Consider the following 56,887-nt stretch of genomic DNA (forward strand, 5'->3'; position numbering starts at 1 on the left):
CAGATCGACGACCTCGGGAGCGGGTGCGTGGTTGGCCAGCCAGACGGCTCCGTGCACCTCGCCGCCAGGGGAGCACAGGTAAGCTACCGACGCGGCTTCGTCGCGTTCGACCACCAGAGTGCGGCTCCCATAAGGGTTCCCATCGGTGAGGACGACCTCGGTTTGCCCCTCGCCAGACGATCGGTATATCGCCACATCTGGACTTTAGATCAAAGAGAGGGCTCATGACCGCCGAGAAGACCGAGCGCCCGTTGCTGCAGTTCGCGGCACCGCGCCGGGCCAAGCCCGCGAGACATCTGGCGGACCTGACGATGCCCGAGCGCCGCGCGGCAGTCGCCGAGCTCGGCGAGAAGCCCTTCCGCGCCGACCAGCTCTCGCGCCACTACTTCTCGCACCTCACCACCGACGTCGCGGAGATGACCGACCTTTCGGCCGCCGCGCGCGAGAAGCTGTCGGTGCTGCTGCCACCGCTGCTGACCTCCGTGCGCGAGCTGACCACCGACGCGGGCACCACCCGCAAGACGCTGTGGCGGCTGTTCGACGGCGCGCTGGTCGAGTCGGTGCTGATGCGCTACCCGGACAGGGTCACGATGTGCGTGTCCTCGCAGGCGGGCTGCGGCATGAACTGCCCGTTCTGCGCCACGGGGCAGGCGGGGCTGACCCGCAACATGTCCACGGCCGAGATCGTCGAGCAGGTCGTCTCGGGGGCGAGGGCGCTGGCCGCGAACGAGGTCCCCGGCGGGCCCGGCCGGGTCAACAACGTGGTCTTCATGGGCATGGGCGAGCCGCTGGCCAACTACAAGGCCGTGATCGGCGCGGTGCGCCGCCTGGTCGACCCCGCGCCCGACGGGCTCGGCATCTCCGCGCGCGGCATCACCGTCTCCACGGTCGGCCTCGTGCCCGCGATCAACAAGCTCGCCGACGAGGGGCTGCCCGTCACGCTCGCGCTGTCGCTGCACGCGCCCGACGACGAACTGCGCGACAGCCTGGTGCCGATCAACACCAGGTGGAAGGTGCACGAGGTGCTCGACGCGGCCTGGGCGTACGCGGCCAAGACCAAGCGGCGGGTGTCGATCGAGTACGCACTGATCAAGGACATCAACGACCAGGAGTGGCGGGCCGACCTGCTCGGCAAGCTGGTGAAGCACAAGCTGGTGCACGTCAACCTGATCCCGCTCAACCCGACTCCTGGATCGAAGTGGACGGCCTCGCGTCCTGAGGACGAGCGGGCGTTCGTGCGCCGCCTGGAGTTCCACGGGGTGCCGGTGACCGTTCGCGACACCCGCGGGCGCGAGATCGACGGCGCCTGCGGCCAGCTCGCCGCGGCCGAGTAGCCATCCCGTACGGCCCGCCGGTCGGTGGGGTCAGTCCTCCAGGCCGAGCCGGCGCGCGGCACGGATGGCCAGCCACACCTCGGTGAAGGCCGCGCTGGACGACAGGTCGCGCCCGGTCAGCTCGGCGAACCGCCGCAGCCGGTAGGCCAGCGTGTTCGGGTGCACGTGGAGCGCCGCCGCCGCGTCCTCGGTGCGCCGGTCGCGCTCCATCCACGTGCGCGCGGACGTCAGCAGCCGCGAGCCGTGCGCGGAGTCGTAGGCGATCACCTTTCCCAGGACGTGCTCCACCAGCGCGGTCAGCACCCACGGGTCGTCCTGCAGCCACCTGCCGGTCGTGTCGTTGCCGTAGTGGACCAGCGCCCTGCCCGACTCGGCGGCTCTGGAGGCCGCCCACACCGCCTCCCGCTGCGCCACCCGCATCGGCTCGCCAGGGGTGAACGGCCTGGACACGCCGGCGGCCACTCCGGGGAGCTCGGCTACGGCGCCGGCGAGGTCGGGGGCGCCGAGCACGTAGCGGTCGTCGCCGCGGCGCAGCATCAGGTGCGGGGCGTCGTCGAGGGCGCGGCGCAGCGCCTCGTCGGTCACCCGGCGGACCGCGAGCAGAACGATGGGCGCCTCGAGCCCCATCCTGGCCAGCCGCCGTCGCGCAGTGGCCGGGTCGAGCACGTCCTGAAGGAGCTCGGACAGCGTCTCCGCGCCCTCTCTGCGCAGCGTCTCCCTCTCGTGCCTGACCATGGCGACCTGCAACGCGGCGACGGTGGCGATGTGCTGGACGACGGCCAGGCCCGCGGGCCGCGGGCCCTCGCGCTCGAAGGCGACCAGGAACCCGGCGGGCCCTCCGGGCGACGGCACGGGCAACACGAATCCGCCGGGGATGGTCGGCGGCGCGTCGGGCGCGGAGGGCAGCACGTCGAGCGAGGGCACGGGCACGCCGGGCAGCAGGGGCCTGCCCTGCGGGGTGCAGAGGAAGACCTCGTAGCCGCTCAGCCGTTCGAGCCGCCTGAACAGGGTGGCGTGGTCGAGGTCCTCCGCGGCCAGCCAGCGCAGCGCGCCGAACACCTGCAGCTGGGCTCCGAGCCGTTGCCTGGCGTCCTCCTGTACGGCCGCGGCCACCTCCTGCGCGATGGCGATGAACGGCACCGCCAGCGGCACCTCGAGGACGGGCATGCCGCGTTCCTCGGCCGCCTCGAAGAACGCGCCGTGCAGCGGCGGCATGTGCAGCTGCGCCGACAGCGCCAGCGCGGACACTCCCGCGTCGTCGAGCCGTTCGAGGTAGGCCCGCTGTTTCGCGGCGGTGCGCGGCACGCCCAGCCCGGTCGTCATGATCATCTCGGCGCCGAGCAGCCACGGCGTCGGGTCGTCGAGCTCGCTGACGTGCGCCCACGACACCGATCGCGACAGGCCCGCCTGACCCGCGAGGAGGCGCAGTTGCAGAGCAGGGGAGCGGAGAAGATCCTCGACCGAGACCTTTGTGGCCATTCACAAAGAGTATGAAGAACTTCATGACCTGCACAATTGTTCCTCGTGGCGGCGCCCCGCACACTCGTGCAAACAGCAGCCTCGAGAAACGGAGACAGGACATGCCCAGGGGGCCCGTCGACTCCTCCAGCACCCCGCGCTTCGCGGGGTTCGCCACCTTCGCCCGCCTGCCCCGCCTCGACGAGATCGAGCACGCGGACGTCGCGGTCGTAGGCGTGCCGTTCGACAGCGGCGTCTCCTACCGGCCCGGCGCCCGTTTCGGCCCCGCCGCCGTGAGGGAGGCCTCACGGCTGCTGCGGCCGTACCACCCCGGCCTGGACGTCTCGCCCTTCGAGCGGCTGCAGGTCGCCGACGCGGGCGACATCGCCTGCAATCCTTTCAACATCGGCGAGGCGGTGGAGACCATCCAGCACGCGGCCGCCTCCCTCGACAGCAGGCTGGTGACGATCGGCGGCGACCACACGATCGCGCTGCCGCTGCTGCGCGCCGTGGCCGCGAAGCACGGCCCGGTGGCGCTGCTGCACTTCGACGCGCACCTGGACACCTGGGACACCTACTTCGGTGCGGAGTACACCCACGGCACCCCGTTCCGCAGGGCGGTCGAGGAGGGCATCCTCGACACCGAGGCGCTCAGCCACGTCGGCATCCGCGGCCCGCTGTACGGCAAGCGCGACCTGGACGAGGACCGCAGGCTCGGCTTCGGCGTCGTCACCGCCGCCGACGTGCTGCGCCGCGGCCTGGACGAGGTCGTCGACGCGCTGCGCCAGCGCATCGGCGACCGTCCGCTCTACGTCTCGGTCGACATCGACGTGCTCGACCCCGCGCACGCGCCGGGCACCGGCACCCCGGAGGCGGGCGGCCTGACCAGCCGCGAGCTGCTGGAGATCCTGCGCGGACTGGCAGGAACGAACCTGGTCGGCGCCGACGTGGTCGAGGTCGCCCCCGCCTACGACCACGCGGAGATCACCTCCGTCGCCGCCTCCCACGTCGCGTACGACCTGATCAGCCTGCTGGCCGTGAAGGAGAAGCCGTGAGCCGCCGGGAAAGCCTCACCGAGATCGAGACCTACGGCGTCGACCGCATCCCCGACGCCGACCGTACCGCCCGCCCCATCGACCTGTTCAGGCTCGCCTTCGGCGGCGCGAACACCTTCGCCACCTGCGTGCTCGGCGCCTTCCCCATCCTGTTCGGCCTGTCGTTCTGGCAGGGACTGGCCGCCACCGTGCTCGGCCTGGTGGTGGGCGCGCTGATCCTGGCCCCGCTGTCGCTGTTCGGTCCGCTCAACGGAACCAACAACGCGGTGTCCTCCTCGGCACACCTGGGAGTCCACGGCCGGATCGTCGGCTCGTTCCTGTCGCTGCTGACCGCGATCGCGTTCTTCTCCATCTCCGTGTGGTCGTCGGGCGACGCGCTGGTCGGCGGCGCCCACCGCCTGGTGGGCCTGCCCGAGAGCGGGCCCGCCTACGGCGTGGCGTACGCGCTGTTCGCGAGCCTCGTGCTGATCGTCTGCGTGTACGGCTTCCGCTTCATGCTCTTCGTCAACAAGATCGCCGTCGTGGCCGCGTCGCTGCTGTTCGTGCTGGGCGTCTTCGCCTTCGCCGGCGACTTCGACCCCTCCTACGCGGGCACGATCGGCCCCGGTGACCCGCTCTTCTGGCCCTCGTTCATCGGCGCGGCGCTGATCGTGCTGTCCAACCCGGTCTCGTTCGGCGCCTTCCTCGGCGACTGGTCGCGCTACATCCCGGCCGAGACGCCGCGCTCGCGGGTGATGGCCGCGGCCTTCCTCTCGCAGATCGCCACCATCCTGCCGTTCTTCTTCGGCCTGGCCACCGCCTCGGTCATCGCGGTCAAGGCGCAGGAGTACGTCGACCCGGCCGCGCCCAACTACGTCGGCGGCCTGCTGGCCATCTCGCCCGCGTGGTACTTCGTGCCGGTCTGCCTCATCGCTCTGGTCGGCGGCATGTCCACGGGCACCACCGCCCTGTACGGCACCGGCCTGGACTTCTCCAGCGTCTTCCCGCGCTTCTCCCGGGTCCAGGCCACGGTGTTCATCGGCGTGCTGTCGATCGCCTTCATCTTCGTCGGCCGCTTCGCCGCGAACCTCACCCAGAGCATCTCGACCTTCGCCACGCTCATCATCACCTGCACGGCGCCGTGGATGGTCATCATGATGCTGGGCTACGTCACCCGCCGCGGCTGGTACGACGCCGAGGCGCTGCAGGTCTTCAACCGCCGTCAGCGCGGTGGCCGCTACTGGTTCACCCATGGCTGGAACTGGCGCGGCATGACCGCGTGGCTGGCCTCGGCGGCGCTTGCCATCCTGTTCGTCAACCTGCCGGGCCAGTTCGTCGGCCCGCTCGGTGACCTGGCAGGCGGCGTGGACATCTCGCTGCCGCTCGGCCTCTCGGTCGCGGCCGTGCTCTACCTCGCCCTGCTGTTCGCCTTCCCCGAGCCGCGCGCCGTGTACGGTCCCGAGGGCCCGCGCCTGGTCGGCTCGACCGACGCGCCCGTCCCGCCCATCGTCTCCGCCGACGCGGGGGTGCTCAGGTCCGAGGCGCCGCTCGTCGGCTAGCGTGGCGGGCATGGCGCTCGACGTCCGCCCGATCGGCCGCGAAGACCGCGAGATCGTCCTGCGCGTGCTCGCCTCCCGCTGGGGCGGCCCGCTGGTGGTCGGCCACGGCGAGGTGATGGACGCGGGCTCGCTGCCGGGCCTGCTCGCCCACCTCGACGGAGACCTGGCGGGACTGCTCACCTACGCGCCGCGCGGCGACGCGTGGGAGGTCGTCACCGTCGACGCCCTCATCCCAGGAAAGGGGGCGGCGACCGCCCTGCTCGACGCGGTCAGGCAGGCCGCGCGCGAGGCGGGCGCCGCCCGGCTGTGGCTCGTCACCACCAACGACAACACGCACGCGCTGCGCTTCTACCAGCGCTACGGCTTCGATCTGGTCGCCCTGCGCACGAACGCGGTCGACGAGGCCCGCAGGCTGAAGCCTTCCATCCCGGCCGTCTCCGACGGCATTCCGATCAGCCACGAACTGGAGCTCGCCCTCACACCCTGACGTCACGCGATTCACGCACCCCGCCTTTCCCTCGACGAGAACGCGGCAACACGCGGCGGCGCAAGGGGATGTCCGAAAACCGAGAGGTTGCGCGAATGTTGCCAGGTCTTTACGTCGTGCAGTTGTCATGACATATTGGCCCAGGCTTTTCGGACACTCTCGGAGGGTTGCGTGAAAAGATCCATTGGCGCTGTCGCGGTGCTCACCGTGACCGGGATGGCGCTCACCGCGTGCGGCCAGTCGTCCTCCGGCTCTGACGCCATCGAGCTGACGATCACCCAGAACGCCATCGCGGGCGGCAAGAACGCCGCCGCCGCCGACCACATCGCCAAGTGGGTCATCCCCAAGTTCGAGGCGGCGCAGAAGGCCAAGGGCAAGAACGTCAAGGTCAAGTTCGTGCCCAGCGGCGTCGACGACGAGCAGTACAAGACCAAACTGGCTCTCGACCTGAAGTCCAAGAAGGGTGCCGATGTCATCGACATCGACGGCATCTGGGCGGGAGAGTTCGCCGAGGCCGGATACATCAAGCCGCTGTCGGAGGTCGTGGGAGCCGAGGCCGACGGCTGGGACGGCTGGTCCCAGATCCCCGAGGCCGTACAGGGGCTGACCACCTACAACGACAAGAAGTACGCCCTGCCGATCGGCACCGACGGGCGCGTCCTCTACTTCAACAAGACGCTCTTCCAGAAGGCGGGGCTGCCCGCCGACTGGCAGCCCAAGAGCTGGCAGGAGGTCCTCGACGCGGGGGCCAAGCTGAAGGCGGCGGGCATTCCCACGCCGATCCAGATCAACGCGGGCACCGCCATGGGCGAGGCCACCTCGATGCAGGGCGTGCTCCCGCTGCTGGCGGGCGCGGGCGGCGAGGTCTACAAGGACGGCAAGTGGTCGGGCGCCTCCCAGCCGCTCAAGGATGCCCTCGGCCTCTACCAGAAGATCTACGGCGGCAGCGGTCTCGGCGACCCCAAGCTCCAGCAGGAGGCCAAGGGCAGGGACAAGTCGTTCGCCGAGTTCGCGTCGGGCAACATCGGCATCCTGATGGAGGGCGACTACTTCTGGCGCGGCGTCGTCAACCCCAAGGACGGCGTGGCCAAGATGGCCGACCGTGACCAGGTCGTCGGCTTCGCGATGATCCCGGCCATGGAGCCGGGCAAGGGCATCCGCGGCCAGGACTTCGTCAGCATGTCGGGCGGCGCGCTGCGCACCGTCAACCCCAACAGCGCCCACCCGAAGGAGGCCTTCGAACTGGCCGCCTTCACCCTCTCTCCCGAGGCGCTGAAGGAGGAGACCAAGTCGAACGTGCGGATCACCCCGCGTACGGACGTCAACAAGGAGATCCTCACGGGCGACCCGCTGCTGATGTTCATCTCCGAGAAGGTGCTCCCGCTGACGGCCTACCGGCCGCCGCTCGCGGTCTACCCGCAGGTCTCGGCCGCGCTGCAGGAGGCCACCGCGCAGGTGGTCGGCGGCACGGCACCCGACCAGGTGGCCACGGCGTACCAGTCGAAGCTCGAAGGACTCGTCGGTGGCGCAGGCAACGTCGCTTCCTGAGAAGGCTCGCTACAGCGCGGACGCGGCGGGTCTGGGCACGCCCAGAGCCGCCGCGTTCATCGCACCCGCGATGGCCCTCATCGCGGTGTTCCTGGTGTTCCCCGCGCTGTGGGTCATCTACCTGGGGCTGACGAACTACCGGCTGACCGGCGTGGCGGCCGCGGAGCCGCAGTTCGTCGGCCTCGACAACTTCGTCAAGGCCATCTCGGACGGAGGCTTCTGGAACTCCGCCTGGCTGACCGTGCAGTTCGTGCTCGGTTCGGCGGTCATCGGCCAGGTCGTGCTCGGCTTCACCATCGCCTGGCTCCTGCGCGACCGGCGCGGCCCCCTCAAGCGCGTGGTCGAGGGCCTGGTCATCCTCGCCTGGATCCTGCCGGGCGCGGTCGTCTCCTTCCTGTGGATCGCGCTGCTCGACCGCGACGGCGGCACCCTCAACGCGCTGCTCGGCCTGCCCGGCTTCGCCTGGCTGCTCGACCACCCGATGCTGTCGATCATCGTCTTCAACACCTGGCGCGGCACCGCCTTCTCGATGATGCTGTACGGCGCGGCACTCGGTAACGTGCCGCCCTCGCACCTGGAGAGCGCCCGCCTGGCCGGCGCCTCGGGCTGGCAGCAACTACGTGACGTGGTCTTCCCCCACATCAGGGGTCACATCCTGACGAACCTGCTGCTGATCAGCCTCTGGACGTTCAACGACTTCACCCCCTTCCTGCTCACCGCGGGAGGGCCCGACCACAAGTCGGAGGTGCTGGCCGTCTACGTCTACAACGTGGCGCTCAAGGGCGGCGAGCTCGGCTTCGGTGCCGCCGTGTCCACGATCATCCTGCTGATCAACCTCGTGGTGGCGATCTTCTACCTGCGGCTGCTCAGGAGGAAGTCATGACCCGCTTCGTCCTCGGCAGGATCGGCTTCTACGCGCTGATCGCCATGCTGATGGCCTTCTTCACCGTGCCGCTGCTGTGGCTGGCCGCCGCGCCGTTCACCTCGGACCCGACCTACGAGGTCTCGCTGCCGGACTTCACGCTGGCGAACTTCCAGGCGATCCTGGAGCACCCGTACGCGCTGGGCTCGCTGTACAACTCGGTGCTGCTGGCCGTGGGCACGGCCGTCCTCGTCGTGCTGCTGGCGGCGCTGGCCGCCTACGCGCTCAGCAGGGTGCGCATGCCGGGCCGCGACGCGCTGCTCTACGCGCTGCTGCTGCTGTCCTCGATCATCACGGGGACGGCCGCGATGGTGCCGCTGTTCCAGCTGGCCGTCGAGCTCAACCTCATCGACTCCCAGCTCGGCCTCATCCTCATCCTCACCGGCGGCCTGCTGCCCGCGGCGATCTTCATGCTCAAGGACTTCATGGACTCCACGCCCAAGTCCTACGAGGAGTCGGCACGGGTCTTCGGCGCCTCCCCGCTGCAGATCGTCGGCCACGTGGTCGTCCCCCTGGTACGGCCGGGCCTGGCCACGATCGGGGTCTGGGCCATCGCCAACGTCTGGGGCAACTTCCTGATGCCCTACCTGCTGCTGAGCGACGTCGAGAAGCAGCCGGGAGCGGTGATCATGTTCACCCTCTACACCGAGGGCGGTCAGGCCAACCTGCCGCTGCTGTCCACCTTCGGCCTGCTCTACTCCGTGCCGGTGGTGCTCATGTACCTGTTCGTCAGCAAGAAGTACGGCTTCCGCTTCCACGGAGGGATCAAGCGCTGATGGCCGCGATCGAACTCACAGGCCTGACCAAGGTCTATCCAGGCGGCGTGAAGGCGCTCGACTCGCTCGACCTGGTGATTCCCGACGGCGAGTTCTTCGCCCTGCTCGGGCCGTCGGGCTGCGGCAAGACGACGCTCCTGCGCACGATCGCGGGCCTGGAGACCGCCACCGACGGCTCGATCGTCATCGGCGACCGCGACGTCACGGGCGTCCAGCCGGGCGCGCGGGACGTGGCGATGGTCTTCCAGGACTACGCGCTCTTCCCGCACATGGACGTCACCGACAACATCGCCTACCCCTTGCGGATCAAGAAGGTGGGCAAGGCCGCCCGAGCGGACAAGGCGCGCGAGGTCGGCGAACGGCTCGGCCTGGCCAACCTCATGGACCGCCGTCCAGGGCAGCTGTCGGGCGGCCAGCAGCAGCGCGTCGCCCTGGCCCGCGTGATGGCGACACAGGCGCAGGCGTTCCTGTTCGACGAGCCGCTGTCCAACCTGGACGCCAGGCTCAGGCTCGAAGCCCGCACGTTCCTGAAGAAGCTCCAGCGGGAGCTCGGCGTCACCACCGTCTTCGTCACCCACGACCAGGCCGAGGCGCTGGCCATGGCCGACCGGATGGCGGTCATGGAGAACGGGCTCATCAGGCAGATCGGCACCCCCGCCGAGGTGTTCCAGCGCCCCGCCAACACCTTCGTCGCGGGCTTCATCGGCTCGACCCCGATGAACCTGCTCGACGGCGTCGTCAGGGGCGAACGGCTGGAGGTCGCGGGCTGCAAGCTCCCCGTGCCCGCCTCGGCCGAGGGCCGGCTGTCCGACGGCGAGAAGATCGTGTACGGGGTCCGCCCCGAGTACATGACCTACTCGGTCGAGCCCGTCGAGGGCGCCTTCGGCGGGAAGGTGTCGATCGTCGAGAACCTGGGCGCCGCTCACCTGGTGACGCTCGAGGTCGGCGGGGTGATCGTGCAGGTCGTCGTGCCGGAAGGCAGCGAGCCCGCGCTCGGTGCGGAAGGATTCGCGGTGCCCAGGGGTGACCGGGCGCTGATCTATCGCGATGGGGACGTGGTATGACCCTGATCCACGGCCGTTGGAGCCTGGACGACCGGTTGGAGCGGATCCTGCGGGAGCTGCCCTACGAGGTGCCGGCAGGCGCCGAGGGGGTGACCGTCAGGCTGAGCTACGACAGGTCCAAAGGCGTGCTCGACCTGGGCGCCGCCTCGCCGTACGGCTTTCGCGGCTGGTCGGGTGGCGCGCGCGACGAGTACACGATCACCCGTGACTGGGCGACGCCCGGCTACCTGCCGGGCGAACTGGAGCCCGGCGCGTGGCAGGTGTGGCTGCGGCTGCACAGGGTGCCGCTGGAGGGGCTGGAGTTCACGCTGGAGGTGACCGTCCACCGGCGGGCGCCCCTGCGGCCCACCGAGGAGGAGCCGCCGCCGGCGGTGAAGCCGCCGCGTCGTGACATCCCCGACGTGGAGGGCCTGCGGTGGTACGCCGGCGACTTCCACGCCCACACCGTGCACAGCGACGGCTCGCTGACCATCGCGGAGCTGGCGGCGCTGGCCACCGGCAGGGGGCTCGACTTCCTCGCCGTCACCGACCACAACACCGTCAGCCACCACCCCCACCTGGCGAAGATCCAGGAGATCACGCTGATCCCCGGGCAGGAGGTGACCACCGACCGGGGCCACGCCAACGTGTTCGGCGACGTCGGGTGGGTCGACTTCAGGCAGCCCGCCGACACCTGGGGCGAGCGGGGGCTGATGTCGATCAACCACGCCCTCGGCGGCGACTGCGCGTGGCTGCAGCCGCTGTCCGAGCGGCCGCGGGTGGCGGAGGTCTGGCACTCGGGCTGGTGGGACCGGCGCTGGGGCGCGCCGCTGGCGTGGGCGCAGGCCTGGCGCGACGACGTCATCGCCATCGGCGGCAGCGACTTCCACCGGCACGGCTCCGCCGGGCTGCCGGGCGCGCCCACCACATGGGTGCTGGCCGAGGACCCGGGCGCGGTCCTCGACGGCGTGCGCGCGGGCCGTACCGCGGTCTCGGCGGGGCCCGAGGGGCCGTTACTGCTCAGGATCGGCGACGAGCTGCTGGCCCTCGATGCCGACGGGCTGGTCCTGGTGCGCCGCTCGGGGGCGCGTCAGGTCATCCGCGGCGACCGGGTCCTGGTGCCCGCGGGCGAGGGACCGTTCAGGTTGGAAACCCACGAGAACGAGGTGATGGCGCTGTGCGCGTGACCCAGGAGATCGTCGTCGTCCCGCACACGCACTGGGACAGGGAGTGGTACGAGCCGTTCCAGCGCTTCAGGCTGCGCCTGGTCGCGCTCATGGACGAGGTCCTCGACACCATGGAGCGCGAGCCCGACTACCACTTCACCCTCGACGGGCAGCTCGCCTGCGTGGACGACTACCTCGAGGTGCGGCCGGAGAACCGCGACAGGATCGTCGCGCTGGTCGAGGCGGGACGCCTGGCGATCGGGCCGTGGCAGATCCTGCTGGACGAGTTCCTGTGCTCGGGCGAGACCATCGTCCGCAACCTCGAACTGGGCATGGACAGGGCCGACAAGCTCGGCGGCGCGATGCCGGTCGGCTACCTGCCCGACATGTTCGGCCACACCGCCCAGATGCCGCAGATCCTCAGCCTGGCGGGACTGACGCAGGCGTGCGTCTACCGGGGCGTGCCCTCCTCCGTGGTCACGGACGCCTTCGCGTGGGTGGCACCGGACGGCACGGCCGTGCGCGCGCAGTACCTGCCCGCGGGCGGCTACGGGAACGGGGCCCACCTGTTCGAGGCGCCGGGCCGGCTGCTCGCGCGGGCGGAGGAGTTCGTCGCGACCATGCGGGAGTGGCAGGGCGCGGCGAAGCCGCTGCTGGCGATGTACGGCACCGACCACTCGGCCCCGGTGCGGGGCCTGCCGGAGATGGTGGCGTCGCTGGGCGCCCGCATGGACACCCTGTCCGGCTACATCGGCGCATCGGGCGTCGAGGGGCTGCCCCGCGTCCACGGCGAGCTGCGCTCGCACGCCCGCGCCAACATCCTGCCCGGTGTCATCTCGGTGCGCGCCCACGTCAAGCAGGCGATGGGCAGGGCCGAACGGATGGTCGAGCGCTACGCCGAGCCGCTGGCCGCGCTCTGGGGCCAGTCGTGGCCCGAGCGCTTCCTCGACATGGCGTGGTGGCGGCTGGTCGACGCCAGCGGGCACGACTCGGTCACCGGTTGCGGCGTCGACGAGACCGCCCAGCAGGTCGCGGCCCGCATCGCCGAGGCCGAGCACCTCGGGCAGGCCGTCCGCGACATGGTGACCTCGCGCCTGGCCGCGACCGTCCCCTCCGGCGGGATCCTGGTCGTCAACCCCTCGCCCTTCCCCCGCACCGGCGTGGTGCTGATGGACGTGGCGGGCACCGATCCGCTGGTGGACGCCGCCGGGGCGCCCGTGCCCGCCCAGACGCTCGAGTACGCGCCGACGCTGCTGCTCGACGAGGAGATGGACCCCAGGCTGGCCTTCTCGTTCGTCCACGGCACCGAGCTGTACGGCCAGCACATCACCGGCTGGTCGATCGCCGACGGGGCGCTGATCTTCAGGGTCGCCCGCGAGGCGGCGGGGCCGTTCGACGTGGCGGAGGTGTCGGCGGCGCTGGCGGAGGCGGAGGGCGAGGTCACTCGCGTCCGCATCGTCGCCGAGGCCCGCAGGACCGTCGCCGCCCTGGTGGAGGCTCCCGCCCTCGGCCACACGAGCGTCCGTCCTGGACCTCCGTTCTCCTCGGGGACCTCGGCCGGCGGGCACGGCAGGCCGCCGCTGGGAGGCGGGGTGCGGGCCGAAGGGCAGGTGCTCGACAACGGCCTGCTGCGGGTCGAGGTCGCGGGCGACGGCACGCTCACCCTGACGGGGCCTGACGGCGTGACGATCACCGGCGCGGGCCGTGTCGTCGACGGCGGCGACGTGGGCGACACCTACAATCACGCCCCGCCCGCCCTTGACCGCCTGGTCTCCGAGCCCGAGTCGGTCGAGGTGAGCCCCGTCTGCACCGGGCCGCTTGTCGCCGCCCTCGACGTGCGGCGCGTCTACGCCTGGCCCAAGGGCTCCGACGTGACCGAGGCCGACGGGCCCGCCGACCCGCTGCCCTCCGCCGCCCGCACCGAGGACGTCGAGAGCGTCGTCGTCACCACGCGGGTCGAGCTGCGGGCGGGCGAGCCGTACGTCAGGCTGCACGTGGAGTTCGACAACCGCTGCGCCGACCACCGGGTCAGGCTGCACGTGCCGCTGGCCGAGGCCGCCGGCACGTCCTTCGCCGAAGGCCAGTTCGCCGTCGTGGAGCGCGGCCTGACGGCCGAGGGCGGCTGCGGCGAGACCCCGCTGGCCACCTTCCCCGCCTCGTCGTGGGTGGCCGCCGGCGGCGTGGCCGCGCTCCTGGAGCACGTCACCGAGTACGAGCTCGTGGACGACGAGCTGGCGCTCACGCTGCTGCGCTCGGTCGGCTACCTGTCGCGCAACCGCAACGCCCTCAGGCCCGAGCCCGCCGGGCCTCAGCTCCCGACGCCGGCCGCCCAGTCGAGGGGGGCGCGCTCGGTCAGGCTGGCGCTGATGCCGTACACGGGGACGTGGGCGGCGGTCCCGGAGGCGGCCGAGGTGTTCCGGCACGACGTGCTGACCGTCCCCGGCACGGGCGACGGGGACCTGCCCCTTCCCGAGCCCGCCACGGGGCTCACGGTGTCGGGCGAGGGCGTCGTCATGACGTCGCTGCGCCGCCGCGACGGCTGGAAGGAACTGCGGGTGCTCGCCATGACCGGCGCTGACACGGTGGCGAGGATCGAGGGCGACTTCACCGAGGCCCGCCGTGCCGACCTGCGCGGCCGCCCCGGCGACCCTGTCGACCCCGGCCGCCTGCCGCTGCGCGCCTGGGAGATCGCCACGATCCAGGTGAGGTGAGTGCCGGCGCCGGGGGTCGGCTCGTCCGATCCCCGGCGCGGGGGCGATGTGACGGCGGAGGCGGAGTCCCGCTGGAGCGCGCGTGAGGGATGGACGGCGGCCGGTGACCATGGTGGCCATGACCCGGCTTGCCGGAAAAGAGGGCAAGTTTTACCGGGTGCCCCAGGAGTAGGTCTGCTTACGCAGTTTTAGGTACACGAAGGACTCGGTGGCGCGGACTGCGGGGATCGCGCGGATTTTGCCGAGAATCTCCAGTAGATGACGATCACCCTCGCACACCACTTCGACAATGACGTCGAAGGAGCCCGCGGTGAGCACCACGTAGTCGATCTCCTCGATCGAGGCGAGCTCGTCGGCGACACTGTCGAGGTCGCCCTCGCAGTTGATGCCGATCATCGCCTGGCGGGGGAAGCCCAGTGTGAGCGGGTCGGTGACGGCGACGATCTGCATGACGCCGTCGGTCTGGAGCCGCTGCACCCGCTGGCGTACCGCGGCTTCCGACAGCCCGACCGCCTTGCCGATCGCCGCGTACGGCTTGCGCCCGTCCTCCTGCAGCTCCTCGATGATCCGCTTGGACAGGTCGTCGAGAACGACCTGAGCCGGTCGGCCGTCAGCGTCTCTGCGTACCTTGGGCGGGGTCGTCATTGTGTGGCAATCCCTCCTGTGCCGCGCACAGCCTTCGCGCGGTCCTGGTGCGACATGTTGTCAGTTCTGGGCTCACTGTCAAGCGAATTCGTAGCAATTTGATATCTTCGCGACGAAATCCCTTGTCCTGATGCTGACGCTCTGTCAGAGTCGCGACAACTCAGCCACCTCACCAGGAGGTCAACGTTGACCACCCGTCTGCAGAACTTCATCAACGGTGAGTTCGTGGACGCCAAGAGCGGCCGATTCTCCGACATCATCGACCCCTGCACCGGAGAGGCCTACGTTCAGGCGCCCGTCTCCGGTCAGGAAGATGTCGACGCGGCTTACGCCGCCGCGGCCGCCGCGTTCGAATCGTGGGGGCAGAAAACGCCGGGCGAGCGCGCCGGGCTGCTGCTGAAGGTCGCTGACGCGATCGACGCGCGGGCCGACGAGATCAACGAGGCCGAGTGCCTCAACACCGGCAAGCCCCGAGCCCGCATGGCCGAGGACGAGACTCCGGTCGCCGCCGACCACTTCCGCTTCTTCGCGGGGGCGGCGCGCACGCTGGAGGGGCCCACGGCCGGCGAGTTCCTCGCCGAGCACACCAGCGTCATCAGGCACGAGCCGATCGGCGTCGTCGGCCAGGTCACGCCCTGGAACTACCCGATGATGATGGCGGTCTGGAAGATCGCTCCCGCGCTCGCCGCGGGCAACACCATCGTGCTCAAGCCGTCGGACACCACACCCGTCTCCACGCTCAAGCTCGCCGAGATCCTCGGCAGCGTGCTTCCTCCCGGCGTCTTCAACGTCGTCACCGGCGACAGGGAGACCGGCGCGCTGGTCGTCGGCCACCCGACGGCGGCCATGGTCGCCATCACCGGTTCGGTCGGCGCCGGCATGGCCGTCGCCAAGACCGCCGCCGAGGACCTCAAGCGCGTGCACCTCGAGCTGGGCGGCAAGGCTCCGGTCGTGGTGTTCGAGGACGTCAAGGACCTCAAGGCGGCCGCCGAGGCGATCGCCACCGCCGGTCTCTACAACGCGGGCCAGGACTGCACCGCGGCCTGCCGCGTGCTGGTCCACGAGAGCGTGCACGACGAGTTCGTCGAGGCGCTCAGCGCGGCCGCGGCGGGCACCGTCACCGGCGACCTGTCCAACGAGGAGGCCCTGTACGGCCCGCTCAACAACGAGAACCAGCTGGCCAAGGTCTCCGGGTTCTTCGAGCGGCTGCCCGCGCACGCCAAGGTCGTCACCGGCGGCCACCGGGTCGGCGACAAGGGCTACTTCTTCGCGCCCACCGTCGTCGACGGCCTCCAGCAGGACGACGAGATGGTGCAGAACGAGGTCTTCGGGCCCGTGATCACCGTCCAGACCTTCAGCGACGAGGCCGACGCCCTGGCCAAGGCCAACGGCGTGCAGTACGGCCTGTCCGGATCGGTGTGGACGTCCGACCACGGCCGCGCCATGCGGATGTCCAACAGGCTCGACTTCGGCGTGGTGTGGGTCAACACCCACATCCCGTTCGTCTCGGAAATGCCGCACGGCGGCTTCAAGCACTCGGGTTACGGCAAGGACCTGTCGGTCTTCGGCCTGCACGACTACACCCGGGTAAAGCACGTCATGCACTACATCGGCGAATAGCAACGACACAAGAGTGGGATAAATCCTGGTATGACCAGCGCTATCGACCTTGATGACGTGATCAAGGAGTACCTCTCGCATGGCGAGGTCGTCCAGGCTGTGAAGGGCGTCTCGCTCTCCATCGCCGAGGGGGAGTTCTTCTCCCTCCTCGGCCCCTCGGGGTGCGGCAAGACGACCACCATGCGGATGATCGCCGGCTTCGAGGCGCCGACGCGCGGTACGGTCAAGCTCCACGGCCAGGACGTCACCAACGTGCCGCCGAACAAGCGCGACGTGAACATGGTGTTCCAGTCCTACGCCCTTTTCCCGCACATGAACGTGTGGGACAACGTGGCCTTCGGGCTCAAGCAGAAGAAGACCCCCGACGCGGAGATCAAGCGCCGCGTCGGGGAGATCCTGGAGATCGTCGACCTGACCGGTCGCGAGAAGCGCAGGCCGCGCGAGATGTCCGGCGGTCAGCAGCAGCGGGTGGCCCTGGCCAGGGCCCTGGTCAACAACCCGAGGGCGCTGCTGCTCGACGAGCCGCTGGGCGCGCTCGACCTGAAGCTGCGCCAGGCCATGCAGATCGAGCTGAAGCGCATCCAGCGCGAGGTGGGCATCACGTTCGTCTACGTGACCCACGACCAGAGCGAGGCGCTCACCATGAGCGACCGCATCGCCGTCATGAACGACGGCCTGGTCGAGCAGCTCGCGAGGCCGCGCGAGATCTACGAGCAGCCCGCCACCGCATTCGTCGCGGGCTTCATCGGCACATCCAACCTGTTGACCGGCGCCCTCACCGCGGGCGTCCTGAAGGTCGCGGGAGGGCGCGTGCTGGTCCCGGGAGGGCAGGACGGCGATGTCACGGTGACCGTCCGCCCCGAGAAGATCACGATCGACGTCGACGAGCCCACAGGCAGCGTCAGTGCCGTTCGTGGCACCGTCTCGGAGGTCGTCTACCTGGGCACCTACAACAGCTATGCCGTACAGCTGGCCGACGGCGCAGAGGTGACCGTCTTCCAGCAGAACGCGCATGACGCGTCGACCACGGCCGAACGTGGCGACGCCGTCTGGCTCTCGTGGAAGCCGCAGCACTCATACGCGATTGGAAGTTGATATCCGTCTCATGGACGTTCGCACGAACCCCGCCTTCCTACGCGGCATGACCACCAGTCGCCGCGACGCACTCAAACTGGCCGGCATGTCGGCCGCCGCGCTGGCCCTCGCGGCCTGCGGTGTCGAAGGGAAGAAGACCGCCGCAACACCGAAGCAGGACGCCATCGCCGACTTCTGGTCCGGCAAGAAGCAGAACGGCGTGCTGCGCTTCGCCAACTGGCCTCTCTACATCGACAAGGACGGTAAGAACTACCCGTCCCTGCAGATGTTCGAGAAGGACAAGGGCATCAAGGTCACCTACAACGAGGCCATCCAGGACAACGGCACGTGGTTCGGTAAGATCCAGCCCCAGCTGGCCGCCAACACCGACATCGGCTTCGACCTGATGGTCATGACCAACGGCAACCAGCTCGCCAAGGCCATCAACCTCGGCTACCTGGCCCCGCTGGACCACTCCAAGCTTCCCAACTTCGCCGCCAACGCGGCGCAGAAGGTGAAGAACCCGCGCTGGGACCCGAACAACACCTACACGATCCCGTGGACGGTGGGCGTCACGGGCATCGCCTACAACCCGAAGTACGTCGACGAGGTCACGAGCATGAACGACCTCTGGAACCCGAAGTACAAGGGCAAGGTCGGCATGATGCTCGACTCCCAGGAGATCGCCAACTTCGGGATGTTCGCGCTCGGCATCGACCCGGACCAGTCGAAGGAGGCCGACTGGCGCAAGGCCGCGGCCAAGCTCCAGGAGCAGCGCGACCAGGGTCTCGTGCGCAAGTACTACGAGAACGACTACATCGACGCGCTCGTCCGCGGCGACATCTGGATCACGATGGCCTGGTCGGGCGATGTGTTCCAGCAGGTCGCCGAGGGCAAGGACCTGAAGTTCGTGGTGCCTCAGGAGGGTGCCACCATCTGGACCGACAACATGTGCATCCCGAAGACCGCGCAGAACCCGGTCGACGCGCTCACGCTGATGGACTACGTCTACCAGCCCAAGATCGCCGCGATGCTCGTCGAGTACATCAACTACATCACTCCGGTGCCCGCCACCAAGGACATCGTGCTCGCCGACGCGGCCAAGGCCACGGGCGAGGACAAGGCGGCGCTCGAGCAGGTCGCGAAGAGCCCGCTGATCTACCCGACCGAGGCGGATCTGGCCAAGATGCGGTCCTACCTGCTGCTGGACAGCAAGACGGACCAGCTCTTCGAGAGCATCTTCCAGCCCATCACGCAGGGCTAGCGCGATGAAGCGCCTCACCCCCTACCTGCTGATCCTGCCGGGTGGGCTGTGGCTTGCGATCTTCCTGGTGGTGCCGATGGTCTTCATGGCCTCGGTGTCCACCCAGGAGGGTAACGTGGTCGACGGGTTCACCCAGACCTTCCACTTCGCCACCTACACCGACAGCCTCGTGCAGTACAAGACGCAGTTCCTGCGCTCGGTCGGCTACGGCCTGGCGGGTACGGTGATCTCGATCGCCCTGGCCTATCCCATCGCCTACTGGATCGCCTTCAAGGGCGGAGCGAGGAAGTCCACCTACCTGCTCCTGGTCCTGCTGCCGTTCTTCGTCTCGTTCGTGCTGCGGACGGTGTCGTGGAAGTTCCTGCTGGCCGACGAGGGCATCGTGCTGCAGCCGTTGAAGGCCATGGGTGTGGTGTCCGAGGACTTCCACGTGCTGCAGACCACGGTCGCGGTCGTCGGCGGGCTGGTCTACAACTACCTGCCGTTCATGATCCTTCCGATCTATGTGGCCCTGGAGCGGGTTGACCCGAGGGTCGTCGAGGCCGCCCAGGACCTCTACGCCACGCGGAGGGAGGCGTTCCGCAAGATCGTGCTGCCGCTGTCGCTGCCGGGCGTGTTCGCGGGCGTGCTGATGACCTTCGTGCCGATGACGGCCGACTACGTGAACGCGGGCATCCTCGGCGGCCCGGAGAACACGATGATCGGCAACATCATCCAGACCCAGTACCTGGTCAACAACAACTATCCGACGGCCTCGGCCCTGTCGTTCACGCTGATGGCGGCCATGCTCGTGGGCATCTTCGCCTACGCCAAGGCGCTGGGCACCGAGAACGTGCTGGAGGCGGCGGCCCGATGAGATCACGCGCACTCGCCGACCGGCTGCTGTTCATCTACGTCTGGGTGATCATCGCCTGGCTGTTCCTGCCGATCGCCGTCATGATCGCATTCGGCTTCAACGACACGCAGAGCAAGTCGAACGTCTCCTGGCAGGGCTTCACGCTCAAGTGGTGGGGACGGCTCGACGAGTATCCCGACCTCACCCAGGCGGTGATCAACTCTCTGCAGCTCGCGGTGCTGTCCGTCCTGATCACCACGGTGCTCGGCACCCTGATGGGTCTCGCGCTGGGCCGCTACCGGTTCAAGGGGCAGGGCGCGACGAACCTGGTCATGTTCGCCGCGATCTCCTCGCCCGAGCTGGTCATGGGCGCGGCGCTGCTGTCGCTGTTCGTCAGCAACGGCGTGGAGATGGGCTTCACGACGGCCCTCATCGCCCACGTGCTGTTCTCGGTGTCGTTCGTGGCGATCACGGTCAGGGCCCGCGTGGTCGGGCTCGACCCGTCCATCGAGGAGGCGGCGAGGGACCTGGGCGCCTCGCCGTGGATCACGTTCTGGCGGATCACGTTCCCGATGATCCTGCCCGGCGTGATCGCGGGCGCGCTGCTCGCCTTCGCGCTGTCCATCGACGACTTCGTCATCACCCAGTTCACCAGCGGCGCCATGCAGACGTTCCCGCTGTGGATCTGGGGGGCCACCCGCATCGGTGTCCCGCCACAGGTGAATATCCTGGGAACGCTCATCTTCGCGGTGGGCGTCGCGATCGCCGTCGTCAACTCGGTGACCGCGCGCCGTCGCACCTAGAAAGCGACCGTGATCCCCCGCCACGGCGGGGGTTTTCGGCATAATGCGCCTCAGGCGGTGGGGGATCGTCCCCCGCTCGTCCTGCTGGACAGGGCCCGTGGCCCGAGGTTCGTCGCGGGCTCAGGTAGGGGTGCGGGTGTACGGCCATGCGGTCCGACACCGGCACCGGGCGAGACCTTGGCAAGGAACAGGGAGGCGAGATCGGATTCAGGCGGGGGGAACCCGCGCGCGATCAACTGACTGATCGGGCAATCAATTCATTGCAGTAGTAACACTCACGTAGGGATGTGAGATTTGTGGATCCGCTGAAGGCTCTTGCTGATGCGGAGCGCAAGCCGTACTGGCTGGACACCCCGGCCAGGCCCGAGTCGCTGAAGCGGCTCATCGGCAACACGAAGGCCGACCTGGTCGTGGTCGGCGGTGGCTTTTCCGGGCTCTGGACCGCCCTGATGGCCAAGGAAAGGGACCCCGCGCAGGACGTCGTCCTGCTGGAGGGCCGCAGGATCGGCTGGGCGGCCAGCGGCCGCAACGGCGGCTTCTGCATGGCGACGCTGACGCACGGGCTGCCCAACGGCCTCGACAGGTGGCCGCAGGACATCGATCGCCTCGAGCGCATGGGCGTCGAGAACCTCGACGAGATCGAGCAGACGCTCGCCCGCTACGGCGTCGACTGCTCGTTCGAACGCACAGGAGAGCTGCACGTCGCCACCGAGCCATGGCAGCTCGACGACCTGTCCGAGCACCTCGACCTCATCCAGGACCTCGGGCTCGACTACGTTCCGATGGACCAGCAGCAGGTCAGGGCCGAGGTCAACTCGCCCACCTACCTCGGTGGTCTGTGGGAGCGCAGCGGCTGCGCGATGGTCGACCCCGCGAGGCTGGCGTGGGGCCTGCGCGAGGCCTGCCTCAAGGTCGGCGTTCGCATCTACGAGCGCAGCCCTGTCAGGTCGCTGGCAGACAACGGCGTCACGATCGAGCTGCGCACGCCGTACGGCACGGCGAAGGCGGGCAAGGTCGCGCTCGGCACGGGCGTCTTCCCTCCCCTGCTGAAGCGGCTCAAGCACTTCCTCGTGCCGGTCTACGACTACGCCCTGATGACCGAGCCGATGTCGGAGGCCCAGCTCGCCTCCGTCGGATGGCGCAACAGGCAGGGCGTCGGCGACTCGGCCAACCAGTTCCACTACTACCGGCTCACCGACGACAACCGCATCCTGTGGGGCGGCTACGACGCCGTCTACTACAACGGCGGGCAGCTCAAGCCGGAGTACGAGCAGCGAGACGAGACCTTCGTCAAGCTGGCAGGGCACTTCTACGACACCTTCCCCCAGCTGTCGGGGCTGCGCTTCACCCACCGGTGGGGCGGCGTCATCGACACCTGCAGCCGCTTCAGCGCCTTCTACGGTCAGGCGCACGGCGGCCGTCTCGCCTACGCGGTCGGATACACCGGCATGGGCGTCGGGGCGACCAGGTTCGGCGCGAACGTGATGCTCGACCTGCTGTCGGGGGAGCGCACCGAGCGGACCGAGCTGGCGATGGTGCGCGAGAAGCCGGTCCCGTTCCCTCCCGAGCCCGTGCGGTCGGGGGTGATCCAGTTCACCCGGTGGTCGATCGCCCAGGCGGATCTGCACCAGGGACGCCGCAACCTGTGGCTGCGGACCCTCGACAGGATGGGCCTCGGCTTCGACTCCTGACCTCGAAGTGATCCCAGAAAACCCCGAAGTCCGGCGGGTCGGGTCCCGTCGGCTTCGGCCGGGGTTCTTCGGGGCGGCCTGTACGGTGTTCGCTTCTTCGGGAAACCCCGGCCGGAGTCCGGCGGCGGCCGGGTGCGGGCCGGTCCCCGATCGGGCGAGACTGAACGCATGAGAGTCGAGTTCGAGGTTGACGGGATCACGCTCGTCGGCGACGTGCGCATCCCCGAGGGCGAGGGGCCGCATCCCGCCCTCGTCTTCACTGGCCCCTTCACCGGCGTCCGCGACCAGGTGACCGGCCTGTACGCGGAGCGGCTCACCGCCCACGGGTACGTCACGCTGGCCTTCGACCACCGCAACTGGGGCGAGTCGGGCGGCCGGCCCCGGCAGCACGAGGACTGGCAGGGCAAGCTGGCCGACCTCAGGGCCGCCGTGTCGCTGCTGAGGAGCAGGCCGGAGGTCGACCCCGAGCGGATCGGCGCGGTCGGCATCTGCCTCGGCGGCGGATACGCGCTCAGGTTCGCCGCGTTCGACCCCAGAGTGAAGGCGTTCGCCGGTATCGCGGGCGCCTACAACAACCCCTACGGCAGGCACTTCGAGGCCGTCCTGCCCGGGCTCACACAGGTGCTCGAACGGCAGGACCAGGGCGGCCCTGTGGAGTACCTGCCCGCCGTGGCCGAGGACGGCGACGCGGCCATGCCGGGCGAGGAGCCGTACGCCTACTACGGCGGCACCGCCTCGCCGCACTGGAGGAACAGGGTGAGTGTGGCCAGCATCCGCGAGCTGGTCACCATGGACAACATGATGGGCGCCGACTTCCTCTCTCCGCGCCCCGGCCTGGTCGTGCACGGCGTCGTCGACCGGTTCTGCTCGCCGGAGGGGGCCGAGGAGGCCTACAAGCGGATGGGGCAGCCCAAGCGGCTCGTGTGGCTGGACGCCAGGCGGCACGTCGACCTCTACGACGCCGAGCCGTACGTCACCCAGGCGGTCGAGGCGACCGCGGAGTTCATGAACGAGCACCTCGACACTGGTGTCACGCGATGATCTAGCGGGAAAGGGTCGGATACTCCCCCGTGTTCGGTGCGGGGGTGGGGAGATGCGCGCGGCGCTGCCGGTCTTGCTGCTGGTCGCGGGCTGTGCCTCGGCGCAGGTGCCCGTGGCACGGCTGGCGCCGATGAAGCTGGCACAGCCCGGCCCGTGCATGGAGACCTACAAGGACAGGAAGGCCGCCGACGCCGCCCGGGGCGCGCTCAGGACCGACGTCAGGCGCTTCCTCGCGCGGCAGCCGGGCCGGGTCGTGTTCATGGCCCACGACCTGCTCACGGGCATCAGGTTCGGCTACGGCGAGCACCAGCACGACATGATCACCGCGAGTGGCGCCAAGGTCGACATCCTCACCGCGCTGCTGTCCCGCAGGCACCGCCTCTCCCCGGAGGAGAGCGAGCTGGCCGAGCGCATGATCACGGAGAGCGACAACAACGCCGCGGACGCGCTGTGGTGGCGGGTCGGCGGCGGTGGCGGCCTGAGCGGGCTCTACGGCCGCCTCGGGCTGCGCGAGACGACGCCGGGGCCGAGCAAGTACTGGGGCGGCACGAACACCAGCCCCGCCGACCGGCTCAAACTCATGGAGGCGCTCGTGCGCGGCGGCCCCGGGCTGCGGCAGAGCGACAGGACGCAGGTGCTGCGGCTCATGGAACGGGTGCAGCACGACCAGGCGTGGGGGATCAGCGCCGCGGCCAGGCCCGGCGACAAGGTGGCGCTCAAGAACGGCTGGACGCCCAGGCCCTTCGTCCACAACACCTGGGCGGTGACCAGCTACGGCCGGGTTCACGGGCCCGGCAGGGACCTGCTGCTGGCCGTGCAGACGGATCAGCAGCCCAGCCACGGCAGCGGGATCGTGGCGATCGAGGGGGTGGCCAGGCTGATGGGGGAGCGGCTCGGCGCGCTGGACCCCGCGCGGGTGCGGCGCTGCCTGAAGGAGCCGCAGTGGCTGCGCGGCCCTAGACGGTCCTGACGAAGGCGCCTGCCTCCCCGATGGCGGCCATGCCCTCCCTGGCCAGGTCGGCGAAGACCTGGAAGGCGTGCACCTGGCCGTGCCAGATCTGCAGGCGGCACGGCACGCCCGCCCGGTCCAGCGCCGCGGCCATCAGTTCGGCGTCGGAGCGAAGCACCTCTCTCGACCCGGCCTGGATGAGGACGGGCGGCAGCACCGACAGGTCGGCGTGCGCGGGCCCCCAGAGCGGGTCGGTCGGCAGGATGCCGGGCCACAGCAGGCCGCCGAGCGCGGGCAGCCGCGACACCGGCAGGTAGGGGTCCTTGCCCGGCCTGGCCGCGTGGTCCAGATCGATGAACGGCGACAGCGCCACGATCCCGGCGGGACGCGGCAGCCCCTCGGCGACGGCGCGCAGCGGGGTGAGGAAGCCGAGGTATCCGCCCGCCGAGTCGCCCGCGATCACGATGTCGCCCGCCGCGTGGCCCCTGGCCAGCAGCCACCGGTAGGCCGCCACACAGTCCTCGACCGTGTCGGTGAACGGAACGCCGGGAGGCTTGCGGTAGGCGACCGAGAGCACGGGCGCGCCCGCCGCTCCGGAGAGTCTGGCGACCAGCCGCCGGTGCGTGCGCAGCCCGCACAGCACGAAGCCGCCGCCGTGGAAGTAGAGGATCACCCGGCCGGCACGCCGGCCGGTGCGGTGGTCCACGCCCTTCGCCGTGACCCACTCCGCCGCGCAGCCGAGCCCCCGCACCCTCGCGGTCCTGGTGCCGCGGGGCGGCCTGAGCACCACGGCCATCAGGTCGATGACCGCGGCGAACCGCATCAGCCCGAACGGCGTCCAGGCCAGCAGCGGATAGACGAACAGGCGGGCAAGCAACGGCACCAGCCGCGAGCCCAGGCTGCCGCCGGGACGCTCTTCGACGACCATGTACCGATGATGTGACATAAATGTGGTTTTGTCGCGTTGTTCTTTGGCAGACCGCACGGCGGCCGCTCCGAGCGGTATCTACCCCGGTCGAAGCCCACCACGGCGGTGTGCCTCGCAGGGGGTTCTCCGTCATGACCTGGACGGAGACCACTCATGCAGTCCTACCTGAACGTGCTCGCCACGCCCGGCGCCTGGCGGTTCCTGGCACCCGCGCTCGTCGCGCGCCTGCCGTACGCGATGATGCAGATCGGCATCCTGCTGCTGGTGCAGTGGTCCACCGGCTCGTACGGCGCGGCGGGTGTGGCCTCGGCCGCCGCCGCGATCTCGCAGGCCGTCGTGGGACCCCAGACCGGCCGCCTCGCCGACAGGTACGGCCAGCCGCGCGTGCTGCTTCCCCAGGTCACGGTGCACGCGCTCGCCCTCGGCACGCTCCTGGCGCTGGCCGCCTCGCACGCCTCCGCGCCGCTGCTGGTGCTCACCGCCGGGCTCGCGGGCGCCTCCGTTCCGCAGGTCGGCGCCATGGTGCGGGCGCGCTGGTCGTATCTGCTCGGCGGCTCGGGCAGGCTGGGCACCGCCTTCGCCGTCGAGTCGATCACCGACGAGCTGACGTTCACGCTCGCGCCCGTCCTGCTCGTGCTGCTGTCCACCGGCTTCACGCCCGTCGTGGCACTGCTGGTCGCGCTCGTGCTCATCCTCGCGGGGACCGTGGTCTTCGCCGCCGTCCGGATCGGCGCGCCCGAGCCGATGCCGGTCAAGGTGCGCTCGACGAGGGGCGTCCTGCGGCTGCGCGGCGTCGCGGTGCTCGCGCTCGGCTTCCTCGCGATGGGGTCGGTCTTCGGCAGCATGCAGGTGGGCATCACCTCCTTCACCGCCCAGCTGGGCGTTCCCGCCGTCGCGGGTCCCGTCTACGCCGCCTTCTCCGGCGCCAGCGTCGTCGGCGGCCTGCTGTACGGCGCCGTCCGCTGGCGCGTCTCCGCCGCCACCCGCCTGGCCTGGGGGCTCGGCCTGCTGGCCGCGGCGACCAGCGCGCTGATGTTCGCCGGCACCGTCCCCCTCCTTTTCGGCGCGGCTGCACTGGCGGGGCTGGTGATCGCGCCGGTCATCATCACCGGCTACACCCTCATCGAAGGGCTGACACCCGCCGAGGTGCGGACCGAGGCGTTCACCTGGCTGACGGGCGCGATCGGCCTCGGGCTCGCGACGGGGGCGTCGGTCGCCGGCCAGCTCGTCGACCGCTTCGGCCCGACGCTCGCCTTCGTGGTGCCCCCGCTCATGACGGGCCTGGTCACGCTGCTCATCCTGCTCCGCCTGCCCAGCCTCCGCCCCGAGCCCGAGCCCGTGACGGCGGCCTCCGCCCGGGGCGACGACCTCGAAGCCCGGCGGGCGCCGGGCCGATGACCGCCCAAGGCGTCACGCGCGGGCGAGGACGTCCTCGGGGATGACCTTGGGAACGCCGCGCAGCGCCCGGAAGGCCGCCAGCGCCAGCACGGCCAGCAGGACGCTCGTGGCGAGCGCGGTGAACTGGAGCGCCTCGACGAAGGCGAGCTTGGCGGCCGCGATGACAGAGGGCGGCACCCGGTCGGCCACGCTGAGCGCGCCGCCGAGGCTGTCGGCCACCTGGGGCGGCAGTCCCGCGGGCACCTCAAGGCCATCGCGGTAGGCGCCGGCCAGGAGGCTGCCGAGCACCGCGATGCCGAGCGAGCCGCCCAGCTCGAACGCGGTCTCGGACAGCGCGGCCGCGGCCCCCGCCCGCTCCTTGGGCACCGCGGCCAGGATCGTGTCGTTGGTGACGGCGAACGTGAACCCGACGCCGAGCCCACCGATCACCATCCCGATGAGCAGGTAGCCGAAGGTCGTGGCGGCGTCCGCCTGGCTGTAGACGGCGAAGGAGGCGGCCGAGAACAGCAGGCCGAGCGAGACGACGGCGTTGCGGCCCCACAGCATGACCAGCTTGGCGGCCAGCGCGCCGCCGACCGCGCCCGCCAGGCCGCCGGGCAGGGAGGCGAGGCCGGCCTGCAGCGGCGTCCAGCCGAGCACGAACTGCATGTACTGCGCGAAGATCAGGTTGAGCGCGATCATGCCGAAGATCGCGAACAGATTGGCGCCCACCGCGCCCGAGAACGCCCGATGGCGGAAGAGCCGCAGGTCCACCAGCGGTACGGCCAGCCGGGACTGCCGCCATCCGAACAGGCCGAGCGCCACGACGGCCACCGCCGAGGAGAGGGCGACATCGGCGGCGAAACCGTCGATGACCCAGCTCTTGAGCGTGTAGACGGCCGCCACCACACCCAGGATCGACAGCACCACGCTGACCAGGTCGATCGCCGTGGACGCGGGGTTGCGCGACTCGGGCAGCACGAGGATGCCGCCGACCAGCACCAGCGCCATGACAGGCAGGTTGATCAGGAAGACCGAACCCCACCAGAACGACGTCAGCAGCAGTCCGCCGACGATCGGGCCGAGCGCGAAGCCCGCCGCGCCCATGCCGCCCCAGATGCCGACGGCCATGGTCCGCTCGGCCGGGTCGGTGAACACGTTGCGGATGATCGACAGCGTGGACGGCATGATCGTGGCGCCCGCGACGCCGAGCAGCGCCCTGGCCGCGATCAGCAGCTCGGCGTTCGGCGCGTAGGCGGTGACGGCCGAGGCGAGGCCGAACGCGACCGATCCGATCAGCAGCAGCTTCTTGCGGCCGATCCTGTCGCCGAGATTGCCCATGGTGATCAGCAGTCCGGCCAGTGCGAAGCCGTACATGTCGCCGATCCACAACTGCTCGGTGACGGTCGGGTTCAGGTCGGTGGTCAGCTTGGGCAGCGCCAGGTGCAGGACGGTCAGGTCGATGGCCAGCAGCAGCTGGGCCAGGCAGGCGATGGCGAGGCTTCCCCATTTGACGTTCATGGCGGCAGCCTCGCCGCGGACGCTGACCGCTCACTCACCGAGCGCTGACAGCGCTCCCTCCGCGATGGCGGCCAGTGGCAGGTTGGTGTCGCTGACGGCGGTCAGGACCTCGGTGTACCGGCGGCGGGCGGTGTCGTGATCGCCCAGGGCAGCCGCCACCTCGCCCACGCCCAGCATGATGCGCATCCTGGTCTCCTCGGCGCTGTACCAGGTGGCGGGGCACTCCTGCAGCGCCTGCTCCATCAGCTCCTTCGCCTCCCGCAGGTCGCCGCGGATCCTGGCCACCGTGGCGAGCCCCAGATGCGCGCGTGCCAGGGTCTCGCGCGCGCCGGTGCGCGTCGCCAGCTCCACCACGCGCAAGTACTGCCATTCGGCCTCCCCGAGGTCGCCCAGGTGGACGACGGCGTCGGCCTTGCGGCAGCCGTAGTCGGCCAGGTCCTCGACGGCCCCCAGCTCCATGGCGAGGGACTCGGCCTGTGCGGAGAGCTCGACGGAGGCCGCGTAGTCACCGTCCTGGTAGGCCAGGTCGGCCATTCCCGACAGCGCCAGCGTGCTGCCCCACCGCTCCCCGAGCGCGCGGAAGGCCGCCAGGCAGTCCTCGAAGTGCGCCCATGCCTGCTCCGGCCTGCCGCGGTTCTGCTGGATGTAGGCGAGCCCCGCGTGGCTCAGCCCCCTCATCCACGGCGACAGCGTCTCGATGGCCTCGGCCGTCATGCTCGCGACCATGTCGTAGTCGTCGGGCGGGCCGTGGAACATCGGCACCATCACGTTCAGGAACTCCCACCTGAACGGCGTGTCCCCGGCGTAGCGCAGCGGCCCGATGTCCACCTTGCCGTAGTCGGCCCAGGCGGCGACCAGCGCGCACATGGCGTACTCCTCGGAGGAGTCGGCCTCGACCACGCCCAGCACCTCGGCGGCCATGGCCGCGCTCTCGGCCCTCCTGCCCCTCAACCACCAGTAGCAGCCGAGGCTGCTCACCAGTGTGAGCGCGGTGCCGGTGTCGCCGTCGAAGGCCGACCAGCGCAGCGCGGCGTGGAGGTCGTCGCGCTCCTCGTCCAGCAGCGCCAGCCACTCCAGCTGCTCGGCCCTGCGCAGGTGCGGGTCGGCCGCGACGGCCAGATCGAGGTAATAGGCGGCGTGGGCCCTCCTGAGCGCCTCGACCTCACCCGCCTCCGCCAGCCGCTCCACGCAGAACGCCCTGATCGTCTCCAGCATGCGGTAGCGCCCGTCGACCACCTCCACCAGGGACTTCTCCACCAGCGAGGTCAGCAACTCCTCGGGCAGCGCGCACACCCGCTCGGCCGCCTCCAGCGTCGCGCCGCCGACGAACACCGTCAGCCGCCTGGCCATCGCCTGCTCGTCGGCGTCGAGCAGGTCCCAGCTCCACGCGACCACCGCGCGCAGCGTCTGGTGCCGTGGCAGCGCCGTACGGCTGCCGCGCGCCAGCAGCCTGAACCGGTCGTCGAGCCGCGCTGCGACCTCGGCCACCGGCAGGGATCGCAGCCTGGCCGCGGCCAGCTCGATCGCCAGCGGCAGCCCGTCGAGCGCCCTGCAGATGCGGACGACATGGCCCTCGTCGTCGAGGGTGAACCCGGGCCTGACCGCGGCCGCCCTGTCGGCGAACAGCCGCACCGCCGGATACTCGAGCGCGCCCGGCCCGCCTGGAGGCGGCAGGCGCAGCGGCGAGACCGGGAAGATCGACTCGCCGGTGATGCCGAGAGCCTCGCGGCTGGTGATCATCAGCCGCAGGTGGGGGCAGGCGGCCAGCAGCCGGTCGGCCAGCGCGGCGGCCGCGCCGACCAGGTGCTCGCAGTTGTCGAGGACGAGCAGCAGCCTGCGCTCGGCCAGCGCCGCGACCAGCCTGGCCGTGGCGTCCACGGCGAACGGGTCGGGCGCGTGCAGGGAGTCGCGCAGGCCGAGCGCGCTCACGACAGCCTGAGCCAGGCCCGTCTCGTCGGAGATCGGGGCCAGTTCGACGAAGCACACGTCGCGCGGCGCGACCGCGGCCGCCTCGGCCGCCAGCCTGGTCTTGCCCGCTCCTCCTGGGCCGATGAGCGTGACCAGCCGCGCCTCCTCCAGCAGCGCCTGGACCCGCTCCAGATCCTCGGCGCGGCCCACGAAGCTGGTCAGCTGCGCGCGCAGCCCCTGGCGTGACACCGCCGCGTCGGGCGGGCGGTGCGCGGGGCCGAGCGAGGGGTCGCCGCGCAGCACCGCGAGGTGGGCGGCGGCCAGCTCGCCACCCGGCGTGACGCCGAGCTCGTCGTCGAGGATCCTGCGGCCCTCCTCGTAGGCGGCCAGCGCCTCGGCCTGGCGGCCGCTGCCGTACAGGGCCCGCATCAGCTGGGCGCGCAGGCGCTCGCGCAACGGGTGCGCGGCGACCAGCTCGCGCAGCTCCGCCGCGAGCTCGCGGTGCGCCCCGAGCTCCAGCTCGGCCTGGACCCGGTCCTCGACGGCGGACAGGCGCAGCTCGGCCAGCCTGGCCGCAGCGGCCTCGGCGTACGGCGCGTCGGCCAGCGGGGCGCCCCTCCACAGGCCGAGCGCCTCCTTTAGTACCGTGGCCGCACGCGCGGGGTCCCCCGCGCGCATGGCCTCGCGCCCTTCGGCCGTCAGGAGTTCGAAGCGGTGCGCGTCGACGTCGGCCGCGTCGGCCGCGAGCCGGTAGCCGGCGGGATGGAACTCGATCAGTTCCCTGCCCAGTGCCCTGCGCAGCCTGGAGACCTGGGACTGCAGCGCGTTGGCGGCCGTCTCGGGAGGCTCGGCGCCGTAGAGGCCGTCGATCAGCTGATCCTGGGTGACGATCCGGCCGGCGTCCACGGCCAGCAGCACCAGCAGCGCCCGGACCCTGGGGCCGCCGAGAGCGACCGGCCGCCCTTCCGCGTCGCGCACCCGGGCGGGACCGAGGATCTCGAAGCGCATACCTCGATTATCGCGGCTGGGGCAGGAGCCCGGCTATCTCCGCGTAGGTGGGCAGCGCCGCGTCCTTGTCGAGGACGGCCAGCGCGCCCTGCAGCGCGGCGCGGTAGAGCAGGGAGCCCGTGCTGATCCGTGCGACGCCCACGCCCGCGAGCTCCTCGACGGGCAGGCCGTAGAGCACGTTCAGCGGCAGAGGGGTGCTCTCGACGATGTTCGCGATCGTGCCCAGGTCGCTCGCGCCGGGGACGAAGATCCCGTCGGCGCCCGTGGCGCTGTAGGCGCGCACCCGCTCGATGGTGTCGTCGCCGGTCGCGAGCCACAGGGTGTCGGTGCGGGCGTTGACGAACACGCCCCTGCCCGTGATCGCCTCCAGGATGCGGGTCTGCTCGGCGATCGGGCGCAGCGTGCCGTCGGCGCGGCCGTCCTCCAGGTTGACGCCCGCCACGCCCATGCTCGCCAGCAGGTCGACCAGGTCGGCGATGGCCGCGGGGTCGTCGCCGAAGCCGTTCTCGATGTCCACGGTGAGGTAGGCGGGCAGGCCCTTCAGCAGGTCGACGAGGTCGAGGGTCTCCGCCTTGGTGGCGGCGGCCGCGTCGGGCTTGCCGTGGACGGCGCTGACGCCGAGGCTCGTGGTGCCGATGGCGCGATAGCCGCGGGCGGCGAGGAACACGGCCGAGCCGTAGTCCCACGCGTTGGGCAGGACGAGCGGGTTGCCGGGCTGGTGGAGGTCGGCGAAGGTCATCGGGACTCCATGATCGTTTCGAGGATGCCGGTGGCGATGGCCATGGCGTGGTCGGAGCCGGGGCAGCGGCGCGGGCCGTGGCCGAAGGGGAGGTCGGGCGTCAGGTCGACCTCGACGACCGCGCCCGTGCCGTCGACCCGCTTGGTGGCCTGGACGGGCGGGTCGTGGCGCAGGGTGTCGCGCAGGAGGCCCTCCGCCGTACCGGGCCCGCTGCCGGTGGCGCGGGGCCCGGCGAGCGCGTTGCGCAGGAGGGCGGTGGTGGCGCCGTGGGCCTGCAGCAGGATGGTGATCTCGGGGACGCCGGTGAGGGTGAGCAGACGCGCGACCGCCGCGTCGCATCCGGGATCGCCGGCGCCCGACAGGTAGCCGGTGGCCGCGGTCTCGACGGCGGGTACGAGGGCGTCGAGGTCGCGGATGCCGAGAGCGGCCCCGAGAACCCTGGCGGGCACCCCGTGGGCGAGGACGCGGCCGCCCAGGTCGCCGGTGGCCTCCTGGTCGGCGGTGGCCGCTGCCTGCTCGGAGGGCGCCTCGGGGGACGGCGGGGCGGCGTTCCGGCGTCCTTCGGGAGCGGCGGCCAGGAGGGCGCGGGTGGTCGCGGCGGCGGCGACGCGGAGCGCGGCGGGATCGAGGCGCGACAGGCGCTCCTCCACCAGGGCGCGGCGTTCGGCGTGGACGGGGCCCGAGGCGAAGCGGGAGACCTGCGAGCGCAGCCACCCCAGCGTGCCGTAGGCGGCCCCTGGAGGAGGGGACGGCGGGACGTACGAGGGGTCCGACAGGAGGGCGCGGACTTCCGCGTGACCGGTGATGCGCATGGAACCGACGCTAGGCCACGGTCAGTTCGGCAGCGGCCGAAGGGTGCCGGCGGGGATCTCCAGCAGCGTGGACAGGCAGGCCAGGCCGTCGTCGGTCACCATGAGCGCCCGCTGGCCGCCGATCCTGGTGACCCATCCGGCCTCGAAGGCGTGGCGGCACAGCGCGGCGCCCGCCGTACCGGCGAGGTGGGGGCGGCGCTCGGTCCAGTCGAGGCACGGCCTGGCCATCGGCCGCGTACGGCTGGCCTCCAGCGCGATCCCGAGCCGGGCGAACCAGTCGGCGCCCGACGGGCTCAGCGAGAACCCCGGTTCCAGCACACCGTGGGACAGCAGGGCGTCGGTGACGGCGACGCCGAGACGTCCCGCGAGGTGGTCGTAGCAGGTGCGCGCCCTGGCCATGGCGGCCGACGCACTGGCCGCCCTGAGCGTCGTCGGGGAGGCGGCGAAAGCGGTGGGGTTGACATGTGCGGCGAGGTCCTCGACGAGTTGCGCGGTGGCCGCGTCGGCAAGCCGCACGTAGCGGTGCCTGCCCTGCCGTTCCTCGGTGAGCAGGCCGCCCTCGACCATCTTGCTGAGGTGCTCGCTGGCGGTGGACGGGGCGACCTTGGCCGCCTTCGCGAGTTCGCCCGCCGTCCACGCCCGCCCGTCGAGCAGGGCCAGACAGAACGCCGCCCTGGTCGGGTCGGCCATGAGGGCCGCGAACGAGGCGAGACCTTGAGCTGACATGCCTCTACGGTAGGCCCGTGAAGGTTCGGCTCCCGCCGAACCTTCACGCGGCCTTCGCCCGGTCGGCGGGCGCGGTCGTGGCGATGCGGGTCTCCCGCGGGGCCACGGGCAGATCGACGGGGAGACGGAAGTCGAGGGAGGCGGCCATGCCCATGGTGACCACCAGGACGACCTCGGCCACGATCACGGCCCGCTCGAGCAGCCCGTAGTAGGCCTCGCCGCCGATCAGCGGAGAGGTGAGCGCCGCGGGATGGGCGGCCAGGTAGAAGGCCAGGACGACGACGGAGGTCATGGCCAGCGACCTGACCAGGTTCCAGCGGGGGAGGGCGGCGCGGCCGCGGGCCAGCGTCCATCCCGCCACGGGCAGCGAGGTGAACACCGCCGCCGAGGCCCACCGGTGCACCTCACCCGACAGGGACTTGGCCATGCCGGGGTCCGTGGGGAAGACCGCGCTCAGCATCAGGCCCCCTGCCGCGGCGATCAGCAGCATCCTGGTCGCGGCGGTGCGGGCGGGGTCGCGTACGGCCAGGCCGTAGGCGAGGAACACGCAGCCGGAGGCCAGCGCCAGCATGCCGACCACGACCAGGGGCGTCCCGCCGGGAACCAGCGCGTAGTCGCTGACCAGCGGCTGCGGGGGCAGCACCAGGTGCGCGTAGGCCAGCGCCGCCAGGCATACCAGCGACGCGACCAGAGGAGCCACCAGGATCATCGGGCGACCTCGCCGTAGATCTCCTCGAAGCGCGCCAGCGAGACCTGGTGGTCGTGGGTCAGCGCCAGCTCGCGGCTGGCCTTGCCCGCCCTGGCCCGCAGACCCGTGTCGGTCAGCAGCGCGGTCAGGTGCCGCGCGAGCTCGATCACGTCGCCGGGTTCGAACAGGTAGCCGTTGTCCTCCACCAGGTGCGGGAGCGCCATGGCGTTCGCCGCGACGACCGGCAGCCCGCTGGCCATGGCCTCCAGCGTCGCGATGCTCTGCAGCTCGGCGACGCCCGGCATGGCGAACACGTCGGCGGCGGCGAACGCCTGCGGCATCGCCTCGTCGGGCACGAACCCGAGGAAGAACACCCGGTCGCCGACGCCGATCTTCCTGGCCAGTTGCTCCAGGTCCGCCCGCTGGTTGCCCTTGCCGACCAGCGCCACCTGCGCGTCGGTCCGGTTCAGGACATGGGGCAGCGCCCTGACCAGCTCGTCGATGCGCTTCTCCTCGTCGAGCCGGCCGACGAACAGGATCGTCTCGCGGTCCGGCAGGCCGAACGCCTTGCGCGCCCAGGACTTCGGCTCGGCGCGCGGATGGAACCTGGTCAGGTCGATGCCGCAGGAGACCGGCTCCACCTCGCGCGCGAAGCCCTGGCCGGCCAGCAGCCCCGCGGCCAGCGGAGTGGGGGTCGTGACGTGGTCGGCGCGGGAGAAGATCCTGCTGAAGTCGCGCCAGGCCAGCCTGCCCGCCTTCTCCCGCAGCTTGGCCGGGATGTGCGCGAACTGGAAGAGGTTGTCGGGCATGAAGTGGTTGGTCGCCACGACCGGCACGCCGTTCCTGCGCGCGGCGGCCATCGCCGCCCTGCCGACCACGAAGTGCCCCTGCGTGTGCAGCACGTCGGGCTGGATGGCCCTCACCAGGCGGTCGAGCCTGGTCGGGACCGTCACCCGCATCGTCGGGTGCACCAGCAGCGGCGCCGAGCGCAGCCGGTGGACGACCACGCCGTCCTCCACCGAGGCCTTGGCGGGGCCCTCGTCCGACTGGCAGATCACGTGGACGTCGTTGCCGCGTTCGGCCAGGCCCGTGGCCAGCCGGTGGGTGAAGTAGGCGGCGCCGTTCACGTCGGGTGGGTAGGTGTCGGTCGAGATCAGGACGCGGCGGGGCCTGGTGGGCACCGGCTCGAGCGCCGGGCGGGCGGACTCCGCGGAGATGAGCGGCATGGCCATGGTGGGGGACTCCTACGAGTTAGGTACGCGATTCGAGGGGGGTGGTGCGTGCGAGCGCGATCGTGCCCGCCGCCGTGAGCGCGGCGGCCGCGATCGGGACGACGCCCTGGGGGAGGGGCTCGCCGAGCAGGAGGGCGCCGAAGGCGACAGCGGTCAGGGGGTCGGCGATCTGCAGGGAGGCGAAGGACACGCCGAAGTGGCCGACGGCGTAGGCCCGCTGCAGGAGCATGAGGGCGAGCAGGGCGGGGACGGGAAGGGCCAGCAGGTACCACCAGTTCCACGACCCGTCGACCAGGACGCGCATGAGGGTCGCGGTCGCGCCGTACAGCACGCCCGCGCTGGTGGCCAGGAGCGCGGCCCGCCCCGCGGGGGAAGCGACCCGCGCACCCGCCCACAGCAGGACCGCCGCGACGCCCGCGACCGCGAGCAGCGTGACGGCCCCGTTGGGGCTGAGGTGCGTGGGACCCTCGTGCGGGGGGACCAGCAGTACCAGCCCGATCAGGCCGATGGCGACCGTGGCCGCCGCGGCCAGCTCCTTGCGGGAGGGCCGGCGCCCGTGCAGCCCGGCCGCGATCGGCAGGGCGAACAGCAGGCTGGCCACGCCCATCGGCTGGACGACGGTCAGCGGGCCGAGGCCGAGGGCCAGGATGTGCAGTCCCCCGCCCGCGGTGATCGACACCCCGCCGAGCAGCCAGCGGGGCTTCTTGAGCAGGGCCAGCAGGCTCGGCTTGGCCGAGCCCGCGCCCGCCGCCTCGAACTGCTGGAGAGCGGCGCCGAGTGCGAAGAACAACGAGCCGAACAGGGCCACGGCCGCGGCCAGCACAGTCATGCGCACTCCTTTCACCTGGATGAAGTCATGTGGAGATGTCCGAGAGATCTCCGCTCAGGGACATGGGGGCGAACAGTCAGGAGTCTCCTTCGGCGCCCTGTGCGGCCACGACGAGCGCTCTGTGAGAACCCTGTGAACGCCTCTTGCGCAGCCAGCGGACGAGCTCGACGATCGCGGTGATCGACACAGCGATGCCGAGGCCGAGCAGCAGGCCCTTGAGCGGGTCGTTCTCGAAGGCCATGCCGCCGAAGAAGCCGATCAGGGCCGAGTAGACCGCCCACGACCCGGCCGCGATGGCGTCGAAGAACGCGAACGACCTGCGCGGATAGCGGACGCCGCCCATGGTCAGGGTGGCCGCGGTCCTGCCGCCTGGGATGTAGCGGGCCACGACGAGCAACAGGCCGCCACGCTCGGCGAGTGCCTGCTGCGCCCATGCGTAGGCCTTCTTGCCCTTCAGCCGCCTGCCCGCCTTGCTGCCGATGAAGTAGGAGATGTGGTCACCGGCGAAGGCGCCGAGCGCGGCGACGGCCATCACCAGCCACAGGTTCGGGTCGCCCGTGGAGGCGGCGAACACACCCGCGGTGATGACCGCCGTCTCGGCGGGCACGATGGGGAAGAACCCGTCGAGCATCGCCAGCGCGAACAGCGCGACGTACAACCACGGTGAGGTCATCACCTGGCCGAGCAGGTCGAGAATTGCGTGGGACATGTGCGCTCCGGTCTGTGGAGGAGTTCTCTCAGAGTGGCGGCGGATCAGCCCGGCGACATCGGGGATGAGCCCCCGGACGAACCCCGGCCGTCCCCTGGAAATCTCAGGGATCTACCTCCTCGAACCTAGGGATCACGCAGGTCCGCCCACATCGGACGATCGGTACGCACGACCCCCTACTTTCGTCATGTCCGTCGATCCAACCTGGGAAGGAGCTCGCACACACTGGTGCGAGGGTTGAGGTCGCGGGTGGTGCAGGCACCACCGTTTTCGTTACGGCGAGCGGTACCCCTGACTTTCGGCAGGGGCGGTGATCAGGGATGGCCCGATAGCGTCTCCCGCATGCGCCGCCGACCCCGCCACCTGCTCTACGACGTGCTTCTGTGGCTCGTCATGTCCGTCCTGGCCGCCGCGTCGGGCCCCGACCCGTTCGCCGACCCCTCGCGTTTCCTCTTCGTGACGGGCGGGCGGGTCCTGCTGCTCGGGCTGGCGATCGCGGTGGGCAGGCCGTGGCCGCTCGCCGCGGTTGTGATCCTGCTGCCGGTGGGGCCGTGGGACTTCCGTGAGGGGCTCGCCACGGTGGGCTGGGACTTCAGCGGGGGCCAGGCCACGGGCGATCAGGCGTGGCCGCTGTCGCTGCTCGCGGTGAAGATCTTCCCGCTGACGCCCACCACGCCCGCCGTGATCTGGTACGCCTACCTGACCGGGCGCAGGCTCGCGCGGATCTGGCCCGCGGTGGCCGTCCTGGGCCTGGCCACCATGGTCGGCGTGGGGGTCGTGCTGGCCAAGGGGGCGCACCTGCGGGACTGGTTCACGATGGTCTCGGCGCTGCTCGGCTTCTACGTCGTGCCGTACCTGCTGGGAGCGCTCAGGCGGCGGCTGCTCCAGCAGCGCGAGCGGGCGCAGCAGTCGGTGGCCGCGCAGGCCAGGCTGCGCGAGCGCACCCGCATCGCGCACGACATGCACGACTCGCTCGGGCACGACCTGGCCCTGATCGCGGTGCGGGCCGCCGGGCTCGAGATCGCGCAGGGCCTCACGCCCGCCCAGGCCAAGGCCGCCGGCGAGCTGCGGGTGGCGGCGTCGGAGGCCACGGAACGGCTGCGGCAGATCGTCGGGCTGCTCCGCGACGACATCGAGCCCGCGCCGCTCTCCCCAGTGGACGAGGACGTCACCGCCCTGGTCGAGCGGGCCAGGGAATCGGGGATGGAGGTCAGCGTGGAGATGGCGCCCGCACCCGTGCCCGCGCTGGCGCACAGGGTGGTCCAGGAGGGGCTGACCAACGCCGCCAAACACGCCCCAGGAGCGTGGGTGCGGGTCGCGATCGCGCCTGAACGGATCTCGGTGCGCAACGGCGCCGCCCGCGGCGGGTCCACCGCGCTCCCGGGCGGCATGGGGTTGACCGGCCTGCGCGAGCGGGTTCGGCTGGCCGGCGGCACGATGACGGCCGGCCCGGTGGGCGACGGCTTCGAACTGGTCGTTATCCCCCACGCGGGGGAGCCGGATCCCCACGACGCGTGAGGCGGGCCCCGTCCGTGACGGGCAGATTCGTCGGCATGGACGTTCCCCAGGCAGGCATCGGCAGGATCACCGCCGCGGTCGTGGCGATGGCCGTCACCCTGCCCTACCTCACCATCAAGATCCTCTGGCTGACCGGCCACATGGTCGGCGTGCTGGACCCCTCGCTGATGAACTCGGGCACGATGGTCGGGCTGAACGCCATGACCTTCGGCATGGACCTCGTGGGCCTCTGCCTCGCGCTGGCCTTCACCACGCGATGGGGGATGCGCCTGCCCGCGTGGCTGGTGCTGGTCCCCATCTGGGTCGGCATCGCGCTGCTGTCGCAGATCCTCATCGCGCTGTCGCTGACGCTGCTGATCCAGGGCCCAGGGGTCTTCTTCGGCGGCGGCATGCTGGAGGGCTGGGTCTACCTGGCCGTCTACGGTGGATTCTCGCTGCAGGGGATCGGGCTGACCGTCGCCTTCGTCCTCTACGCCCGCGACAGGTGGCCGTGGGTCTTCTCCCGGGGCGCCGGGCGGACGGCCGTGCCGTTCCAGCACGCGGTGGGGCGCGGCAGCCTGCTGGTGACCGCGATCGTGGGCGGCGCGAACCTGTACTGGGCCTTCGGCGGCACGGCGGGACTGGACCCGGCGGTGGTGGCCGCCCGGAACCTGCCCGGCGTCATCACGCAGGCCGTCGCGGCGGTGCTCGTCATCGGGGGCGCCGTGGCCTACCTGCGCCTGCTGCGCGGGCACGCGCCGTGGGCGGTGGCCTTGGCGTGGATGGGCAGCGGCTACCTGTTCGCGTGGGGCCTCTACAGGATGATCATCGTCGTGACCGCGGGCCCGCTGGCCTCGAAGACGCCGATGGTCGCGCCCAACCTGGTGGAGCTGTTCTCGATGCTGACCGGCCTGGTGCTGGGACTCGGCGGAGCGTTCCTGCTGATCGAGAGGTCAGGCGGGAGCGTGGTGGAGGCGGTGAAGGACGCGCTTGAAGGCCCACAGCGAGAAGGTGATCGCGAGCCCGCTGATGGCGGCCACCGCTGAGGTGCGCAGCAGCATGTAGGCGCCGATGGACTCGTTGAGGAACAGCCAGATGCTCACCGTGGAGTTGGCCAGGAGCACGAACGCCCACAGCAGGGTGATCCTGGCGAAGAACCTGCGCATCCGCTCGTGCTTGAGCACCGCCTGGGGAAGGTGGATGTAGTCGAGGGTGAGCTTCTGGACCATCGGCCTGTTCAACCTGACCGAGGCGAGGAAGATCATGCTGATGCAGATGGTCCCGAACTCGGGCGTCAGGAAGAAGACGGCGTTGTTGCCGGTCCACAGCGCGACCAGCGCGCGTGCGGTGATCGCGACCGCGGCGAGGAACATCGTCGCGGGCACCCTGACCCTCCTGACGAGCCGCCATCCCACGCCGAAGTACACCCACGCCACCGCCGCTATGAGGGCGCCCGTCTCGCCGAGGAGCATGAGGCCGGTGTAGAAGACGGCCAGCGGGGCGACGACGCCTTCGAGCAGGCGTGGGACGGCCTGCTTCGCCATGGCGGTCAGGCGTGGCAGCACGACAGGGGGATGGTTCAAGTCTGCTCCGTAGTTCGGCCCACGGACAGCGCCTACCCAGAGATGGCGGTACCAGGCATCAGCGGACGCTGCCGTCGGGATTACGGGACGGTTCTCCCGGAGCGCAGGGACGCACCGGTGGCTTACCGTACCTGACGTTCGCGGATGCCACTGTCAGATTGTGCACATTCGGCACTTGTTGATCATGGCGTGGTCGAATGTCATGATTCGTCACATACGTCCAGATAGGCCCGTTGGGTGACAGCGGCCCCCGCGGGGCGGACCGCCCGTCAACCCAGGCTGGCCGTGGCGAGCTTGGCGCCGAAGCCGAGGAAGAGCGCGCCGACTCCTGAGGTGAGCGTCGCCGACAGCTTCCTCCTGGCGCGGAACTGCCCGGCGAGGAAGGTCCCCCCGAAGATCAGCGCCGACAGGTACAGCGCGCTGAACACCTGGATGATCGACCCCAGGATCACGAAGGAGACCACGGGGGCCCCGTAGGAGGGATCCACGAACTGGATGAAGAAGGAGACGAAGAACAGGATCGCCTTCGGGTTCAGCAGGCTGATCGTCAGCGCCTTCCTGAAAGGATGCGCGCCGCGCTCGTCCACCAGCGCGTTCGCCGGAGCATGGGCCGGGTCGGGGGAGCGCCACGCCTTCCACGCGCCCCTGATCATCTGGAAGCCGATCCACGCCAGGTAGCCCGCCCCGGCGTACTTCACGATCGTGAACAGCACCGGGTTGGAGCGCAGCAGCGACGCGGCGCCCGCCGCCGCCAGCACCATGAGGACGGTGTCGCCGACGAAGACGCCCGCCGCCGCCTTGTACCCCTCACGCACGCCGCGCTGGGCGGCGAGGGCGAGGACGTAGAGGGAGTTGGGTCCGGGCAGCAGGATGATGAAGAAGGCTCCTGCCACGTACGTCCAGATGTCGGTCACGCCGAAGAACATGGTCGCTCCTGCTCAAACGAGTCGTTTCACAGTAGCGCGTCGTTTGTCCGGAGATGGTCAGAGCGGCCGGTACCACAGGCCGCCCGGCGCCTGCCGGTGCCCCGTCGACCTGTAGGCGGCGTCCACGAGCGCCTGGCCGCGCGGGTTGATGCCGAGCCCTGGGCCCTGGCGGTTCATGGTGTAGGCGAAGGCCAGGCGAGCGGGAGGGTCGCAGAAGCCCACCGAGCCGCCCATGCCCGCGTGCCCGAACGCGGTCTCGGTCAGCAGCGCGCCCTCGCTGTCGGCGGGCGGCAGATACCCGTTGTCGGCGGCCTTCATGAAGCCGAGCGAGAACCTCGTCGGCACCAGCAGGACCGCGTCCACCGAGCTCGCCGACCTGGCGGGCGACATGACGGCGAGCTGGTCCTGGCTGACCAGGTCGCCGCCGCCGAGCGACAGCGGCCGGTACATCCCGGCCAGCCCGCGCGCGTTGGTGACGCCCCCGACCGCGCCGATCTCGGCCGCGTGCGCGGCCCTGCTGTCCGACTCTCCGGGGGTCATCATGTACCCGCCGTCGTTACCCAGCAGCAGCGCGGGGATCGAGGTGGGGTCCGAGAACGCCTTGGCGTAGAAGCCGGGCAGCTCGGCCGGAGGTTCGGCGGGGATCGTCGGCGCGACCCTGCCCTCCTGCTCCTCGGGCAGTCCGAGCCAGAAGTCCAGCCCGAGAGGCTCGGCGATCTCCTCCCGGAAGAAGGTCCCGAGGGAGCGGCCGCTCACCCTGCGCACGACCTCTCCGACGAGGAAGCCGAAGGTCAGCGCGTGGTAGCCGTGTCTGGTGCCCGGCTCCCAGAACGGCTCCTCGCCCGCCAGCCGTTCGGCCATCAGCTTCCAGTCGTAGAGGGCCCCGCTCGGCAGCGGGTCCCTGAGCGCGGGCAGCCCCGCCTGATGGGCCAGCAGGTGACGCACCAGCGTGCCCGACTTGCCGCGCGTGCCGTACTCGGGCCAGTAGGCGGTGACGGGGGCGTCGAGGTCGAGCTCCCCTCTGGAGGCGAGCACGTGGGCGCACAGCGCGGTGGCGCCCTTGGTGCACGACCACACGTGACCGACGGTGTCGTGGAGCCACGGAACACCGGGGGCCGCCTCGCCACCCCACAGATCGACGACCGTCCGGCCGTCGACGATCACGCACACCGACGCGCCCACGTCCCCGCGGTCGGTGAGATTGCGCTCGAACTCCTCCGCGACCTGCTCGAACCGGGAGTCGCAGGTGCCCTGAACCGTCATCTCCTGAATTCACCATGAAACCGGAACCTCGTCCAGACACCCCGTCCCGCCCCGTCCACTGACCGCCCTCCGGAAGCCCCACGAGAGTGGCGCGACCGTCGGCCGACCTGGCGAGTGGCGATGGGGCGTCCCATAAGGTCGGACCATGAGCAGCGAGCAGGACGCGATCGACGTCATCCTCACCCAGTGGCGGCGCGAGCGTCCGGATCTCGACCTGTCGGCGATGGGGGTCTTCGCCCGCCTCGCCCAGGTGTCGCGGCTGGTGGAGACGGAGGTGGAGCGGGTCTTCCGGCGCCACGGCCTGCGCCCGGGCGAGTTCGACGTGCTGGCGGCGCTGCGCCGGTCGGGCCCGCCGTACACGCTGATCCCGTCGGAGCTGTCCGAGGTGCTGATGATGTCCCGCGCGGGCATGACCAACCGCGTCGACAGGCTGGAGGCGGCGGGGCTGGTCGAACGCAGCCTCGATCCCGCCGACCGGCGCAGCTTCCGGGTCTCGCTCACCGAGCAGGGCCGCGAGGTCATCGACGCCACGCTCACCGAGCACGCGGCCGGCCTGGCCAGGCTGGCCGCCAAGCTCGGCGAGCAGGAGGCCGACACGCTCAACTCCATCCTGCGCGGAATGCTGCGCGCCTGACCGACCTGCGCGCGTGACCCGGGCGCCTAGCGCGCCTGCCGTACCCCGCGCCGCCAGACCTCGCTGATGGCGCGGGTGGCGGTGATGTCGGTGGTCGGGTCGCCGTCCACCAGCAGCAGGTCCGCGCGGAGGCCCGGCGCGATCCTGCCCCGGTCGGCCAGCCCGAAGCGGCGGGCGGGGAGGCTGGTGGCGGCGGCGAGCGCCTCCTCGGCGCTGAGGCCCGCCTCCGTCAGCAGCAGCACCTCGCGGTGCATGCTCGCCCCGTGCAACGGCGCCCACGGGTTGGCGTCGGTCCCCGCCAGCAGCGCCACTCCCGCTCTGTGCAGCGTCCCGACCGCCTGTACGGCGTTGCGGACCCCGTCGGGGTGCACGGGGATGACGCTCCCGTCGCGGTCGAGCGCGGCCTTGGCCTGGTCGGACAGCTTCGAGCCGATCCGCTCGTCGCGCACCAGCTCGGCGCCGCTGGGATCGTTCAGCACGGCCTCGAAGTAGGTCAGCGTGCTGACCACGAACACGCCCTGCGCGGCGATCCTGGCGGCGAGGTCGTCGGTCAGCGGGTCGGTGACGACGTGCGCCAGGCCGTCGACGCCCGCGTCGAGGGCGACGAGGGCGTCCCGCGTGGTGACGGCGTGCGCGATGGCCTGCAGTCCGGCCGCGTGACCGGCCTCGACGAGGGCGGTCACGGTCTCGGGGGACAGGACGGGCAGGTCGAGGCCGCCCACGTGGCCGTTGTCGATGACGATCTTCAGATAGTCGGCGCCCTCGGCCAGCCTGGCCTCGACGAAGCCCTTGGCCTGGCTCGCGTCGGCGACGGTGTCGAACGGTCCCGCCGCGTCGCCGAGGTCGCGCACGCCGGGCGCGTCCATGATCTGGCTGGGGTGGCCGCCCGGCGCGGTGGCGAGGACGCCGGAGCTGCGCAGGTCGGCCACGTCGTCGTGGTCGGCGGCGGCGCGGCGCTGGCGGGCGAGGTTGCCCGGCAGGCAGAACATGTCGAGCTCGGTCGTGACGCCGAACCGCAGCGCCTGGGCGAGGTCGCCGTCGAAGACGTGGGTGTGGGCGTCGATCAGGCCGGGCAGCAGCGTCTTGCCCGAGCCGTCGATCTCGACGTCGGCGGGCAGGTCGTCGGGTGCGGCGATGCGGCCCCCGTCGATGAGGACGTCGGCCTGCGCGGTGGTCGTCAGCCCGTCGAAGACTCGGGCGTTGCGAATCCTGGTTCTCATGCGCCAGATAGTAAGACGTCTAACTATCTTACGTCAAAGCACTTTGGGCGAGAGTGAGAATTACTTTGTAAAGGCCGTAAGGGTTTCTGATCGCGCCAGTCAATTGGGCCTTGTGCGGAGAAGTGGTCGGACCTATTCTCCGATTGATCGTTAGTTAAGTTTCCTAATAAACCGGAGACGCGATGCTCCGACCCATCCGCTTCCTCGCCCTGACCGCGATCCTCACCACCGCGTTGGCGGTCCCCGCCCTCGCCCAGGCGCCCACTCGCCACGAGGCGGAGAGCGCCACCGTCTCCCAGGGGGTGGTCGAGTCCAACCACGCCGGTTTCAGCGGCACCGGCTTCGTCAACTACGACAACGTCCAGGGCTCCTACGTCGAGTTCACCGTGAACGCGCCGGCGGCGGGCACCGCCTCGATCGTGCTCCGCTACGCCAACGGCACCACCGTCAACCGCCCCATGGCCATCGCGGTCAACGGGGCCGGCGTGAACAGGGACTTCCCCGGCACGGGGGCCTGGACCACGTGGGCCTCGACGACCGTCACGGCGCCGGTGAACGCGGGCGCCAACACCATCCGCGCGACCGCCACCACCGCCAACGGCGGGCCCAACCTCGACTACGCAGAGATCGACGTGACCGCCCCGTCGAACGAGTACCAGGCGGAGAGCGCGATCATCTCGCAGGGCGTCGTCGACACCAAGCACGCCGGGTACACCGGTAGCGGTTTCGTGGACTACACCAACGTCGAGGGCTCCTACGTCGAGTTCACCGTGAACGCCGCGGCGGCGGGGAACGCGGCGCTGACCTTCCGTTACGCCAACGGCACCACCGTCAACCGCCCCATGGCCATCGCGGTCAACGGGGCCGGCGTGAACGGGGACTTCCCCGGCACGGGCGCGTGGACCACGTGGGCGGAGACCACGGTCAACGCGGCGCTGAACGCGGGCGCCAACACCGTCCGCGCCACCGCGACGACCGCGAACGGCGGGCCCAATCTGGACCGGCTGACGGTCTCCGCCGCCGGTCCTCCCGACACGGAGAAGCCGTCCGTCCCCGGCGGCCCGCACTCGACGGCCACCACCTCCAGCTCGATCACGCTGGCATGGAACGCCTCCACCGACAACAGCGGGACGATCAAGGACTACCGGGTCTACGAGGGCTCGGCGCTGAAGGCGACCGTGGGCGGCACGTCGGCCACGATCACCGGGCTGGCGCCCTCATCGACCCACACCTACACCGTGACCGCGCGTGACCCGTCGGACAACGAGTCCGACAGGAGCGCCGCCGTCACCGCCACCACCCAGGCGGGCGGCTCGGGCACTCCCGTGGAGGCCAACGGCCGGCTCGCGGTGTGCGGGGTACGGCTGTGCAACGAGCGTGGCGAGCAGATCCAGCTGCGCGGCATGAGCTCGCACGGCCTGCAGTGGTACTCGCAGTGCCTCAACGCCGCCTCGCTGGACGCGCTGGCCACCGACTGGAAGGCCGACGTCCTGCGGATCTCGATGTACATCCAGGAAGGCGGGTACGAGACGAACCCGCGGCTGTTCACCGACCGGGTGCACAACCTGATCGAGATGGCCACGGCGCGCGGGATGTACGCGATCGTCGACTGGCACATGCTCACCCCCGGTGACCCGACGGTGAACCTGAGCAGGGCCAAGACGTTCTTCACCGAGATCGCCCAGCGGCACAACGGCAAGAACAACCTGCTGTACGAGATCGCCAACGAGCCGAACGGCGTGTCGTGGTCGACGATCAGGAACTACGCCCACCAGCTCATTCCGGTGATCAGGCAGCACGACCCCCGGACGCCGATCCTGGTGGGGACGCGTGCGTGGTCGTCGCTCGGCGTCTCCGACGGCGCGAACGAGAGCGAGGTCGTCAACAACCCGGTCAACGCGACCAACATCATGTACACCTTCCACTTCTACGCGGCCTCCCACGGCTCGGAGTACCTGAACGCGCTGTCGAGGGCCGCCGACAGGATCCCGATGTTCGTGACGGAGTTCGGCACGCAGACCGCTTCCGGTGACGGGTCGAACAACTTCACCAGGTCTCAGCAGTACATCGACCTGATGGCGCAGAAGAAGATCAGCTGGGTGAACTGGAACTACTCCGACGACGAGCGTTCGGGTGCGGTCTTCACGGCGGGCACCTGCCCGAACGGGCCGTTCGCCGGCACCTCCAGGCTGAAGCCCGCGGGCGTGTGGGTCCGTGACAGGGTGCGGGCCGACTAGGGCTATTTACCTATAAAACCCACTGAGTTACCATGAAATGGCCGGTATCAAGGGCCCGCGCGGCTGGGGTGGCTGCGCGGGCCTTGCCGGACGGCAAGATGTGGGTATGCGTGTTGCGATTCTCGGTCCGCTGTCGGTGGAGGGACCCGAAGGGCCGATCGAGGTCGGCGGCGCCAGGGTCAGGGCCCTGCTGGCGCTGCTCGCGCTGGAGGAGGGGCGGCTGGTCACCGCCGAACGGCTGATCGGCGCGCTGTGGGCCGACGAGCCCCCCGCCAATGCCGTCAACGCCCTGCAGACGCTGGTCAAGCGGCTGCGCGCGGCGCTCAGGCCGTACGACGTGGTGGAGAGCAGGCCGGGCGGCTACAGGCTGAGCGCGCAGGTGGACGCGCGCTCCTTCCGCGACCTGGCCCGCGTGGGCGAGCTGGACGCGGCGCTGGACCTGTGGCGCGGGCCCGCCCTCGCCGACCTGGCGGCGGTGCCGCACCTGGCCAACGTGGCGGCCGCGCTGGAGGAGGAGAGGCTCGCCGCCGTCGAGGCCAGGGCGGAGGCGAGGCTGGCCGCGGGGCTCGCCGTGGACCTGGCGGCGGAGGTCGCCGCGCACCCGCTGCGCGAGCGGTTGTGCGCGATCGCCGTGCGCGCCATGGCCGCCGCCGGACGGCAGGCCGACGCGCTCGCGCTCTTCGCGCGCACCAGGGCGCGGCTGGCCGACGAGCTGGGCGTCGATCCGGGCCCCGACCTGCGCGCCGCGCATCTGGCCGTGGTCTCGGGGGACCTTCCTGTGGCGCCGCCGGCCGTCGCGCCTGCCGTACGGCGCCGCGGTTCGAGCGTGAAGCGCCCGCTCACGAGCTTCATCGGCCGTGAGGAGGAACTGGAGGAGCTGACCGCCCTGCTGTCAGCCGCCAGGATGGTCTCCATCGTCGGCCCGGGCGGCGCTGGCAAGACCAGGCTGGCGACGGAGGCCGCGCTGCTGGCCGACGAGGCGTGGCTGGTCGAGCTGGCCCCCGTCACCGACCCGGCCGACGTGCCAGGCGCCGTGCTCGACGCTCTGGCTCTGCGCGGCGCCGAACGTCCTGCGCTCGGCGTGCAGGAGGAGGAGGTCACTCCGACGGACCGGCTGCTGGCCGCGCTCGCCGACCGCAAGGCGCTGCTCGTGCTCGACAACTGCGAGCACCTCGTGGAGGCGGCGGCCGTCCTCGCCGAACGCCTGCTCACCGACTGCCCGGGGCTGCGCGTGCTGGCCACCAGCAGGGAGCCGCTCGGCGTGCAGGGCGAGCGGCTTGCGCCCATCCCGCCGCTGGAGCTGCCGCCGGTGGGCGCGGGCCCTTCCGTGGCGGGCACCTGTCCCGCGGTCAGGCTGCTGCTCGACAGGGCCGACGGCGTCACGCTCGACGAGCGGAACGTCGCCGCGATCATCGCGATCTGCCGCAGGCTGGACGGGATGCCGCTGGCGATCGAGCTGGCCGCGGCCAGGCTGCGCACCATGACGCCCGCCCAGCTGGCCGACCGGCTCGACGACAGGTTCAGGCTGCTGACCGGCGGCAGCCGTACGGCGCTGCCGCGCCAGCAGACGCTTCGCGCGGTGGTCGAGTGGAGCTGGGACCTGCTGACCGCGCGGGAGCGGGCGCTGGCCGAGAGCTTCGCCGTCTTCGCGGGAGGCGCGACGCCCGAGGCGGTCGAGGCGGTCTGCGGCGCGGGCATGGAGGTGCTCGGCGCGCTGGTGGACAAGTCACTGGTCAGGATGGACGCCCAGGGCCGCTACACGATGCTGGAGACGATCAGGACCTACGCCATGGAGTGCGGTGAGCAGCCGCGCAGGGCGCACGCCGTCCACTACATGGAGCTCGCGGAGGCGGCGGTGCCGCACCTGCGCGCCCACGAGCAGCTGGAATGGATCGAACGGCTGGCGGCCGAGCGCGACAACCACGCGGCTGCGCTGCGCTGGACGATCGACAGCGGCGAGGTCGAGCTCGCCGTGCGCATGTGCGGGGCGCTGACCTGGTACTGGTGGCTGTGCGGGTACCGGGCCGAGGGCGAGGCGTGGTCCGCGCAGGTGATCGAGCTGGCGGGCGGCGATCCGCCCGAGGGGCTCGCGGCCGCCTACGCCTCCTGCATGTTCGGCATCGGGACCGGCCACATCGGGCGGCTGCTCAGCGAACCGGACTCGCTGCTCGAGGTCGTGGCGCAGCTGGAGCGGGTGGTCGCCCAGGCCCGCGCCGAGGGTCCCGTCCATCCGATGCTGCTGCTGGGCAGGGCCGTGATGGCCGCGATGACCCGGCAGGACGACCGCCTGGCCGAGCTGCTCGCCGAGTACGTGGCGGCGGAGGACCCGTGGCTGGCGAGCGCCGCGCTGATGGTCAGGGGCGGCTGGCGGTCGGCCGATCCGACGGCGGAGGAGGACCTGGAGCGGGCGGTCGCCGGGTTCAGGCGGCTCGGCGACCGGTGGGGCCTGAGCGAGGCGCTGCTCACGCTGGCCGGGGTTCGGGTCGCCCATGACAGGCCCGCGGCGGACCTGGTCGCCGAGGCGGGAACGCTCACCATCGGCTGGGTGAGCGTCGACGAGGCGATCTCCACGCTCACCACGGTGGCGCTGCTGCGCGCCCAGGGCGGTGACATCGAGGGCGCCACCACCGACCTGGCCAGGGCCAGGGCGGCGATGTCCGACGATACGTCGGAGCACGTGGCGCTCCGGCTGCGGCTTGGTGAGGCCGATCTGGCGCGGCTGGCCGGCGATCCTGCGGACGCGCTGGCGATCTACGAGGAGGTGATCGTCACCCTGCCGGCGATGGAGGACGTGCTGCCGCAGCAGCTGAGCTGGGCGCTGACGTCCTACGGCAGGGCGCTGCTGGAGACGGGCGACCTGGGGGGCGCGAGGCGGCAGTTGCTGCTGGCGGTGGAGGCCTTCGGGGCGGCGCCCGATCTGCCGATCCTGGCCTCGGCGCTGGCCGGGTTCGCCGCGGTCGCGCTTGCCTCGGGCGACGCCGAGCGGGCGGCCGTCCTGCTCGGCGGGGCGAGCACGGTCTACGCCGGCTTGAGCGGCGGCGACGCGGACGCGGCCAGGACCGTCGCGGACACCCGCGCCGCGCTCGGCGACGCCGTCTTCGAGGAGGCGTACGAGCGCGGCGCCCGCATGTCGCGCGATCAGCTGACCCGCCTGCTGTAGGCGCGAAGGGCGAGCGGCACGAACACCGCGGCGATGACGGCGGTCCAGCCGAGGCTGATCCACACGTCACCGGCGCGCAGGCCGCCGACCATCAGCCCGCGCAGCGCGGAGGCCAGGTGCGAGACGGGGTTGACGCCCATCCACCACTGCAGCCAGCCGGGCATGTCGGTGGCGGGGATGAAGGCGCTGCTGCCGAAGGTGAGCGGGAGCAGGACCGCGGTCGCCATGCTCTGCATCGTGGTCACGGACTTGATCACCAGCCCCAGGTAGGCCGATCCCCAGCTCAGCGCGAAGGCGAACAGCACGATCAGGCCGACGGCCGCCAGCGCCTCCAGCGGGCCGGTCTGGACTCTGAAGCCCACGACGTAGCCGATCAGCAGGGACATCGCGATGGTGAGCATGAGCGTGGTCAGGTCGGCCAGGATCCGCCCGGCCAGGGGCGCGGCTCTGGCGATCGGCATGGTCCTGAACCGGTCGAACACTCCGTTGTCGATGTCGGTGGCCAGGTTCATGCCGGTGCTGATCGTGGCGATCAGCGCGACCTGGGTGAGCACGCCGGGCAGCATGTAGAGCACCGCGCCGGCCCTGTCGCCGCCGGAGCCGCCGAACAGGTAGACGAACACGACGATCATGAAGACCGGCTGCATCAGGAGCCCGATGAGCTGGCCTGGGCTGTTCTTCATCGGGATGAGGCTGCGCCAGGCGAGGGTGAGGCTCTGCGAGATCATTTCGATGCTCCTGTCAGGCTGAGGAAGACGTCGTCGAGGGAGGGCAGGCGCAGCGCGTGCTCGGCGAGCACGATGCCCGCGTCGTCGAGCTTCCTGAGCAGGGCGGGGGCCTCGGCCAGGTCGTGGACGGGAACGGTCAGCCCGCCCATGATCGTGACGATCTTCTCGGTGTCGCGTTCGTGCAGTGGCCTGACCTCGAGGCGGTGCCCGCCCGCCGTCGCCTTGAGCTCGTCGGGTGTGCCGGAGGCGGCCACGCGGCCGCCGTCGATCAGCAGGATGTCGTCGGCGAGCTGGTCGGCCTCCTCCAGGTACTGCGTGGTCAGCAGCACGGTCACCCCGTCGGCGACCAGGTCCCTGACCACCTGCCACAGCTCGTTGCGGGCGTGTGGGTCCAGCCCGGTGGTCGGCTCGTCGAGGAAGAGCACGCGCGGGCTGCTGACCAGGCTGGCCGCCAGGTCGAGGCGGCGGCGCATGCCTCCCGAGTAGCCGCCCGCCTTCCTGCCGCCCGCCTCGGTCAGCCCGAACCTGTCCAGCAGCTCCGCGGCCCTGGCCCTGGCCCTGTCGCGGGGCAGGCCGAGCAGGCGGCCCATCATCACCAGGTTCTGGGTGCCGGTCAGCTGCTCGTCGACGGAGGCGTACTGGCCGGTCAGGCCGATCAGCTCGCGCACCTTCGCCGCCTGCCTGCGCACGTCGAACCCGCCGACGCTGGCGCTGCCCTCGTCGGGGCTCTGGAGGGTGGCGAGGATGCGCACGGCCGTGGTCTTGCCCGCGCCGTTCGGCCCGAGAACGCCGAGCACCGTCCCTGTCCTGGCGCGCAGGTCGATCCCGGCCAGGGCCACCTTGTCGCCGTATCGTTTGACGAGCCCTTCGGCTTCGATCGCGTAGGTCATGCCCCTACGGTGTCGCCGGCCGCTGTCAGCGGCGTGGCAGGCGGCTGGCAGGCCGCCGTCGGGTCATCGCGCGATGCCTGCCAGGGGGTGGACCCGGTGCGCGACGACCTCCGACAGCGTGATGACGGTCGTGCTGCGCCGTACGCCGGGGATGGCCAGCATGCCGTCGATGACCTGCTGGACGTGCTCGTTGTCGCGCCCGGCGATGCGACACCACACGTCGCCTGGGCCCGTGACGATGTAGGCCTCCAGCAGTTCGGGGATGGCGTGCAGGGCGGCGGAGATGTGTTCGCGGGAGGCCTGTTCGACCTCCAGCGTGGTGAAGGCCTGCACGGGGTAGCCGAGCGCGGTGGGGGACAGGGTGGGGCCGAACCCGGTGATCACGCCGTCGGCGGCCATCCTGTCCAGCCGCGCCTGCACGGTTCCGCGCGCGACCCCGGCCAGGCGGGCGATCTCCAGCAGGCCGGTGCGCGGTCGTTCGCGCACCAGGCGCAGGATCAGCAGGTCGAGTTCGTCGAGTCCGTGACGACGTGCTGGCAATCCGTCTCCTCTATCGCCCTTTGGCTGCCTGTTTGTCAGCATAGAGGCCCAGGTGTTGTCATCATCGTCACCTGTGCGGACACTGCGGAGCCATGGAGCACAAGTATCCGTTCATCCCGTATGTGGCCGACCGTTATGACGAGGCGGAGATGATCCGCAGGGGCCGCGCGTTCTACGAACATGTGGACAGGCGGCGCAGCGTGCGCTTCTTCAGCGGCGAACCCGTGCCGAGGGAGTGCGTCGAGCTGGCGGTCCTGGCCGCCAACACCGCTCCCTCCGGCGCGCACCAGCAGCCGTGGAAGTTCGTGCTGATCGGCGACCAGGCGACCAAGAGGCGGATCAGGCAGGCCGCCGAGGTCGAGGAGCGACGGAACTACGAGGGCGGGCGGCTGACCCCCGAGTGGCGGGAGGCGCTGGCTCCGCTGGAGACGACCTCAGACAAGGGGTATCTCGAGGTGGTGCCCTGGATCGTGGTGTGCTTCGCCGAGAAGTACGGCGTGCGGCCCGACGGCAGCCGGGTCAAGCACTACTACGTCAACGAGAGTGTGGGCATCGCGTGCGGGCTGTTCGTCACCGCGTTGCACACCATGGGCCTGTCGACGCTCACGCACACGCCCAACCCGATGGCCTTCCTCAGCGAGATCTGCGCACGGCCCGGCAACGAGCGGCCCTACATCCTGTTCCCGATCGGTTACGCCGCCCCCGACGCCGAGGTGCCCGACCTGACGAGGAAGCCTTTGCGCGAGGCGCTGCTGCACTTCTCCTGCACGTCCTGAAATTTGGGCCTTTTCCGGTTGAGGGACCTTCTTCACTCTCAGTGCAGACGCACGTCAAGCCTGAGGAGGCTGAAGGTGAGAAGCCGATTACTCATCCTGCTGTCCGTTCTGGCCCTGATCTGCCTGACCGGCGTGACAGGGGCAGGGGCGAGCGCGGAACCGCCGCCCAACAAGCAGTACAGGGTGCAGGGTCCGGCCGACGCGAAGCAGCGCAGCGCCGTGGCGTCCACGGGCGCGGCGATCGAGGAGATCGCCGCCGACTCCGTGGTGGTCACCGCCACCGCGGCCGAGCTCGCCGCGATCAAACGGCTCGGCTACCGCGTCGCGGAGCTGTCGTCCCCGTTACCCCGGTCCGAGGCGAGGGCCTTTGACTTCCCTCCGTCGGACTCCGGTTACCACAACTACGCGGAGATGACCGCGGACGTGAACGCGCTGGTGGCCGCCCACCCGGGGATCGCCAGCAAGTTCGTCTACGGCAACTCCTACGAGGGAAGGCAGCTGATCGGCGTCAAGATCAGTGACAACGTCGGCTCCGACGAGGCCGAGCCCGAGGTGCTCTTCACCGCCCACCAGCACGCCCGTGAGCACCTCACGGTCGAGATGGCGCTGTACATCATGCACCTGCTGACCGAGGGGTACGGCACCGACGCGCGCATCACCAACCTGGTCAACAACCGCGAGATCTGGATCATGCCGGACCTCAACCCGGACGGCGGCGAGTACGACATCGCCACCGGCTCCTACCGGTCCTGGCGCAAGAACCGGCAGCCCAACGCGGGCTCCTCGGCGGTCGGCACCGACATGAACCGCAACTGGGCCTACAACTGGGGCTGCTGCGGCGGCTCGTCGGGGTCCACCTCCAGCGAGACCTACAGGGGCGCGTCCGCCGAGTCCGCTCCCGAGGTCAAGGCCGTCGCCGACTGGGTGCGCGGCCGGGTCGTCGGCGGCGTCCAGCAGATCAAGGCGCACATCGACTGGCACACCTACAGCGAGCTGATCCTGTGGCCCTACGGCTACACCTTCAACGACACCGCGCCCGGCCTGACCCAGGACGACAGGGACGCGCACGCCACGCTCGGCCAGAACATGGCCTCCACCAACAGCTACACCCCTGAGCAGGCCAGCGACCTGTACATCACCGACGGAACGATCGACGACTGGCTGTGGGGCGTCTACAAGATCTTCAGCTTCACGTTCGAGATGTACCCGACCGGGGCCAGCCCCGGCTTCTACCCGCCCGACGAGCAGATCGTCCCGCAGACCACCCGTAACAGGGAGGCCGTGCTGCGTTTCCTCGAGTACTCCGACTGCGTCTACCGGATCATCGGCAAGGAGACCCAGTACTGCGGAACCGGCGGCGGCACCACCGTCTACTCCGACACCTTCGAGACCGCCACCGGCTGGACCAGCAACCCCGGCGGCACCGACACCGCCACCCTCGGCCTGTGGGAGCGCGGCGACCCCGCCGCCACCACGTCCTCGGGCGCCAAGCAGCTCGGCACCACGGTCAGCGGCGTCAACGACCTGGTGACGGGACGGCTCGCGGGCTCCTCCGCGGGTGCCTACGACGTCGACGGCGGCGTCACCACCATCCAGTCGCCGCCGATCACCCTGCCGGCCTCGGGCACGCTCAACCTGTCGCTGTCGTGGTACCTGGCGCACGGCTCGAACTCCTCCAGCGCCGACTACTTCAGGGTGCGGGTCGTCGGCTCCACCACGACCACGGTCGTCAACCAGACGGGGGCCGCCTCCAACAGGAACGGCTCGTGGACGGTGGCGACGGCCGACCTGAGCGCGCACGCGGGCCAGACGGTCAGGATCGTCATCGACGCGGCGGACGCCTCCACGGCCTCTCTGGTGGAGGCCGGGGTCGACGATGTGAAGATCACCCAAACGCCGTAACCGAAACCTGAGGGACGCCCACCTCTCCCGGCTTCTTCGCAGGCCAGGAGGGGTGGGTTTTTGGGTCTTGTAAGGGGTCGATGTCAAGGCTACGATCGCGACAACTCTTAGGAAACTTTCCTAAAAGAAATCATGAAGGAAGTCGTCCAGGACGATCGCACCCTCGACCAAGCCACCCCACCTGCGAAGACAGTCACGCCCCTCGACGCGGCCCGTCGAGGAGCCCGGCGCGCCGCGCGAGCCCACCGCCGTGGGAGGTCTGCGGCGGCGCCCCCTCGCCTGACCCACCCTGACAGCCCCTGCAAAGGGAGCGCACCCCCCGAAAAGAAGGAACGGCGTGAGATTACGCGCATCAGTGGTAGCACTGATCACCCTCGCTCTCACCTTGGTCGCCCTGCCCGCGCAGGCCGCGGGCCTCACCGCGACCTTCACCAAAGCCGCCGACTGGGGCTCGGGCTTCGAGGGCAAGGTGACGATCACCAACGGCACCGCCGCCCCCGTCGCGTGGAACGTGCAGTTCGACGTACCGGCCGGATACTCCATACCGTCGGCATGGGACGCGACCATGTCCCGCAGCGGCCAGCACTACACCTTCACCCCGCCGAGCTGGGCCGGCCCGCTCGCCGCCGGAGCCAGCACGAGCTTCGGCTTCAACGGCGGCCCAGGCAACTTCCCCGGCATCACCGGCTGCACGATCAACGGCGCCTCCTGCGGCGGCGGCGAACCCCAGCCCGGCGTCCCAGGGCAGCCGGGCGTCGCGAGCGCCACCTCCACCACCTCCGCCATCTCCCTGTCCTGGGGTACGGCGAGCGGCACGGTCACCGGCTACCGGGTCTACGAGGGGTCGACGCTCAAGACCACCGTGACGGGCACCAGCGCCACCATCACCGGCCTGGGCGCCTGCGAGACGCACACCTACACCGTCAAGGCCTACAACTCCGTCGGCGAGTCGGCGGGACGCGACGTCAGCGCCACCACCGCCGGATGCACGACGGGCCCGCTGCCCAGGCACTTCCTCACCGGCTACTGGCACAACTTCGTCAACCCGGCCGTCGAGCTGAAGCTCTCCGCGGTCCCCGCCGAGTACGACCTGGTCGCGATCGCCTTCGGCGAGGCCACCTCGACCGCGGGTGAGGTCGTCTTCAGCGTCGACCCCGGCCTGGCCACCGCGGTGGGCGGCTACACCGACGCCCAGTTCAAGGCCGACGTCGCCGCCCTCCACCAGCGCGGCAAGAAGGTCATCCTGTCGGTCGGCGGCGAGGCGGGCCGCGTCCAGGTCGCCAGCGCCGCGGCGGCCACGAAGTTCGCCGACTCCGTCCACGCCCTCATGCAGAACTACGGCTTCGACGGCGTCGACATCGACCTGGAGAACGGGCTCAACGCCACCTACATGGCCCAGGCCCTCAGGTCGCTGCGGTCGAAGGCGGGCTCCGGCCTGATCATCACGATGGCCCCGCAGACGATCGACATGCAGTCGACGGGCGCCGAGTACTTCAAGCTGGCCCTGTCGATCAAGGACATCCTCACCGTCGTCCACACGCAGTTCTACAACTCCGGCTCCATGCTCGGCTGCGACCAGAACGCCGCCTACTCGCAGGGCACCGTCAACTTCATGGTCGCGCTGGCCTGCATCCAGCTCGAGAACGGCCTGCGCCCCGACCAGGTCGCCCTCGGCCTGCCCGCGGGCCCCGGCGCCGCCGGTGGCGGCATCGTCGCCCCGAGCCTGGTCAACCAGGCGCTCGACTGCCTGGCCAAGCGGACGAGCTGCGGCTCGTTCGTCCCACCCCGCGCCTACCCCGACATCAGGGGCGCGATGACCTGGTCCATCAACTGGGACGCCAGTAACAACTGGAACTTCTCCAAGACCGTCAAGCCGCACCTTCAGGGAATGCCATGAGACGCATCATGCTCGCCTTGGTGGCCGCCTTCGCTCTCGCGGGCGCAGGCCTGGCCACGATCAACCCCGCCGCCGCGCAGAGCGTCACCGTCGCCGCCTACCCCGCGTGGCAGGCCTGGACGCCGTACACGATCGGCACCCGCGTCACCTACAACGGCGTCGACTACGAGTGCATCCAGGCCCACACCTCGCAGCCCGGCTGGGAGCCCGCCAACGTGCCCGCCCTGTGGAAGACGGTCTCCGGCGGGGGCGGCGACACCACAGCGCCCTCGGTGCCGGGCGACCTGCGCACCACGGGGAGCACCTCCAGCAGCATCTCGCTGGCGTGGAACGCCTCGACCGACAACGTCGGCGTCACCGGGTACAACGTCTACCGCGGTTCGACGCTGGTGACGACCGTCACCGGCACCACCCACACCGACACGGGCCTGGCCTCGGGCACCAGCTACACCTACACCGTGCGCGCCCGTGACGCGGCGGGCAACCTGTCGGCCGCGAGCACCGCCGTCACCGCCTCCACCTCGGGCGGGACGGGCACACCAGGACAGCCCGGCGCGCCCGGCGTCACCGGCGCCACCAACACCTCGATCTCCCTGTCGTGGGGCGCCTCCAGCGGCACGGTCACCGGCTACCGGGTCTACGAGGGTTCGACCCAGCGCGCGCAGGTGACCGGCACCTCGGCCACGATCTCCGGCCTCGGCGCCTGCCAGTCGCACACCTACACCGTCAGGGCCTACAACTCGGCGGGCGAGTCCGGTTCCAGCGCCTCCGTCACCGGCTCCACGACCGGATGCCCGACCGGCAGCCGCATGCCGGGCGCGCCGTACCTCTACATGGGCTGGGGCAACCCGCCCAACCCCGGCACCGTCATGGACGCCACCGGCGTCAAGTCCTTCACCATGGCCTTCATCCTGTCCAGCGGCGGCTGCAACGCCGCATGGGACGGCAACCGCCCGCTCACCGGCGGCGCCGACGCCCAGGCCATCTCCACGATCAAGTCGAAGGGCGGCAGCGTCCAGGTCTCCTTCGGCGGCTGGCAGGGCAACAAGCTCGGCCCGAACTGCTCCACCCCGCAGGCCTTCGCCGGCGCCGTCCAGCAGGTCATCAACGCCGTCGGCCCCGCGGTCGTCGACTTCGACATCGAGAACACCGACGAGTTCGAGAATTACACCGTCCAGGACCGCATCCTGAACGGCC

Annotated in this window: 48 protein-coding genes (2 of these 48 only partly in view); 28 read left to right on the forward strand and 20 right to left on the reverse strand. The window is 70.8% G+C overall.

Translation table 11 applies throughout. The features are described from left to right. A protein-coding gene (locus tag AC3EO4_RS37920; RefSeq protein ID WP_379575386.1) for a suppressor of fused domain protein crosses the window boundary here: on the reverse strand, positions 1-114 show its beginning. Its footprint begins 804 nt before the window's first position; only the first 114 of its 918 coding nucleotides appear in the window; its start codon is at positions 112-114; its stop codon lies off the left edge, out of view. Between the two features lie 110 nt (positions 115-224). Between AC3EO4_RS37920 and rlmN the strand changes: the two genes are divergently transcribed. After that, positions 225-1,334, forward strand: coding sequence for a dual-specificity RNA methyltransferase RlmN (rlmN, locus tag AC3EO4_RS37925; RefSeq protein WP_379575387.1), 1,110 nt, complete (start codon positions 225-227; stop codon positions 1,332-1,334). A 30-nt stretch (positions 1,335-1,364) separates the two neighbouring features. Here rlmN and AC3EO4_RS37930 read toward each other — a convergent pair whose 3' ends face one another. Continuing rightward, positions 1,365-2,813, reverse strand: a complete 1,449-nt coding sequence (locus tag AC3EO4_RS37930; RefSeq protein WP_431900253.1) for a PucR family transcriptional regulator — start codon at positions 2,811-2,813, stop codon at positions 1,365-1,367. Between the two features lie 101 nt (positions 2,814-2,914). Between AC3EO4_RS37930 and speB the strand changes: the two genes are divergently transcribed. The 9 genes from speB (at position 2,915) to AC3EO4_RS37975 (ending at position 14,038) form a co-directional block, all read left to right on the forward strand. Next, positions 2,915-3,847, forward strand: a complete 933-nt coding sequence (gene speB, locus AC3EO4_RS37935; protein ID WP_431900254.1) for an agmatinase — start codon at positions 2,915-2,917, stop codon at positions 3,845-3,847. Next, positions 3,844-5,385, forward strand: coding sequence for a purine-cytosine permease family protein (locus tag AC3EO4_RS37940; RefSeq protein ID WP_431900255.1), 1,542 nt, complete (start codon positions 3,844-3,846; stop codon positions 5,383-5,385). The genes speB and AC3EO4_RS37940 overlap by 4 nt, the downstream gene beginning before the upstream one ends. Before the next feature lie 10 nt (positions 5,386-5,395). Continuing rightward, complete coding sequence (locus tag AC3EO4_RS37945) at positions 5,396-5,872, forward strand: GNAT family N-acetyltransferase (protein ID WP_379575391.1); 477 nt, start codon at positions 5,396-5,398, stop codon at positions 5,870-5,872. A 171-nt stretch (positions 5,873-6,043) separates the two neighbouring features. Continuing rightward, positions 6,044-7,420 carry an extracellular solute-binding protein gene (locus AC3EO4_RS37950; protein WP_379575392.1) on the forward strand — a complete coding sequence of 459 codons (1,377 nt, stop codon included), beginning with the start codon at positions 6,044-6,046 and terminating at the stop codon, positions 7,418-7,420. Then, entirely contained in the window at positions 7,395-8,303 is a 909-nt protein-coding gene (locus AC3EO4_RS37955) for a carbohydrate ABC transporter permease (protein WP_379575393.1), read from the forward strand. The genes AC3EO4_RS37950 and AC3EO4_RS37955 overlap by 26 nt, the downstream gene beginning before the upstream one ends. Continuing rightward, positions 8,300-9,118: a carbohydrate ABC transporter permease gene (locus AC3EO4_RS37960; RefSeq protein WP_431900257.1), complete on the forward strand. Its 819-nt coding sequence runs from the start codon at positions 8,300-8,302 to the stop codon at positions 9,116-9,118. The genes AC3EO4_RS37955 and AC3EO4_RS37960 overlap by 4 nt, the downstream gene beginning before the upstream one ends. Further along, a complete protein-coding gene (locus tag AC3EO4_RS37965; RefSeq protein WP_431900258.1) occupies positions 9,118-10,182 on the forward strand; it encodes an ABC transporter ATP-binding protein in 1,065 nt (354 codons plus the stop codon). The genes AC3EO4_RS37960 and AC3EO4_RS37965 overlap by 1 nt, the downstream gene beginning before the upstream one ends. Then, positions 10,179-11,348: a CehA/McbA family metallohydrolase gene (locus AC3EO4_RS37970; protein WP_431900259.1), complete on the forward strand. Its 1,170-nt coding sequence runs from the start codon at positions 10,179-10,181 to the stop codon at positions 11,346-11,348. Before AC3EO4_RS37965 ends, AC3EO4_RS37970 begins: the two co-directional genes overlap by 4 nt. After that, a complete protein-coding gene (locus AC3EO4_RS37975; RefSeq protein ID WP_431900260.1) occupies positions 11,339-14,038 on the forward strand; it encodes a glycoside hydrolase family 38 N-terminal domain-containing protein in 2,700 nt (899 codons plus the stop codon). The genes AC3EO4_RS37970 and AC3EO4_RS37975 overlap by 10 nt, the downstream gene beginning before the upstream one ends. Before the next feature lie 150 nt (positions 14,039-14,188). Here AC3EO4_RS37975 and AC3EO4_RS37980 read toward each other — a convergent pair whose 3' ends face one another. Then, the gene (locus AC3EO4_RS37980) at positions 14,189-14,683 is read right to left on the reverse strand and encodes an Lrp/AsnC family transcriptional regulator (protein ID WP_379575398.1); all 495 of its coding nucleotides are present in this window, start codon (positions 14,681-14,683) and stop codon (positions 14,189-14,191) included. Positions 14,684-14,869: 186 nt separating this feature from the next. Between AC3EO4_RS37980 and AC3EO4_RS37985 the strand changes: the two genes are divergently transcribed. The 8 genes from AC3EO4_RS37985 to AC3EO4_RS38020 all read left to right on the forward strand — a co-directional run bounded on the left by AC3EO4_RS37985 (position 14,870) and on the right by AC3EO4_RS38020 (position 23,981). After that, positions 14,870-16,303, forward strand: a complete 1,434-nt coding sequence (locus AC3EO4_RS37985; RefSeq protein WP_379575399.1) for a gamma-aminobutyraldehyde dehydrogenase — start codon at positions 14,870-14,872, stop codon at positions 16,301-16,303. Positions 16,304-16,333: 30 nt separating this feature from the next. Next, a complete protein-coding gene (locus AC3EO4_RS37990; protein ID WP_379575400.1) occupies positions 16,334-17,398 on the forward strand; it encodes an ABC transporter ATP-binding protein in 1,065 nt (354 codons plus the stop codon). A gap of 10 nt (positions 17,399-17,408) precedes the next feature. Continuing rightward, the gene (locus tag AC3EO4_RS37995) at positions 17,409-18,641 is read left to right on the forward strand and encodes an ABC transporter substrate-binding protein (protein WP_379575401.1); all 1,233 of its coding nucleotides are present in this window, start codon (positions 17,409-17,411) and stop codon (positions 18,639-18,641) included. Positions 18,642-18,645: 4 nt separating this feature from the next. After that, positions 18,646-19,497, forward strand: coding sequence for an ABC transporter permease (locus tag AC3EO4_RS38000; RefSeq protein ID WP_379575402.1), 852 nt, complete (start codon positions 18,646-18,648; stop codon positions 19,495-19,497). After that, positions 19,494-20,279 carry an ABC transporter permease gene (locus AC3EO4_RS38005; RefSeq protein ID WP_379575403.1) on the forward strand — a complete coding sequence of 262 codons (786 nt, stop codon included), beginning with the start codon at positions 19,494-19,496 and terminating at the stop codon, positions 20,277-20,279. The genes AC3EO4_RS38000 and AC3EO4_RS38005 overlap by 4 nt, the downstream gene beginning before the upstream one ends. A 296-nt stretch (positions 20,280-20,575) precedes the next feature. Next, positions 20,576-21,970, forward strand: coding sequence for an NAD(P)/FAD-dependent oxidoreductase (locus AC3EO4_RS38010; protein WP_379575444.1), 1,395 nt, complete (start codon positions 20,576-20,578; stop codon positions 21,968-21,970). Positions 21,971-22,138: 168 nt separating this feature from the next. Beyond that, positions 22,139-23,011, forward strand: coding sequence for an alpha/beta hydrolase (locus AC3EO4_RS38015; RefSeq protein ID WP_379575404.1), 873 nt, complete (start codon positions 22,139-22,141; stop codon positions 23,009-23,011). A 52-nt stretch (positions 23,012-23,063) separates the two neighbouring features. Further along, a complete protein-coding gene (locus AC3EO4_RS38020) occupies positions 23,064-23,981 on the forward strand; it encodes a serine hydrolase (protein ID WP_379575405.1) in 918 nt (305 codons plus the stop codon). Here the strand turns inward: AC3EO4_RS38020 and AC3EO4_RS38025 are convergent. Next, entirely contained in the window at positions 23,968-24,888 is a 921-nt protein-coding gene (locus tag AC3EO4_RS38025; protein ID WP_379575406.1) for an alpha/beta hydrolase, read from the reverse strand. The two genes, AC3EO4_RS38020 and AC3EO4_RS38025, sit on opposite strands and share 14 nt — an antisense overlap. 153 nt (positions 24,889-25,041) lie before the next feature. Between AC3EO4_RS38025 and AC3EO4_RS38030 the strand changes: the two genes are divergently transcribed. Beyond that, complete coding sequence (locus AC3EO4_RS38030) at positions 25,042-26,286, forward strand: MFS transporter (RefSeq protein WP_431900263.1); 1,245 nt, start codon at positions 25,042-25,044, stop codon at positions 26,284-26,286. A gap of 12 nt (positions 26,287-26,298) precedes the next feature. Here the strand turns inward: AC3EO4_RS38030 and AC3EO4_RS38035 are convergent, their stop codons facing one another. The 9 genes from AC3EO4_RS38035 to AC3EO4_RS38075 all read right to left on the reverse strand — a co-directional run bounded on the left by AC3EO4_RS38035 (position 26,299) and on the right by AC3EO4_RS38075 (position 36,437). After that, positions 26,299-27,786: an MFS transporter gene (locus AC3EO4_RS38035; RefSeq protein ID WP_431900264.1), complete on the reverse strand. Its 1,488-nt coding sequence runs from the start codon at positions 27,784-27,786 to the stop codon at positions 26,299-26,301. A 30-nt stretch (positions 27,787-27,816) separates the two neighbouring features. Beyond that, a complete protein-coding gene (locus tag AC3EO4_RS38040; RefSeq protein ID WP_431900265.1) occupies positions 27,817-30,702 on the reverse strand; it encodes an AfsR/SARP family transcriptional regulator in 2,886 nt (961 codons plus the stop codon). Between the two features lie 7 nt (positions 30,703-30,709). Beyond that, positions 30,710-31,441, reverse strand: coding sequence for an isocitrate lyase/PEP mutase family protein (locus AC3EO4_RS38045; RefSeq protein ID WP_431900266.1), 732 nt, complete (start codon positions 31,439-31,441; stop codon positions 30,710-30,712). Then, on the reverse strand, positions 31,438-32,253 hold the full coding sequence (locus AC3EO4_RS38050) for a hypothetical protein (protein WP_431900268.1): 816 nt from the start codon (positions 32,251-32,253) through the stop codon (positions 31,438-31,440). The genes AC3EO4_RS38045 and AC3EO4_RS38050 overlap by 4 nt, the downstream gene beginning before the upstream one ends. A 21-nt stretch (positions 32,254-32,274) precedes the next feature. Next, a complete protein-coding gene (locus AC3EO4_RS38055; RefSeq protein ID WP_379575412.1) occupies positions 32,275-32,979 on the reverse strand; it encodes an ArsR/SmtB family transcription factor in 705 nt (234 codons plus the stop codon). Positions 32,980-33,022: 43 nt separating this feature from the next. After that, positions 33,023-33,688: a DUF998 domain-containing protein gene (locus AC3EO4_RS38060; protein WP_379575413.1), complete on the reverse strand. Its 666-nt coding sequence runs from the start codon at positions 33,686-33,688 to the stop codon at positions 33,023-33,025. Then, positions 33,685-34,899 carry a glycosyltransferase gene (locus tag AC3EO4_RS38065; RefSeq protein ID WP_379575414.1) on the reverse strand — a complete coding sequence of 405 codons (1,215 nt, stop codon included), beginning with the start codon at positions 34,897-34,899 and terminating at the stop codon, positions 33,685-33,687. Before AC3EO4_RS38065 ends, AC3EO4_RS38060 begins: the two co-directional genes overlap by 4 nt. Positions 34,900-34,918: 19 nt before the next feature. Beyond that, positions 34,919-35,728, reverse strand: coding sequence for a DMT family transporter (locus tag AC3EO4_RS38070; RefSeq protein ID WP_379575415.1), 810 nt, complete (start codon positions 35,726-35,728; stop codon positions 34,919-34,921). A 76-nt stretch (positions 35,729-35,804) separates the two neighbouring features. Beyond that, on the reverse strand, positions 35,805-36,437 hold the full coding sequence (locus tag AC3EO4_RS38075; protein WP_379575416.1) for a DedA family protein: 633 nt from the start codon (positions 36,435-36,437) through the stop codon (positions 35,805-35,807). 342 nt (positions 36,438-36,779) lie between these two features. Here AC3EO4_RS38075 and AC3EO4_RS38080 point away from each other — a divergent pair, with 342 nt between their 5' ends. Then, positions 36,780-37,955 (forward strand): sensor histidine kinase, encoded by a 1,176-nt coding sequence (locus AC3EO4_RS38080; RefSeq protein ID WP_431900271.1) that lies wholly within the window; start codon positions 36,780-36,782, stop codon positions 37,953-37,955. 35 nt (positions 37,956-37,990) lie between these two features. Then, entirely contained in the window at positions 37,991-38,980 is a 990-nt protein-coding gene (locus AC3EO4_RS38085; protein WP_431900273.1) for a hypothetical protein, read from the forward strand. On the opposite strand, the gene AC3EO4_RS38090 is transcribed toward AC3EO4_RS38085, so the two are convergent. The 3 genes from AC3EO4_RS38090 to AC3EO4_RS38100 all read right to left on the reverse strand — a co-directional run bounded on the left by AC3EO4_RS38090 (position 38,888) and on the right by AC3EO4_RS38100 (position 41,706). Then, entirely contained in the window at positions 38,888-39,517 is a 630-nt protein-coding gene (locus tag AC3EO4_RS38090; RefSeq protein ID WP_379575419.1) for a VC0807 family protein, read from the reverse strand. The genes AC3EO4_RS38085 and AC3EO4_RS38090 overlap by 93 nt on opposite strands. Before the next feature lie 269 nt (positions 39,518-39,786). After that, positions 39,787-40,443 carry a leucine efflux protein LeuE gene (gene leuE, locus AC3EO4_RS38095; protein WP_431900274.1) on the reverse strand — a complete coding sequence of 219 codons (657 nt, stop codon included), beginning with the start codon at positions 40,441-40,443 and terminating at the stop codon, positions 39,787-39,789. Between the two features lie 57 nt (positions 40,444-40,500). Continuing rightward, positions 40,501-41,706, reverse strand: a complete 1,206-nt coding sequence (locus AC3EO4_RS38100) for a serine hydrolase domain-containing protein (protein ID WP_379575421.1) — start codon at positions 41,704-41,706, stop codon at positions 40,501-40,503. A 145-nt stretch (positions 41,707-41,851) separates the two neighbouring features. Between AC3EO4_RS38100 and AC3EO4_RS38105 the strand changes: the two genes are divergently transcribed. Next, a complete protein-coding gene (locus tag AC3EO4_RS38105; protein WP_379575422.1) occupies positions 41,852-42,340 on the forward strand; it encodes a MarR family winged helix-turn-helix transcriptional regulator in 489 nt (162 codons plus the stop codon). Positions 42,341-42,366: 26 nt separating this feature from the next. On the opposite strand, the gene AC3EO4_RS38110 is transcribed toward AC3EO4_RS38105, so the two are convergent. After that, complete coding sequence (locus AC3EO4_RS38110) at positions 42,367-43,560, reverse strand: amidohydrolase family protein (protein WP_431900277.1); 1,194 nt, start codon at positions 43,558-43,560, stop codon at positions 42,367-42,369. Positions 43,561-43,742: 182 nt separating this feature from the next. On the opposite strand from AC3EO4_RS38110, the gene AC3EO4_RS38115 reads away from it, so the two are divergent. After that, on the forward strand, positions 43,743-45,797 hold the full coding sequence (locus tag AC3EO4_RS38115; RefSeq protein ID WP_431900278.1) for a cellulase family glycosylhydrolase: 2,055 nt from the start codon (positions 43,743-43,745) through the stop codon (positions 45,795-45,797). A 106-nt stretch (positions 45,798-45,903) separates the two neighbouring features. Further along, positions 45,904-48,957, forward strand: a complete 3,054-nt coding sequence (locus AC3EO4_RS38120) for an AfsR/SARP family transcriptional regulator (RefSeq protein ID WP_431900279.1) — start codon at positions 45,904-45,906, stop codon at positions 48,955-48,957. On the opposite strand, the gene AC3EO4_RS38125 is transcribed toward AC3EO4_RS38120, so the two are convergent. From AC3EO4_RS38125 to AC3EO4_RS38135, 3 genes are all read right to left on the reverse strand, one after another. Next, positions 48,936-49,685, reverse strand: coding sequence for an ABC transporter permease (locus AC3EO4_RS38125; RefSeq protein ID WP_379575426.1), 750 nt, complete (start codon positions 49,683-49,685; stop codon positions 48,936-48,938). The two genes, AC3EO4_RS38120 and AC3EO4_RS38125, sit on opposite strands and share 22 nt — an antisense overlap. After that, entirely contained in the window at positions 49,682-50,575 is an 894-nt protein-coding gene (locus tag AC3EO4_RS38130) for an ATP-binding cassette domain-containing protein (RefSeq protein ID WP_379575427.1), read from the reverse strand. The genes AC3EO4_RS38125 and AC3EO4_RS38130 overlap by 4 nt, the downstream gene beginning before the upstream one ends. Positions 50,576-50,638: 63 nt before the next feature. Beyond that, positions 50,639-51,115 carry an Lrp/AsnC family transcriptional regulator gene (locus tag AC3EO4_RS38135; RefSeq protein WP_379575428.1) on the reverse strand — a complete coding sequence of 159 codons (477 nt, stop codon included), beginning with the start codon at positions 51,113-51,115 and terminating at the stop codon, positions 50,639-50,641. A gap of 92 nt (positions 51,116-51,207) precedes the next feature. Here AC3EO4_RS38135 and AC3EO4_RS38140 point away from each other — a divergent pair, with 92 nt between their 5' ends. The 4 genes from AC3EO4_RS38140 to AC3EO4_RS38155 all read left to right on the forward strand — a co-directional run. Further along, complete coding sequence (locus AC3EO4_RS38140; RefSeq protein ID WP_379575429.1) at positions 51,208-51,891, forward strand: nitroreductase family protein; 684 nt, start codon at positions 51,208-51,210, stop codon at positions 51,889-51,891. Positions 51,892-51,966: 75 nt separating this feature from the next. Further along, positions 51,967-53,793, forward strand: a complete 1,827-nt coding sequence (locus AC3EO4_RS38145) for a M14 family metallopeptidase (RefSeq protein WP_431900282.1) — start codon at positions 51,967-51,969, stop codon at positions 53,791-53,793. 337 nt (positions 53,794-54,130) lie between these two features. Further along, on the forward strand, positions 54,131-55,690 hold the full coding sequence (locus tag AC3EO4_RS38150; RefSeq protein WP_379575431.1) for a chitinase: 1,560 nt from the start codon (positions 54,131-54,133) through the stop codon (positions 55,688-55,690). Continuing rightward, positions 55,687-56,887 carry the 5' portion of a fibronectin type III domain-containing protein gene (locus tag AC3EO4_RS38155; RefSeq protein WP_379575432.1) on the forward strand. It continues 479 nt past the right edge of the window, so 1,201 of the gene's 1,680 nt are visible here — the first part of the coding sequence; its start codon is at positions 55,687-55,689; the stop codon falls past the right edge of the window. Before AC3EO4_RS38150 ends, AC3EO4_RS38155 begins: the two co-directional genes overlap by 4 nt.

It is taken from the genome of Nonomuraea sp. bgisy101 (assembly GCF_057708945.1).

What these genes read in the sequence shown, in the direction of transcription:
- AC3EO4_RS38080 (WP_431900271.1), top strand. Translation starts at nt 36,780, where the DNA reads ATGCGCCGCCGACCCCGCCACCTGCTCTACGACGTGCTTCTGTGGCTC.
- AC3EO4_RS37945 (WP_379575391.1), top strand. Translation starts at nt 5,396, where the DNA reads ATGGCGCTCGACGTCCGCCCGATCGGCCGCGAAGACCGCGAGATCGTC.
- AC3EO4_RS37995 (WP_379575401.1), top strand. Translation starts at nt 17,409, where the DNA reads ATGGACGTTCGCACGAACCCCGCCTTCCTACGCGGCATGACCACCAGT.
- AC3EO4_RS38020 (WP_379575405.1), top strand. Translation starts at nt 23,064, where the DNA reads ATGCGCGCGGCGCTGCCGGTCTTGCTGCTGGTCGCGGGCTGTGCCTCG.
- AC3EO4_RS38060 (WP_379575413.1), bottom strand. Translation starts at nt 33,688, where the DNA reads ATGATCCTGGTGGCTCCTCTGGTCGCGTCGCTGGTATGCCTGGCGGCG.
- AC3EO4_RS38085 (WP_431900273.1), top strand. Translation starts at nt 37,991, where the DNA reads ATGGACGTTCCCCAGGCAGGCATCGGCAGGATCACCGCCGCGGTCGTG.
- AC3EO4_RS38130 (WP_379575427.1), bottom strand. Translation starts at nt 50,575, where the DNA reads ATGACCTACGCGATCGAAGCCGAAGGGCTCGTCAAACGATACGGCGAC.
- AC3EO4_RS38035 (WP_431900264.1), bottom strand. Translation starts at nt 27,786, where the DNA reads ATGAACGTCAAATGGGGAAGCCTCGCCATCGCCTGCCTGGCCCAGCTG.
- AC3EO4_RS38075 (WP_379575416.1), bottom strand. Translation starts at nt 36,437, where the DNA reads ATGTCCCACGCAATTCTCGACCTGCTCGGCCAGGTGATGACCTCACCG.
- rlmN (WP_379575387.1), top strand. Translation starts at nt 225, where the DNA reads ATGACCGCCGAGAAGACCGAGCGCCCGTTGCTGCAGTTCGCGGCACCG.
- AC3EO4_RS38110 (WP_431900277.1), bottom strand. Translation starts at nt 43,560, where the DNA reads ATGAGAACCAGGATTCGCAACGCCCGAGTCTTCGACGGGCTGACGACC.
- AC3EO4_RS37960 (WP_431900257.1), top strand. Translation starts at nt 8,300, where the DNA reads ATGACCCGCTTCGTCCTCGGCAGGATCGGCTTCTACGCGCTGATCGCC.
- AC3EO4_RS38055 (WP_379575412.1), bottom strand. Translation starts at nt 32,979, where the DNA reads ATGTCAGCTCAAGGTCTCGCCTCGTTCGCGGCCCTCATGGCCGACCCG.
- AC3EO4_RS38125 (WP_379575426.1), bottom strand. Translation starts at nt 49,685, where the DNA reads ATGATCTCGCAGAGCCTCACCCTCGCCTGGCGCAGCCTCATCCCGATG.
- AC3EO4_RS38065 (WP_379575414.1), bottom strand. Translation starts at nt 34,899, where the DNA reads ATGGCCATGCCGCTCATCTCCGCGGAGTCCGCCCGCCCGGCGCTCGAG.
- AC3EO4_RS38115 (WP_431900278.1), top strand. Translation starts at nt 43,743, where the DNA reads ATGCTCCGACCCATCCGCTTCCTCGCCCTGACCGCGATCCTCACCACC.
- AC3EO4_RS38070 (WP_379575415.1), bottom strand. Translation starts at nt 35,728, where the DNA reads ATGACTGTGCTGGCCGCGGCCGTGGCCCTGTTCGGCTCGTTGTTCTTC.
- AC3EO4_RS38015 (WP_379575404.1), top strand. Translation starts at nt 22,139, where the DNA reads ATGAGAGTCGAGTTCGAGGTTGACGGGATCACGCTCGTCGGCGACGTG.
- AC3EO4_RS37965 (WP_431900258.1), top strand. Translation starts at nt 9,118, where the DNA reads ATGGCCGCGATCGAACTCACAGGCCTGACCAAGGTCTATCCAGGCGGC.
- AC3EO4_RS37990 (WP_379575400.1), top strand. Translation starts at nt 16,334, where the DNA reads ATGACCAGCGCTATCGACCTTGATGACGTGATCAAGGAGTACCTCTCG.
- AC3EO4_RS37930 (WP_431900253.1), bottom strand. Translation starts at nt 2,813, where the DNA reads ATGGCCACAAAGGTCTCGGTCGAGGATCTTCTCCGCTCCCCTGCTCTG.
- AC3EO4_RS37970 (WP_431900259.1), top strand. Translation starts at nt 10,179, where the DNA reads ATGACCCTGATCCACGGCCGTTGGAGCCTGGACGACCGGTTGGAGCGG.
- AC3EO4_RS38005 (WP_379575403.1), top strand. Translation starts at nt 19,494, where the DNA reads ATGAGATCACGCGCACTCGCCGACCGGCTGCTGTTCATCTACGTCTGG.
- AC3EO4_RS38040 (WP_431900265.1), bottom strand. Translation starts at nt 30,702, where the DNA reads ATGCGCTTCGAGATCCTCGGTCCCGCCCGGGTGCGCGACGCGGAAGGG.
- AC3EO4_RS38050 (WP_431900268.1), bottom strand. Translation starts at nt 32,253, where the DNA reads ATGCGCATCACCGGTCACGCGGAAGTCCGCGCCCTCCTGTCGGACCCC.
- AC3EO4_RS38025 (WP_379575406.1), bottom strand. Translation starts at nt 24,888, where the DNA reads ATGGTCGTCGAAGAGCGTCCCGGCGGCAGCCTGGGCTCGCGGCTGGTG.
- AC3EO4_RS38100 (WP_379575421.1), bottom strand. Translation starts at nt 41,706, where the DNA reads ATGACGGTTCAGGGCACCTGCGACTCCCGGTTCGAGCAGGTCGCGGAG.
- AC3EO4_RS38000 (WP_379575402.1), top strand. Translation starts at nt 18,646, where the DNA reads ATGAAGCGCCTCACCCCCTACCTGCTGATCCTGCCGGGTGGGCTGTGG.
- AC3EO4_RS38105 (WP_379575422.1), top strand. Translation starts at nt 41,852, where the DNA reads ATGAGCAGCGAGCAGGACGCGATCGACGTCATCCTCACCCAGTGGCGG.
- AC3EO4_RS37980 (WP_379575398.1), bottom strand. Translation starts at nt 14,683, where the DNA reads ATGACGACCCCGCCCAAGGTACGCAGAGACGCTGACGGCCGACCGGCT.
- AC3EO4_RS38030 (WP_431900263.1), top strand. Translation starts at nt 25,042, where the DNA reads ATGCAGTCCTACCTGAACGTGCTCGCCACGCCCGGCGCCTGGCGGTTC.
- AC3EO4_RS38140 (WP_379575429.1), top strand. Translation starts at nt 51,208, where the DNA reads ATGGAGCACAAGTATCCGTTCATCCCGTATGTGGCCGACCGTTATGAC.
- AC3EO4_RS38045 (WP_431900266.1), bottom strand. Translation starts at nt 31,441, where the DNA reads ATGACCTTCGCCGACCTCCACCAGCCCGGCAACCCGCTCGTCCTGCCC.
- leuE (WP_431900274.1), bottom strand. Translation starts at nt 40,443, where the DNA reads ATGTTCTTCGGCGTGACCGACATCTGGACGTACGTGGCAGGAGCCTTC.
- AC3EO4_RS38120 (WP_431900279.1), top strand. Translation starts at nt 45,904, where the DNA reads ATGCGTGTTGCGATTCTCGGTCCGCTGTCGGTGGAGGGACCCGAAGGG.
- speB (WP_431900254.1), top strand. Translation starts at nt 2,915, where the DNA reads ATGCCCAGGGGGCCCGTCGACTCCTCCAGCACCCCGCGCTTCGCGGGG.